Source organism: Glutamicibacter sp. NPDC087344 (assembly GCF_044744225.1).
Lineage (GTDB): Bacteria > Actinomycetota > Actinomycetes > Actinomycetales > Micrococcaceae > Glutamicibacter.
This window is the reverse complement of the sequence record NZ_JBIUXY010000014.1, coordinates 1-57,671: the sequence shown is the minus strand read 5'-3', so window position 1 is coordinate 57,671 and position 57,671 is coordinate 1. Positions and strand designations below refer to the sequence as shown.

The 57,671-nt window shown below is 58.3% G+C and carries 47 protein-coding genes (1 of these 47 running past the window's edge); 33 read left to right on the top strand and 14 right to left on the bottom strand.

From position 1 onward, the window contains the following. The 18 genes from ACIOWL_RS19325 to nrdR form a co-directional block, all read left to right on the top strand. Positions 1-1,016: the 3' portion of a UDP-N-acetylmuramoyl-L-alanyl-D-glutamate--2,6-diaminopimelate ligase gene (locus ACIOWL_RS19325; protein WP_400388995.1), read on the top strand. The gene continues 577 nt to the left of window position 1, outside the view; the window shows 1,016 of its 1,593 coding nt (coding positions 578-1,593); its start codon lies beyond the left edge, outside the window; its stop codon occupies positions 1,014-1,016. A 50-nt stretch (positions 1,017-1,066) separates the two neighbouring features. Further along, positions 1,067-2,524, top strand: a complete 1,458-nt coding sequence (gene murF, locus ACIOWL_RS19320) for a UDP-N-acetylmuramoyl-tripeptide--D-alanyl-D-alanine ligase (protein WP_400388992.1) — start codon at positions 1,067-1,069, stop codon at positions 2,522-2,524. Beyond that, positions 2,521-3,624, top strand: coding sequence for a phospho-N-acetylmuramoyl-pentapeptide-transferase (gene mraY, locus ACIOWL_RS19315; protein ID WP_400388989.1), 1,104 nt, complete (start codon positions 2,521-2,523; stop codon positions 3,622-3,624). The genes murF and mraY overlap by 4 nt, the downstream gene beginning before the upstream one ends. After that, positions 3,606-5,162 carry a UDP-N-acetylmuramoyl-L-alanine--D-glutamate ligase gene (gene murD, locus ACIOWL_RS19310; RefSeq protein WP_400388986.1) on the top strand — a complete coding sequence of 519 codons (1,557 nt, stop codon included), beginning with the start codon at positions 3,606-3,608 and terminating at the stop codon, positions 5,160-5,162. Before mraY ends, murD begins: the two co-directional genes overlap by 19 nt. Positions 5,163-5,217: 55 nt before the next feature. After that, positions 5,218-6,489, top strand: coding sequence for an FtsW/RodA/SpoVE family cell cycle protein (locus ACIOWL_RS19305; protein ID WP_400388984.1), 1,272 nt, complete (start codon positions 5,218-5,220; stop codon positions 6,487-6,489). A 90-nt stretch (positions 6,490-6,579) separates the two neighbouring features. Next, a complete protein-coding gene (murG, locus tag ACIOWL_RS19300; protein ID WP_400388981.1) occupies positions 6,580-7,701 on the top strand; it encodes an undecaprenyldiphospho-muramoylpentapeptide beta-N-acetylglucosaminyltransferase in 1,122 nt (373 codons plus the stop codon). 3 nt (positions 7,702-7,704) lie between these two features. Then, the gene (gene murC, locus ACIOWL_RS19295) at positions 7,705-9,102 is read left to right on the top strand and encodes a UDP-N-acetylmuramate--L-alanine ligase (protein ID WP_400388978.1); all 1,398 of its coding nucleotides are present in this window, start codon (positions 7,705-7,707) and stop codon (positions 9,100-9,102) included. A 32-nt stretch (positions 9,103-9,134) separates the two neighbouring features. Further along, entirely contained in the window at positions 9,135-9,869 is a 735-nt protein-coding gene (locus tag ACIOWL_RS19290) for a cell division protein FtsQ/DivIB (protein ID WP_400388975.1), read from the top strand. Between the two features lie 216 nt (positions 9,870-10,085). Further along, positions 10,086-11,264, top strand: a complete 1,179-nt coding sequence (gene ftsZ / locus ACIOWL_RS19285) for a cell division protein FtsZ (RefSeq protein WP_400388972.1) — start codon at positions 10,086-10,088, stop codon at positions 11,262-11,264. A 20-nt stretch (positions 11,265-11,284) separates the two neighbouring features. After that, on the top strand, positions 11,285-12,004 hold the full coding sequence (locus ACIOWL_RS19280) for a polyphenol oxidase family protein (RefSeq protein ID WP_400388969.1): 720 nt from the start codon (positions 11,285-11,287) through the stop codon (positions 12,002-12,004). A 126-nt stretch (positions 12,005-12,130) separates the two neighbouring features. Then, positions 12,131-12,682, top strand: coding sequence for a cell division protein SepF (locus tag ACIOWL_RS19275; RefSeq protein ID WP_400388966.1), 552 nt, complete (start codon positions 12,131-12,133; stop codon positions 12,680-12,682). Between the two features lie 24 nt (positions 12,683-12,706). Beyond that, a complete protein-coding gene (locus ACIOWL_RS19270) occupies positions 12,707-13,003 on the top strand; it encodes a YggT family protein (protein ID WP_400388963.1) in 297 nt (98 codons plus the stop codon). A gap of 228 nt (positions 13,004-13,231) precedes the next feature. Continuing rightward, positions 13,232-13,960, top strand: a complete 729-nt coding sequence (locus tag ACIOWL_RS19265) for a DivIVA domain-containing protein (protein WP_400388960.1) — start codon at positions 13,232-13,234, stop codon at positions 13,958-13,960. A gap of 108 nt (positions 13,961-14,068) precedes the next feature. Beyond that, positions 14,069-14,647, top strand: coding sequence for a signal peptidase II (gene lspA / locus ACIOWL_RS19260; protein WP_400388957.1), 579 nt, complete (start codon positions 14,069-14,071; stop codon positions 14,645-14,647). After that, complete coding sequence (locus ACIOWL_RS19255; RefSeq protein ID WP_400388955.1) at positions 14,644-15,591, top strand: RluA family pseudouridine synthase; 948 nt, start codon at positions 14,644-14,646, stop codon at positions 15,589-15,591. Before lspA ends, ACIOWL_RS19255 begins: the two co-directional genes overlap by 4 nt. Before the next feature lie 130 nt (positions 15,592-15,721). Continuing rightward, positions 15,722-19,285, top strand: coding sequence for a DNA polymerase III subunit alpha (gene dnaE / locus ACIOWL_RS19250; protein WP_400388952.1), 3,564 nt, complete (start codon positions 15,722-15,724; stop codon positions 19,283-19,285). Positions 19,286-19,372: 87 nt separating this feature from the next. Further along, positions 19,373-20,725, top strand: a complete 1,353-nt coding sequence (hisD, locus tag ACIOWL_RS19245) for a histidinol dehydrogenase (protein ID WP_400388949.1) — start codon at positions 19,373-19,375, stop codon at positions 20,723-20,725. Between the two features lie 82 nt (positions 20,726-20,807). Continuing rightward, on the top strand, positions 20,808-21,296 hold the full coding sequence (nrdR, locus tag ACIOWL_RS19240; protein ID WP_400388946.1) for a transcriptional regulator NrdR: 489 nt from the start codon (positions 20,808-20,810) through the stop codon (positions 21,294-21,296). Between the two features lie 97 nt (positions 21,297-21,393). Here nrdR and map read toward each other — a convergent pair whose 3' ends face one another. Continuing rightward, entirely contained in the window at positions 21,394-22,269 is an 876-nt protein-coding gene (map, locus tag ACIOWL_RS19235; protein WP_400388943.1) for a type I methionyl aminopeptidase, read from the bottom strand. Between the two features lie 132 nt (positions 22,270-22,401). On the opposite strand from map, the gene ACIOWL_RS19230 reads away from it, so the two are divergent. Further along, positions 22,402-22,593 (top strand): SPOR domain-containing protein, encoded by a 192-nt coding sequence (locus ACIOWL_RS19230; protein WP_400388940.1) that lies wholly within the window; start codon positions 22,402-22,404, stop codon positions 22,591-22,593. 108 nt (positions 22,594-22,701) lie between these two features. Here ACIOWL_RS19230 and panB read toward each other — a convergent pair whose 3' ends face one another. Beyond that, positions 22,702-23,538, bottom strand: a complete 837-nt coding sequence (panB, locus tag ACIOWL_RS19225) for a 3-methyl-2-oxobutanoate hydroxymethyltransferase (RefSeq protein WP_400388937.1) — start codon at positions 23,536-23,538, stop codon at positions 22,702-22,704. Between the two features lie 135 nt (positions 23,539-23,673). On the opposite strand from panB, the gene glnA (ACIOWL_RS19220) reads away from it, so the two are divergent. The 4 genes from glnA (ACIOWL_RS19220) to ACIOWL_RS19205 all read left to right on the top strand — a co-directional run bounded on the left by glnA (ACIOWL_RS19220) (position 23,674) and on the right by ACIOWL_RS19205 (position 29,211). Beyond that, on the top strand, positions 23,674-25,014 hold the full coding sequence (gene glnA, locus ACIOWL_RS19220; RefSeq protein ID WP_400388934.1) for a type I glutamate--ammonia ligase: 1,341 nt from the start codon (positions 23,674-23,676) through the stop codon (positions 25,012-25,014). Positions 25,015-25,066: 52 nt separating this feature from the next. Further along, positions 25,067-28,093, top strand: a complete 3,027-nt coding sequence (locus ACIOWL_RS19215; protein ID WP_400388931.1) for a bifunctional [glutamine synthetase] adenylyltransferase/[glutamine synthetase]-adenylyl-L-tyrosine phosphorylase — start codon at positions 25,067-25,069, stop codon at positions 28,091-28,093. Between the two features lie 6 nt (positions 28,094-28,099). Then, entirely contained in the window at positions 28,100-28,591 is a 492-nt protein-coding gene (locus ACIOWL_RS19210) for a DUF1990 family protein (protein ID WP_400388928.1), read from the top strand. A 152-nt stretch (positions 28,592-28,743) separates the two neighbouring features. Beyond that, complete coding sequence (locus tag ACIOWL_RS19205; protein WP_400388925.1) at positions 28,744-29,211, top strand: nucleoside deaminase; 468 nt, start codon at positions 28,744-28,746, stop codon at positions 29,209-29,211. Positions 29,212-29,221: 10 nt separating this feature from the next. On the opposite strand, the gene ACIOWL_RS19200 is transcribed toward ACIOWL_RS19205, so the two are convergent. Beyond that, the gene (locus ACIOWL_RS19200) at positions 29,222-29,587 is read right to left on the bottom strand and encodes a hypothetical protein (RefSeq protein ID WP_400388922.1); all 366 of its coding nucleotides are present in this window, start codon (positions 29,585-29,587) and stop codon (positions 29,222-29,224) included. Positions 29,588-29,681: 94 nt separating this feature from the next. Further along, positions 29,682-31,106, bottom strand: a complete 1,425-nt coding sequence (gene glnA / locus ACIOWL_RS19195) for a type I glutamate--ammonia ligase (protein ID WP_400388920.1) — start codon at positions 31,104-31,106, stop codon at positions 29,682-29,684. Positions 31,107-31,368: 262 nt separating this feature from the next. Between glnA (ACIOWL_RS19195) and ACIOWL_RS19190 the strand changes: the two genes are divergently transcribed. Beyond that, entirely contained in the window at positions 31,369-31,806 is a 438-nt protein-coding gene (locus tag ACIOWL_RS19190) for an RDD family protein (RefSeq protein ID WP_400388917.1), read from the top strand. Positions 31,807-31,907: 101 nt separating this feature from the next. Here ACIOWL_RS19190 and ACIOWL_RS19185 read toward each other — a convergent pair whose 3' ends face one another. The 3 genes from ACIOWL_RS19185 to lipB form a co-directional block, all read right to left on the bottom strand. Next, a complete protein-coding gene (locus ACIOWL_RS19185) occupies positions 31,908-32,657 on the bottom strand; it encodes a DUF4191 domain-containing protein (RefSeq protein ID WP_400388914.1) in 750 nt (249 codons plus the stop codon). Between the two features lie 182 nt (positions 32,658-32,839). After that, a complete protein-coding gene (lipA, locus tag ACIOWL_RS19180; protein WP_400388911.1) occupies positions 32,840-33,841 on the bottom strand; it encodes a lipoyl synthase in 1,002 nt (333 codons plus the stop codon). Positions 33,842-33,872: 31 nt separating this feature from the next. Next, entirely contained in the window at positions 33,873-34,547 is a 675-nt protein-coding gene (lipB, locus tag ACIOWL_RS19175; protein ID WP_400389085.1) for a lipoyl(octanoyl) transferase LipB, read from the bottom strand. A 257-nt stretch (positions 34,548-34,804) separates the two neighbouring features. Here lipB and ACIOWL_RS19170 point away from each other — a divergent pair, with 257 nt between their 5' ends. Next, positions 34,805-36,145: a protein kinase gene (locus tag ACIOWL_RS19170; protein WP_400388909.1), complete on the top strand. Its 1,341-nt coding sequence runs from the start codon at positions 34,805-34,807 to the stop codon at positions 36,143-36,145. Between the two features lie 97 nt (positions 36,146-36,242). Here the strand turns inward: ACIOWL_RS19170 and ACIOWL_RS19165 are convergent, their stop codons facing one another. The 4 genes from ACIOWL_RS19165 to ACIOWL_RS19150 all read right to left on the bottom strand — a co-directional run bounded on the left by ACIOWL_RS19165 (position 36,243) and on the right by ACIOWL_RS19150 (position 41,681). Next, the gene (locus ACIOWL_RS19165) at positions 36,243-36,593 is read right to left on the bottom strand and encodes a hypothetical protein (protein WP_400388906.1); all 351 of its coding nucleotides are present in this window, start codon (positions 36,591-36,593) and stop codon (positions 36,243-36,245) included. A gap of 114 nt (positions 36,594-36,707) precedes the next feature. Then, the gene (gene sucB, locus ACIOWL_RS19160) at positions 36,708-38,429 is read right to left on the bottom strand and encodes a 2-oxoglutarate dehydrogenase, E2 component, dihydrolipoamide succinyltransferase (RefSeq protein ID WP_400388903.1); all 1,722 of its coding nucleotides are present in this window, start codon (positions 38,427-38,429) and stop codon (positions 36,708-36,710) included. A 115-nt stretch (positions 38,430-38,544) separates the two neighbouring features. Then, complete coding sequence (gene lpdA / locus ACIOWL_RS19155; RefSeq protein WP_400388900.1) at positions 38,545-39,924, bottom strand: dihydrolipoyl dehydrogenase; 1,380 nt, start codon at positions 39,922-39,924, stop codon at positions 38,545-38,547. Positions 39,925-40,166: 242 nt separating this feature from the next. Continuing rightward, a complete protein-coding gene (locus ACIOWL_RS19150) occupies positions 40,167-41,681 on the bottom strand; it encodes a leucyl aminopeptidase (protein WP_400388897.1) in 1,515 nt (504 codons plus the stop codon). Between the two features lie 236 nt (positions 41,682-41,917). On the opposite strand from ACIOWL_RS19150, the gene ACIOWL_RS19145 reads away from it, so the two are divergent. The 4 genes from ACIOWL_RS19145 to ACIOWL_RS19130 all read left to right on the top strand — a co-directional run bounded on the left by ACIOWL_RS19145 (position 41,918) and on the right by ACIOWL_RS19130 (position 46,802). Next, positions 41,918-42,880 (top strand): proteasome assembly chaperone family protein, encoded by a 963-nt coding sequence (locus tag ACIOWL_RS19145; RefSeq protein WP_400388894.1) that lies wholly within the window; start codon positions 41,918-41,920, stop codon positions 42,878-42,880. Further along, positions 42,877-44,145, top strand: coding sequence for a nitrate/nitrite transporter (locus tag ACIOWL_RS19140; protein WP_400388891.1), 1,269 nt, complete (start codon positions 42,877-42,879; stop codon positions 44,143-44,145). Before ACIOWL_RS19145 ends, ACIOWL_RS19140 begins: the two co-directional genes overlap by 4 nt. A gap of 47 nt (positions 44,146-44,192) precedes the next feature. After that, positions 44,193-45,338 carry a DUF4192 domain-containing protein gene (locus ACIOWL_RS19135; RefSeq protein ID WP_400388889.1) on the top strand — a complete coding sequence of 382 codons (1,146 nt, stop codon included), beginning with the start codon at positions 44,193-44,195 and terminating at the stop codon, positions 45,336-45,338. 255 nt (positions 45,339-45,593) lie between these two features. Beyond that, entirely contained in the window at positions 45,594-46,802 is a 1,209-nt protein-coding gene (locus ACIOWL_RS19130) for an RNA polymerase sigma factor (RefSeq protein ID WP_400388886.1), read from the top strand. A gap of 211 nt (positions 46,803-47,013) precedes the next feature. Here the strand turns inward: ACIOWL_RS19130 and ACIOWL_RS19125 are convergent, their stop codons facing one another. Continuing rightward, entirely contained in the window at positions 47,014-47,238 is a 225-nt protein-coding gene (locus ACIOWL_RS19125; RefSeq protein WP_400388883.1) for a hypothetical protein, read from the bottom strand. Between the two features lie 223 nt (positions 47,239-47,461). On the opposite strand from ACIOWL_RS19125, the gene ACIOWL_RS19120 reads away from it, so the two are divergent. Beyond that, a complete protein-coding gene (locus ACIOWL_RS19120; RefSeq protein WP_400388880.1) occupies positions 47,462-49,570 on the top strand; it encodes a type IIA DNA topoisomerase subunit B in 2,109 nt (702 codons plus the stop codon). An 80-nt stretch (positions 49,571-49,650) separates the two neighbouring features. Here the strand turns inward: ACIOWL_RS19120 and ACIOWL_RS19115 are convergent, their stop codons facing one another. Both ACIOWL_RS19115 and ACIOWL_RS19110 read right to left on the bottom strand, forming a co-directional pair. Beyond that, positions 49,651-50,616, bottom strand: coding sequence for a M56 family metallopeptidase (locus tag ACIOWL_RS19115; protein ID WP_400388877.1), 966 nt, complete (start codon positions 50,614-50,616; stop codon positions 49,651-49,653). A 23-nt stretch (positions 50,617-50,639) separates the two neighbouring features. Further along, positions 50,640-51,011 (bottom strand): BlaI/MecI/CopY family transcriptional regulator, encoded by a 372-nt coding sequence (locus ACIOWL_RS19110; RefSeq protein WP_400388874.1) that lies wholly within the window; start codon positions 51,009-51,011, stop codon positions 50,640-50,642. Positions 51,012-51,433: 422 nt separating this feature from the next. Here ACIOWL_RS19110 and ACIOWL_RS19105 point away from each other — a divergent pair, with 422 nt between their 5' ends. The 3 genes from ACIOWL_RS19105 to cydC are packed head-to-tail and all read left to right on the top strand — an operon-like array spanning position 51,434 to position 57,484. Beyond that, entirely contained in the window at positions 51,434-53,032 is a 1,599-nt protein-coding gene (locus ACIOWL_RS19105) for a cytochrome ubiquinol oxidase subunit I (RefSeq protein WP_400388872.1), read from the top strand. Positions 53,033-53,059: 27 nt separating this feature from the next. Then, entirely contained in the window at positions 53,060-54,085 is a 1,026-nt protein-coding gene (gene cydB / locus ACIOWL_RS19100; protein ID WP_400388869.1) for a cytochrome d ubiquinol oxidase subunit II, read from the top strand. 36 nt (positions 54,086-54,121) lie between these two features. Then, the gene (cydC, locus tag ACIOWL_RS19095) at positions 54,122-57,484 is read left to right on the top strand and encodes a thiol reductant ABC exporter subunit CydC (RefSeq protein ID WP_400388867.1); all 3,363 of its coding nucleotides are present in this window, start codon (positions 54,122-54,124) and stop codon (positions 57,482-57,484) included. Positions 57,485-57,671: the final 187 nt, after the last annotated feature.

Here is a 57,671-nt window from a genome sequence, read left to right as displayed (position 1 = left end):
CCCGCATGAGCGAGCAACAGGTCGATGCGGTAGCGATGGAGGTCTCCAGCCACTCACTGAGCTATGGCCGTGTGGACGCGCTGAAGTTCAGGGTCTCTGGTTACACCAATCTCACCCAGGACCACCTGGACCTGCATGGAACCATGCAAGACTATTTCGAAACCAAGGCACAGCTGTTCACCGCCGAGCGGAGCGAGCGTGCAGTGGTCATGGTCGACGACCAGTACGGACAGCAGCTTGCAGACCGCTCGCTGATCCCCACGGAATCGTTGAGCCTCGACCCGCAGCACCCCACCGCGCACTGGCGTGTGGCTGATTTGCGGCATTCTGGCCTGGGCCACCGTTTCAGCATCACCCACCGGGACGGCCGCACACTCAACACGCGCACCGGACTGCCAGGGCTGTTCAACGTTGCCAACGCCGCACTGGCCAGCCTGATGGTGCTTGCCAGCGGTGTGCCGCTGGCGCAACTGCAGCAGGCACTGGATGCAAAGGACCCACTGTCGGTTGCAGTCCCGGGCCGTATGCAGGTAATCGGGGAGTCTCCCGTGGCCGTTGTTGACTTTGCTCACAATTCAGATGCGCTGGCCAAGGCGTTGGAATCCGTCAGGCCTGGGCCAGGCGGGCGACGCATCATCGTTTTTGGTGCGACCGGTGACCGCGACACCACCAAGCGTCCGGATATGGGCGCGGTTGCCGCGCGACACGCAGACATTGTGATTGTCACAGATGACGACCCGCACACTGAGGACCCGGCCCCGATTCGCGACCAGGTGGCCGCCGGGGCCGCCCAGATAATCAAGTCGGAACGCCCAGCGGTGCAGCTGCACAACATTGCGCCACGCGCCAAAGCCGTGGAATTCGCTGTGAGTTTGGCCGGCGTCAATGACGCGATCCTTGTAGCTGGCCGCGGACACGAAGTTAACCAAGACGTCGCGGGAATAGACGTAGCGCTCGACGACCGAGTGGAATTGGCCAATGCCCTAAAACTTCATGGTTTTGTGACCATTTCCTAGCACGCCCAAGTCCACTATCGTCATCGCCCGAGTGTAAAGTCCTTAATGCCATGATTGAACTGTCTTTGACCGACCTGCTGAGCATCACCGGCGGTAAGGCGACGCAAACTGTCGCCCCCGACACGCTGGTCACCTCGGCGACCACCGATTCCCGTGATGTCTCACCAGGCTCACTCTTTGTTGCCAAGCCCGGAGAATTTTCCGACGGCCATACCTTTATCGATGCGGCACTGTCCTCCGGGGCCGTGCTGGCATTGGCTGAACGGGTGACCCTCGACGAGAATCGCCGTGAACACCCGGCGATTATTGTCCCGGATGCGGTAGAAGCGATGGGCCAGATCGCGGCCCATATCGTTGCCTATCTGAAGCGGAAAAACGATGCGGTGGTGGTAGGCATCACCGGTTCGGCCGGCAAAACCACAACCAAGGATCTGCTGGCTGCCATCCTCGGTGAGGTTGCACCAACCGTCGCACCTATTGGCTCCTACAACGGAGAAGTAGGCGTACCGCTAACTGTCTTCAACGCGACCGAAGAGACCAAGTACTTCGTGATTGAAATGGGTGCCACCGGAATCGGGCACCTCACTTATCTCACCGATATGGTCCACCCTAAGGTTTCGGTGGTTTTATGTGTCGGTACCGCGCACGCCGGCGAGTTTGGCGGAGTAGAGAATATTGAGCGGGCCAAGGGCGAACTTGTTGAGGCCTTGGACGCCGACGGAATCGCCATCCTGAACGAGGAGGACCCCCGGGTAGCCCGCATGGCCTCACGTGCCTCGGGCGAGGTTCGCTTCTTCGGCAGTGGAAATCCTCCGGCCCAGAACGCAGGCGTCTGGGCAGCCGACGTGCTTGTAAATGCCGAGGGTCAACCTGAACTCACCCTTCAGTTCCCCAACGGGTATTCCCAGCGTATTACCTCGGGCCTGCTCGGTCGCCATCACGTGACAAACATCCTCGGTGCGGCCAATGCCGCCTACGCCTTGGATATCGAGCCAGAACTCATTGCCCGCGTGCTGCACAAGCGCAAGGCAGGCAGCCGCTGGCGAATGGAGCGCATTGAACGTGCCGACGGGGTAAGCATCATCAACGATGCCTACAACGCCAATCCGGAATCAATGCGTGCGGCCCTGGTGACCCTGGCCGAGTTGGGCCTGCCCGGTGATCAGTCACCGGCACGGCGCACCTGGGCAGTGCTTGGCGAAATGCTGGAGTTGGGGGATGAATCAATCCACCAGCACGATTTGCTGGGTCGTCTGGCGGTACGAATGAACATCAAGAAGTTGGTGGTGGTTGGGCGTGGAGCCAAGGCCGCCTATAACTCCGCGGTGCTTGAAGGTAGTTGGGGCGATGAAGCCTACTACGTTCAAGATGTGGAAGAAGCTCGCACCCTGCTGCAACAACAGTTGGAGCCAGGAGACATTGTTTTGTTCAAGTCCTCGAACGGTGCCGGATTACGCCACCTAGGTGATGACATTGCAGCATTCGTTAAGGAAGGCGAGACCGCATGATCGCATTAATCGTAGGAGCAGGCATTGCCTTGCTCTTGACCGTGGTGTTCATGCCGCTGTACATCAAACTGCTGACCAAAAAGCAATATGGGCAGGTGGTCCGCGACGACGGTCCGATGACACACGCGGTCAAGTCCGGGACTCCCACCATGGGTGGTGTGGTTTTCGTACTGGCAGTATTCATCGCTTACTTCCTCACCCATGCAATCTTGGGGCTCTTGGGCCGCTCCAGCGCGGGCATCACCGCCAGCGGGCTGCTGGTCCTGCTGCTCTTTGGCGGCATGGGGCTGGTCGGTTTTCTAGATGATTTCATCAAGATCTTCAAGAAACGTTCACTGGGTCTTCGTGCCTGGCAGAAGATCGTACTTCAGGCCATCGTGGGTATCAGCTTTGCGATCTTGGCCCTGCAGTTCCCCAACGATCAGGGCCTGACCCCGGGGTCCACCGCCATCTCATTCCTGCGTGACACCAATATCGATCTGGCGTTCGCCGGCCCGATGGTTGGTCTGATCCTGTTTGTGCTGTGGGCAAACCTGATTGTCACCGGCACCACCAACGGCGTGAACCTGACCGACGGTCTGGACGGACTGGCAACTGGTGCCTCCATCATGGTGTTTGGCGCCTACACGCTGATGGGTATCTGGCAGCAGAATCAGGCTTGTGCCAACGCCAACGCACTGGACGTGTGCTATTCGGTACGCGATCCTCAAGACTTGGCGATGCTTGGCGCAATCCTTTCCGGCGCACTCATCGGGTTCCTCTGGTTCAATGCCAAACCGGCAAAGATCTTCATGGGGGATACCGGTTCGCTGGCAATTGGTGGAGCCGTAGCCGCCTTCGCAATCCTTTCCCGCACCCAGCTGCTGCTGGTTGTCATTGCCGGCCTGTTTGTGATCATCTCACTGTCGGTCATCATCCAGGTTGGTTATTTCAAGCTTTCCGGGGGCAAACGCGTTTTCAAGATGGCTCCGCTGCAGCACCACTTTGAACTTTCGGGATGGTCCGAAGAAAACGTAGTTATCCGCTTCTGGATCCTGGCAGGCCTCTTTGTCGCCGCCGGTCTGGGAATCTTCTACTCCGAATGGGTTGTCGCACTGTGAGTGTAAACAGCAATGACAAACTGGCCGAACTAACCAGTTGGGATTCGAACTGGAAAGGGCTGCGGGTTGTCGTGGCGGGCCTGGGCTTATCCGGATTCTCCGCAGCAGACACGTTGATTGAGCTGGGGGCAATTGTCACCGTTCTTGACGGCCGGGACGACGAACTGAATCAGCAACGCGGTCAAACCCTGATGATCGTCGGCGCCCACCAGGTGCTTCTGGGGACCGAGCATGTTAAGCACCTTCCCCTGGTGCAGGAGCAGCAGCCGGACCTGGTGCTTGCCTCGCCGGGGTGGAACCCGCGTCACCCAGTGATTGCCGAAGCCACCGAAGCCGGTATTGCGGTGTGGAGCGACATCGAGCTCGCCTGGCGTGTGCAGAACCGTGAAGGACGGACCGCTCCTAAATGGTTGGCCATCACCGGCACCAACGGCAAAACCACCACCGTGGGCATGACCGAATCGATCTTGCAGGCCGCCGGCTTGAAAGCAATCGCCGTGGGCAACGTTGGCACCGCGATTCTTGACGCGGTGCGCGACCCGGTGGACTATGACGCCTTCGCTGTGGAGTTATCCAGCTTCCAGTTGCACTACACCCACAGCATGTCGCCGGTCGCGTCGGTGGTATTGAATATCGCCGAAGACCATGTGGACTGGCATGACGGTTTTGAGAACTACAAGGCAGACAAGGCCAAGATTTACGAGCGTGCCCAGGTCGCCGCGATCTTCAACGATGCTGATGAGGCCACCTTGAAAATGGTGGAAAACGCGGACGTTGTCGAAGGTTGCCGAGCCATCGGTTTTACAACCGACACACCTGCGGTGTCCATGGTCGGTGTGGTTGAAGATCTGCTGGTTGACCGCGCATTCATCGAGGATCGGCGTACCAATGCGGTAGAACTGATCGCGCTGAAAGACATCGGCGAAATTGTTCCTCGCCATACCGCGGCGAACGCCGCCGCCGCCGCGGCACTGACTCTTGCGTTGGGTGTGGAACCGGAAGCGATCAATCGCGGACTGAGCGGATTCGATGCCGGAGCACACCGCATCCAGGCGGTCGCCCGACGCGACGACATCTTGTGGATCAACGATTCCAAGGCGACCAACCCGCATGCGGCGGATGCTTCGCTTGCAGCCTTCACCAAGGTGGTGTGGATCGCTGGTGGCTTGTCCAAAGGTGTTGACTACAACGAGTTGGTTTCCAAGCATGCCGCGAGGCTACGCACCGTCTTGCTGATCGGTACCGACATCCAAGGGTTGCGTGAGGCGCTGGCCGAACACGCGCCGCAGGTCGAGGTAGTGGACATCACCGCAACGCTGCACACCGAATCCGGTGTCCTTCCCAGCGGCGCCCAGGTGATGGCACAAGCGGTTCGCACGGCAGGAAAGATTGCGCAGCCGGGGGATACCGTGCTGATGGCACCTGCTGCGGCGTCCATGGACCAGTTCAGCTCCTATGCCCAGCGTGGCAACGCATTTATCGGCGCTGTCGGTGATCTGATGGATAGTAAGTCCACGGATCAACAGTCAAATGATTAACAGCTAGTACGACATTTCGGAGCGATCCGGAAAGCAACAACAGACGGGGGCATTGGTGGTGACCAAGGAGCGCAAGACGCCGCAGGGCGCCCAGGATGATTCTGGGAATACCACTGCCCCCAAGAAGAAGCCAGGCAAAGGCTCCCCAGGCGGGATCCTTGGAGGGGTGGAACGGGCCAGCGCCCGCTTGGCCTCCACCGACTACTGGTTGGTCTTAGTGACAGCCACGTTCTTGTCGGTGTTCGGTGTCATCATGGTCCAGTCATCCGCCTCGGTGGAAGCGATTGCCGCCGGACGCAACGGTTTTACCGTGGCAGTGTCGCAGGCGCTTTTTGCAGTGGCGGGTATCGTTTGCATGTTGGTCATGCAGTTTATCCACCCGTTCAAACTCAAACGCTTGGCATGGCCGGCGGTATGGGCGGCGGTGATCCTGCTGTGCTTGGTGGCCTTCACACCCCTGGGACACGAAGTGCTCGGTAACCGCAACTGGATCCGAATAACCGCCACCATCGGCTTGCAGCCCAGCGAATTCGCCAAACTCTCCTTGGCAGTTTTTTCTGCATTTATGCTTGAGAAAAAACAAAACCTGCTCAGCGACGTCAAACATTTGATTGTCCCGGTGCTCGCACCGGTTGGTGCCGGGATCCTTCTTTTGGTGATGCTCGGCAAGGACGTGGGAACAGCCCTGGTGCTGATCATGATCCTAGCTACCGCCATGTTTCTTGGTGGACTGCGGATGAAATGGCTGCTGAGCCTCGGGGTGGCTGGTTTCGCGATGCTCTCGGTTGCCGTCATGGCGTCGGCCAATCGCCGCGGACGTATCCTAGCTTGGCTGGGATTGGACTGCGGTAGCGGTGACCAGTGTTACCAATCCAACATGGGTTTGCATGCCTTCGCCTCCGGTGGATGGTTCGGAGTCGGCCCAGGACAGTCCCGTTTGAAATGGTCCTACGTGCCTGAAGCGCAAAACGACTTCATCTTCTCCATCCTTGGTGAAGAATTCGGGTTTGTCGGGGTGCTTTTTGTACTGGCGCTGTTCGCAATTCTTGCTCTGGCCATGTATCGCATCGCCATGCGCGCCACCGACCTCTATACCCGAGTCCTGATGGGCTGTTTGATTGCTTGGATTATCGGTCAGACTTTCGTCAACCTGGGCACTGTTTCCGGAGTGCTTCCGGTGATCGGTGTGCCGTTGCCGTTTATCTCTTCGGGCGGCTCTGCCATGCTCGCAGTGATGCTGGCCATGGGATTCGTCCTTTCCTCAGCACGAGAGCAAAAGAAGCAACAGATGCTCAACCCCACCAACACACCAAAACCAAAAGCCTAATCCTGAACGTTCGGATGCCGCATCAGCACAACATCCGCGGCTTCACCCTTGCACTATCTTGCGTACCAACCCGAGGAGTAGATCTACACCATGAGCGAACCGATTCGACTAGTTGTCGCCGGCGGCGGCACAGCCGGGCACATTTCGCCTATGTTGGCGATCGCCGACGCAGTTAAGCATGAACACCCAACAGCACAAATTACCGCTCTTGGGTCACCTGGCGGTTTGGAAACCAAGCTTGTTCCAGAGGCCGGATACCCTTTGGAACTGATTCCCAAAGCTCCCATGCCGCGTAGCATCAACCTGGATCTGATCAAATTTCCATTCCGCTTCCTCAAGGCAATCAACCGGGCCAAAGCGGTGATGCGTGAAAGCAATGCGCAGGCTTTGCTGGGTGTCGGTGGGTATGTATGCACCCCGGCTTATCTTGCCGCAAAAAAACTCGGCGTACCGATCTTTGTACATGAGGCGAACTCAAAAGCGGGAATGGCTAACAAGCTGGGCGCGAAGCACGCCGTCGCCGTGGGGACCACCTTTGCAGGCACCGGGCTTCCCCTAGAGGAACAAGTTGGAATGCCGATGCGTTCAAACGTTGCCACCATGGACCGCTCCAGCCTTCGTGACGAAGCTCGCGCCCACTTTGGACTGACCGATGAGCGCCCGGTGCTGTTAGTCACCGGCGGCTCCTCAGGAGCCCTTAGCCTGAACACGGCCATCGCACAGAGCCTTCAGGAATTGAATGCCGCTGGCATCCGCACGGTGCACATCACCGGTCGTGGGAAACAGCTGACAGACGACGCCGGAATGCTGTTGAGCCACGAAGGCTATACACAGGTCGAATACGTTGATCGTATGGATTACGCGTACGCGGCGGCGGATCTTATGGTCTGCCGGTCGGGTGCGGGAACCGTGTGCGAGTTGGAAGTTGCGGGCACTCCCTCTGTCTTGGTCCCGCTGCCCATTGGCAACGGCGAGCAGAAGCTTAACGCCCAGGAACTGGTGCAGGCCGGTGGCGCGTTGCTGATTGACGACAAGGATTTTTCCGCTGCCTATATCGGTGCGAATATCATCCCTTTGCTGACCGATCAGCATAAACTGGAAACGATGTCGCACGCGGCCTCGTCGCTTGGACGACGCGATGCCGCACAAATCATGGCGCAAAAGATCATCACGGAAGTTTCATCCCGGGTACGCTCGGGGCAGGAAGGCTAAAACATGTCGAAGCGAGCCGAGGAGCTCATTGCCGAATTGGGCAAGGTACACCTGATGGGTGTTGGCGGTGTCGGCGTCTCTGCCGTCGCTCGACTCATGCTGGACTACGGGTTGACCGTGTCGGGGTCTGATGCCAAAGACTTGCCGGTCATGGATGACCTGCGGGCGCGGGGTGCTCGAATACATGTTGGGTATGCTCCGGAGAATCTCGGTGATGCGGATACTGTGGTGATTTCCTCAATCATCAAGGCGGGGAACCCCGAATACGATGAAGCCGTACGTCGCGGACTGCACATCCTGCACCGTTCCCAGGGCCTGGAAGCAACTATGCGCGGGCACCAGAAAGTGGTCGCGATCGCTGGAACACACGGCAAAACCACCACTACGTCGTTGACCGCGCACATGCTGAAAAACATCGGCGCAGCACCTAGTTTCGCCGTCGGAGCAAACATCCCTAGCCTGGGCACCAACGCCGAGTTGGGCCATGGCGGATACTTTGTTGCCGAAGCAGACGAATCGGATGCTTCGTTTTTGAACTACCGTCCTGATGTCATCATCGTGACCAACATCGAGGCGGACCACCTAGACCATTACGGCACCGCTGAGGCGGTGCATCAGGCATTTGTTGATTTCGCTCAGTTGTTGCCGGAGGATGGATTGCTGATTTGCTGCGCGGACGATCCCGGTGCCAACGAACTGGCACACAAGATGCGGCAGGGCCGCCCAGATCTGCGGGTACAGACCTACGGCTTCTCCGATCATGCCGATCGCCGGCTGAGCGATGCACGGGCTCTGGATAACGGACGTTTTGCCGCGACGATCGAATGGGGCAGCGGAGAAGAACGCACCCTCAACCTTGCTGTTCCCGGCCAGCACAACCTGCTCAATGCCGCCGCCGCGCTGTCGGTGGGAATCGATGCCGGGCTTGATGTTGATGACGCTTTGCAGGCCCTGGCCAGTTTCGCCGGTGCGGCACGGCGTTTCGAATTCAAGGGCGAAGTGGATGAAGTGAGAGTTTATGACGATTACGCTCACCACCCGACGGAAGTAACCGCCGCCCTTAAAGCCGGTCGCGCCATGGCCGGTGAGGGGAAACTGCACGTGCTGTTCCAGCCGCACCTCTTTTCACGGACCAAGGAATTTTATCGACAGTTCGCCAGCGCCTTGTCGTTGGCCGACAGCGTTACCTTGCTTGAGATTTATCCGGCACGCGAAGAGCCCATCGAAGGGGTCACCAGCGAATTGATTGCCGAACGTGTTCAGGTCCCGGCGCACGTGTTCACTCCGGAAGCGGCGGTGGCGCACGTGGTGGAAAACGTGGTGCCTGGTGATGTGATCATGACGGTCGGTGCCGGTGATGTCACATATCTCGGCGCGGAACTGCTCGACGCGCTGTCCTAAACCTCAGCCAACCATCGTTATTCAAGGAACCCATGGACGAATCCAGCAAGGTCGTTGAGCTTCCTCCCAGCCCGGAGAAGAAACGTCGCAAGATCGTACTCATCGGTGGCGCCGTCGTGGTGCTGCTGAGCCTTGTCGTCGTGTTGGTGCTGAGTTTCTCCCCGGTGCTCGCTGCCAAAACGATCGAAGTGAACGGGACAAAGTTGCTCAGCGAGGAGAAGCTGCTTGAGTCCTTGGCGCCGTTGGAGGGGACCCCGCTTCCGCGGATCTCTGAGTCGAAGGTCGAATCGTTGCTGGGGGATCAGCCAGCCATCGAGAGTATCGTGGTTCGCGCCCAAATGCCCGACACCTTGGTCGTAGAGATCCACGAGGCGGTGCCAGTGGCGATTTTGGTGGATGGGAAAACGAACTACCTTGTCTCGGAAACCGGAGCCAAACTCAAAAAGCTTGGTGCCAAGGACGAAACAAAGTTGCCCAAAATCAAGGCTTCGGATGCCACCAAGGATCCCGAGAAATTTAAGTTGTTAACGTCGATCCTCAGCGGAGTAGACGCCAAGGTCTTGGAACAGGTTTCCACCGCGTCGTTGACCGAGGCCGGATTCATGGAATTGGCGTTGCCGCAGAAGCGTACACTGATCTGGGGCGACGGCGAGAAAGCTGGTTTGAAAAATCAGGTGACACAGATATTCCTGAATAATGAGAAGGATGACACCGATGCCAAGAAGACCATCGACGTCTCCAACCCTGAAAACCCGGTGACCTATTAAGTGCAACGGGCTTGGGCGCGGGATGAACATTCTGGGCAAAAATTCTGGAAAGATAGTTTTCAAGTCGCGACACGCCTAGGCGGTTGTTGCGTAAAGACCATACGGCTCATAGCGTTCTAAATAACGATCGCTTGACATTAACCTAACCTTCAGGCTAAAGGTGAAGGTTTTTGTTGGGTCGGAAACATGTAGCACATCTAACAAGGGAAGCGGGACGTGGCAGCTCCACAGAACTACCTCGCGGTCATTAAAGTCGTCGGTATCGGCGGTGGCGGTGTAAACGCAGTCAATCGTATGATCGAAGTCGGTTTGAAGGGCGTTGAATTCATCGCCATCAACACCGACGCACAGGCACTGCTCATGAGTGACGCCGACGTTAAGTTGGATGTTGGACGTGAGCTGACTCGCGGCCTGGGCGCAGGCGCCAACCCTGAGGTTGGACGTCAGGCGGCCGAGGACCACGTTGAAGAGATCGAAGACGTCCTTCGCGGCGCCGACATGGTTTTTGTCACCGCAGGCGAAGGCGGTGGCACTGGCACCGGTGGCGCACCGGTTGTTGCCCGCATCGCTCGCTCCTTGGGTGCGCTGACCATTGGTGTGGTCACCCGCCCGTTCACCTTCGAAGGTCGTCGACGCGCCAACTCGGCAGAGTCTGGCATCGAAGCTTTGCGCGACGAGGTTGATACCTTGATCGTTATCCCTAACGATCGTTTGCTGTCCATCTCGGACCGCAACGTCTCGGTTTTGGATGCGTTCCGCCAGGCGGACCAGGTACTGCTTTCGGGCGTGCAGGGAATCACCGACCTGATCACCACCTCTGGTCTGATCAACCTCGACTTTGCAGACGTGAAGTCGGTCATGCAGGGCGCTGGTTCTGCCTTGATGGGTATCGGTTCGGCTCGCGGTGAAGACCGTGCGGTCAAGGCGGCCGAGCTGGCAATCGCTTCGCCGCTGTTGGAAGCTTCGATTGACGGCGCGCACGGTGTGCTGCTGTCCATCCAGGGCGGTTCGGATCTCGGGCTGTTTGAGATTAACGAGGCGGCACGTTTGGTGCAGGAAGTTGCTCACCCAGAAGCAAACATCATTTTCGGTGCAGTCATTGACGATGCGCTGGGTGATGAAGCCCGCGTGACCGTGATTGCAGCTGGCTTCGACGAGCCCGATGTGACCAGCAAGCCGATGGCTCCAGTTGCAGCCAAACCAGCGGTGAGCCGTGCAGCAGAGCCAGCTGCACCCGTTGCTCCTGTTGCCCCTGCGGTAGCGGCACCGGTTACCCCGGCTCCTGCTGAAAAGCCCGCTGCCGAGCAGAATCCATTCCAGGACTTGCCAGACGTTGTCGACTCGGACCTGAATGGTTCAAACGATGACCTGGACGTCCCGGACTTCCTGAAGTAACAACAGCAGGAAGCTGAGCTGTGCTACATTTCGCGTCGAACCTCGATCCGAGCATCCAGCTGGCATTCACTACGCAGGCCGAGGGAAACCTCGCCTTGCATGTGAACGATGACCCCCACCGCGTGGAGGAGCATCGCGCCAAACTGGAAAACTCGATCGGGGTTCGACGTTTTTCGTTACATTTCATGAATCAGATTCACTCCACGCTCATCCACACGGTCGGTAGTGCGCGACGTACCTCATGGCGCGAGCCTGCGGCGCCGACCTGTGACGCGCTGGTGGATCCCAGCGGACGCGAGTCGCTGGCAGTGATGGTCGCGGATTGTCTCCCGGTGCTTTTTGTCGGGCTCAATTCAACTACCGGCCAAACGGTGACAGGTGTTGCTCACGCAGGGCGTCGAGGACTGCTCGACGGAATCTTGACCAAAACCGTGCTAGAACTGCGTGGCCTGGGAGCAGATCGGATTGAGGCGGCTATTGGCCCTTCGATCTGCGGGAAGTGTTATGAGGTCCCGCAACAAATGGCGGTAGAGTCCGAAACCTTGAGGCCCGGTATCAGAACGCGGACTTCGTGGGGAACCGATGGACTGGACCTTCCTGCCTCGGCAGCAACTGAGCTTGGAGAACTTGAAGTCACTGTGCAACTTTCCGGAGTGTGCACTTTGGAAGATGAGCGATTCTTTTCATACCGAAGATCTACTCAATCGGGACGGCTGGCCGGACTTGTCTGGCGCGTTTAGAACCCGCTCGCGACACACCGGCGAGAAAATCTCGAATGAACATTGCTACCCGAATTCTGTGCGGTAGCGTCGAAGTAGCGGAATCATGCATGGGGTGCATGAACGGGACAACCTAGGAGAAATATCGTGGCTGACGGACTGCGTAAGGCAATGGTCTATCTCGGCTTGGCGGATGCCGTCGAGCACGAAGAGGCTGTGGTGGAAAAGTCTGAGCCGAAGCCTGCGGTCCGAGTCGTCGAAGATCCGGCTCCGAAGCGCCCCGCTGAATCCCCGCGCCCGCAGCCAGTAGTTCGCGTGGCTGCTCCGCAACCAACAGCCCCAGAACCGGATGCCGAATACCGTGCACCGGTGACCCCCATCAAGCGTGCCCCTTCAGTGAGGGATGAGGATTCCGAATTGCGTCAGATTACAACCGTGCACCCTCGTTCTTACAACGATGCCAAAATCATCGGTGAGAACTTCCGTGACGGGATTCCGGTGATTATGAACGTCACCGACATGGGTGAAACCGACGCCAAGCGTTTGGTGGACTTCTCTGCTGGCCTCGTATTCGCGTTGCACGGATCGATTGAGCGTGTCACCAACAAGGTGTTCCTGCTCTCGCCGTCAACCGTCGAGGTCCTGGGAGAGGACCGTAAGCAGTCCGAAGCCCAAGCAACCTTTTTCAACCAGAGCTAAGACGCCAGGAGCGAGCGCACAAAAATGGTGTTCGGGATTATCTATCTCGCCTTAGCGATCCTTCAGATTCTGCTTCTGATGAGAATTGTGCTGGATATAACTGAAAACTTTGCCCGCCACTGGCGGCCCAAGGGTATTGCATTGGTGGTCGCATCGGTTGTCGTATCGATAACCGACCCACCATTGAGATGGCTCCGAGGAAAGATCAAGCCGCTAGATCTAGGTGGAATCCGCCTTGACCTGTCGTTTTTGATTTTTTTCATCGTCGTCATGATTGCCAAGATCGTTGTCGGCAATCTAGGCGCCACGACTGGTATCTGAGTAGGACGTTTTCCTCCACTGAGGGGATTGTGGGCTCGGAACTTTCAAGGTAGATTCAAAGAAAAAGAGACTCGGGTGAAGACTCGATTTCGTATTTAGTGTCCAAATCGTTATATCCTTTAGGAAATAGTGCTCCGACTTCACCGGTCGCGACACTGAAGAACGGTAAGTGTTCCGTAGGGTTAGTCAAAAGCTCTACGGAAATGATCCCAGCATTGAGGTGACCCAATGGCTTTGACGCCAGAAGACGTAGTCAATAAGCGCTTTCAGCCGACCAAGTTCCGTGAAGGCTACGACCAAGACGAGGTAGATGACTTCCTCGACGAGATCGTGGTGGAGCTGCGTCGCCTAACCGGTGAAAACGAGACTCTCCGCCGTCGCCTAAGCGAACTCGGCGAAGACGCAAACGTTGTAGCCAAGGAACAGGCTGTTCCCGCTCCGGTTTCCGCTGCTCCAGCTGCTAAGCCAGCTGAGGAGAAGAAGCCTGAAGCTAAGCCTGCCGAGGAAGCAAAGGCAGCTCCGGCTCCTGCTGCTAAGCCGGTAGAAGAGAAGAAGCCTGAAGCTGCTCCTGCTGCTAAGCCGGCAGAAGAGAAGAAGGTTGAAGCTGCTCCTGTTGCAGCGCCAGCAGTGGCACCGTCGGCTGAGTCTGCAGCCAACGTTCTGGCCATGGCCCAGCGCCTGCACGACGAGTACGTTGCATCCGGTGTTGAGCAGCGCGACAAGATCATCTCTGACGCCAAGACCGAGGCAACCTCCCTGGTCACTTCGGCCGAGGAAAAGAGCCGCAAGACCCTGTCTGCCCTTGAGCAGCAGAAGTCGGTTCTGGAGCGCAAGCTTGAGCAGTTGCGTGGTTTCGAGCGCGATTACCGTGCTCGCCTGAAGACCTACATTGAAGGACAGCTGCGTGATCTTGAGTCGCAGGGTTCGATCGATGGCGCAGCAGGCAAGGCTAACTAACTGCTTGCAGTTCAATCTTTGAACTGGTCATAAAGTAAGATCATCGGTGGTGCCCGAATTATTTCGGGTGCCACCGATGACATTTAAAAGGAATTAATGGGTAACTCCGTGAGTGAATCACAAGCGGGTAGCGCCGCCTCGAAGGCCAAACGCTACACCGGACTCGGTTTGATGATCGCCTTGATTGCCGTGGTTTTGGACCAGGGGGTGAAACTGTGGGTCGAGAACAATATGGAGCTTGGCGAGTCCATTGAAGTGATCCCTGGATTTTTCGACATTCACTACATCCTGAACCCTGGCGCGGCATTCTCCATGGGGGAAGACTTCACCATCGTTTTTGCGATTCTGCAGGCAACGGTTGCAGTCATTGTTGCCTATCTGCTGTTCCGCCGGGTAAAAATCCGCAGCTGGGCGATCGTGCTCGGCTGCCTGCTAGGTGGCGTGCTGGGAAACCTGATCGACCGGATATTCCGAGACCCTGGATTGGGCTTTGGCCACGTGGTAGACATGTTCTCGGTCACCAACTTCGCAATATTCAATGTTGCCGACTCATTTATCGTTTGTTCGATGATTGTGGTTGCCTACATGCTCATCCGAGGCATCAACCTGGATGGAACCGTCGGCGAGAAGTCCAAGGACCAGAGTGCGAGCCGACCAGACGACGACCAAGATAAGCCGGCGGCATGAGCCCAACAGTGGATGCAGCGCACCATGATCTGACGGTTGATGAAGCTGATAGCGGTTCACGCCTGGATGCCTATCTGGCCAAGGCGCTGCAAATTTCACGAACCGTCGCATCCAGCCTCTGCAAAGACTCTCGGGTGCAGGTTAACGGGAAAACTATTGCCAAGTCACTAAAGCTCAAAACGGGAGACAGGCTTTCGGTATCCATTCCGGCGCAGGCTGACCCGCTGGAAATCAGGGTGGAATCCGTGGAAGATCTGAAGATCATCGCCGACGACGAGGACTATGTAGTCATCGATAAACCGGTAGGTGTCGCCGCGCATCCATCTCCTGGCTGGGTTGGTCCCACCGTCGTTGGTGCACTCATGGCGGAGGGGTACACCATTTCAACTTCGGGTGCCTCTGAACGTCAGGGCATTGTGCACCGACTGGACGTGGGAACTAGCGGCCTGATGGTTGTTGCGAAGACCGAACGCGCTTACACCGCTTTGAAACGAGCCTTTAAAGAGCGCACACCCAAAAAGATTTATCATGCGGTGGTCCAAGGCCTGCCCGACCCGCTGGAAGGCACCATTGACGCCCCGATTGGTAGGCACCCGGGCCACGACTGGAAGTTCGCCGTGCTGGAGGGTGGACGGGACTCGGTAACCCATTATCAAGTCATTGAGGCATTCGGCCGTGCCAGCCTGGTTGAAGTGCACCTGGAAACAGGTCGAACTCACCAGATCCGTGTGCATTTCTCTGCCTTCGGCCACCCCTGCGCCGGGGACCAGACCTACGGGGCAGATCCTAAATTGGGGGCCGCGCTGGGATTAACCCGTCAGTGGCTGCATGCCAAACGACTTGGTTTCGAGCATCCTGGCACCGGAGCATGGGTCGAGTACGAAAGCGAGTACCCCTCGGACCTTTCAGGGGCCCTCGAATTGCTCCGCGAGGGGAACTTCTAAGACTCGGAACTCCGCCGAAATTTCATTTATCGATACAGCCGCCTGGAGCAGACCGCCAGGTGGCTGTATCTCTTCCCACAGATGTCTCAAGGTCGCAGGACTTCAGCTGTCGCAGCGCTAGACTGGATTGGTGAGCGCGACACGTGACGGATTTGTCCATCTTCATACACACACCGAGTACTCCATGCTGGACGGTGCGGCCCGACTAGGCGAACTTTTTGCCGAGGCCAATCGCCAGGGTATGGAAGCCATGGCGATTACCGACCATGGATATCTTTTTGGTGCCTTCGACTTTTGGCGTCAGGCTACCGGGGCCGGCATTAAGCCGATCATCGGCGTGGAAGCCTACGTCACCCCGGGCACGGCCCGCAACGACAAAACTCGTGTTAAATGGCGTACCGAGGAACGTCAAAAGAGCGACGATGTTTCCGGCGGCGGTCTGTATAACCACATGACCCTGCTCTCCTACAACAACAAGGGCATGGACAACCTCTTTAAGGGTTCGTCGCGCGCGTCGTTGGACTCGGTTTTCGGCAAGTATCCACGCTGGGACCGCGAATTGCTCAACGAGCATCATGAAGGCCTGATCGCCACTACCGGTTGCCCCTCGGGTGAAGTGCAAACCAAACTTCGTTTGGGTCAATATGATGCAGCCAAGGCCGCGGCAGCTGAATTCCAGGACTTGTTCGGAAAAGAAAACTACTTCTGCGAGATCATGGACCACGGCCTGGAAATCGAACGCCGCATCACCACCGATCTGCTGCGACTGGCCAAGGAACTGAGCATCCCGCTGGTTGCTACCAACGATCTGCACTACACCCACGAGGCAGACTCCAAAGCGCACGAAGCCTTGTTGGCCATCAACTCTGGATCAACGCTCGATGAACCGACCTATGACCAGGGCGGCAGCCGGTTCGCTTTCAGCGGGTCCGGCTACTACTTGAAGAGCTCCCGTGAAATGCGTGAACTGTTTAAAGAGCTGCCCGAAGCGTGTGACAACACCCTGGAGATCGCAGACCGGGTCGACCTGTCCTTTGACACCAGCGCTAACTATATGCCGAAGTTCCCCTGCCCGCCCGGGGAAGACGAGACGAGCTGGCTGATCAAGGAAGTAGACAAGGGGCTGCACTACCGCTACCCCAATGGTGTTCCGGAGGCTTCCCGCAAGCAGGCCGACTTTGAACTTGATGTCATCATCAAGATGGGTTTCCCCGGGTACTTTTTGGTGGTGGCGGACTTTATTAACTGGTCCAAAGACCACGGGATCCGTGTTGGTCCGGGCCGTGGTTCCGGTGCGGGTTCCATGGTTGCCTACGCTATGCGTATTACCGACCTTGACCCACTGGTTCATGGCCTGATTTTTGAGCGCTTCCTGAACCCGGAACGTGTTTCCATGCCCGACTTCGACGTCGACTTCGATGATCGCCGCCGGTCCGAAGTCATTAAATACGTGACTGAAAAGTACGGCGACGAACGCGTTTCCATGATCGTGACCTACGGGTCCATCAAGACTAAGCAGGCCCTGAAGGACTCTTCGCGAGTATTGGGTTACCCATTCTCCATGGGTGAATCACTCACCAAGGCATTGCCGCCGGCGGTCATGGCGAAAGACATCCCGTTGAACGACATTGAGAATCCTGACTCTAAACGTTATGCGGAGGCAGGGGACTTCCGTAACCTCGTGGCCAACGACCCCGAAGCAAAACGAGTTTTCGAAACCGCCAAGGGGCTTGAAGGCCTGAAACGCCAATGGGGTGTGCACGCGGCCGGTGTCATCATGAGCTCGGATCCAATTATCGACGTCATTCCAATCATGCGCCGCATCCAGGACGGTCAGGTCATCACCCAATTTGACTACCCGACCTGTGAAGGCCTGGGGCTGATCAAGATGGACTTCCTCGGTTTGCGAAACCTCACGATCATCTCCGACGCACTGGTGAACGTGAAAGCCAACAAGGGCGTTGACCTTGATCTTGAGACCCTTCCGCTAGATGATCCTGCCACCTACCAGCTTTTGGCCCGTGGCGACACACTGGGCGTGTTCCAGCTTGATGGCGGTCCCATGCGCTCCTTGCTGAAGATGATGCGCCCGGATAACTTCGAAGACATTTCCGCTGTGCTCGCGCTGTACCGCCCGGGCCCCATGGGCGCTAACGCGCACACAAACTACGCGTTGCGCAAAAACAAACTTCAGCCGGTGGTACCGATCCACCCAGAGCTTGAAGAGCCGTTGGCAGATATCCTTGGCGGAACCTTCGGCCTGATTGTGTATCAGGAGCAGGTTATGGCCATCGCGCAGAAGCTCGCCGGCTACTCGTTGGGCCAAGCGGATATTCTGCGTCGTGCCATGGGTAAAAAGAAGAAGTCTGAACTGGATAAACAGTTCGCAGGCTTCAAGCAGGGCATGAACGACAATGGCTATTCCAATGAAGCGGTGCAAACACTGTGGGATATCCTGCTGCCATTCTCCGACTACGCCTTCAACAAGGCGCACTCGGCGGCCTACGGCGTGGTCTCCTACTGGACCGGGTATCTCAAGGAGCACTACACGGCCGAATACATGGCCGCACTGCTCACCTCGGTGGGTGACGACAAGGACAAACTCGCACTCTACCTCAATGAGTGTCGCCACTTGGGTATCACGGTGCTTCCCCCGGATGTTAATGAATCAGCATTGACCTTTACTCCGGTGGGCAAGGATATCCGCTTCGGTATGGGCGCCATCCGAAACGTCGGTTCGAACGTTGTGGACGGCATGGTCCAAGCACGCGAGGAAAAGAGTGCCTACAAGGACTTCAGCGACTTCTTGAACAAGGTCCCCGCGGTGGTGTGCAACAAACGAACCATTGAGTCGTTGATCAAGGCTGGTGCCTTTGACTCGATGGGCCACCCGCGCCGTGCACTGGTGGCGATCCACGAAGAAGCCGTCGATTCGGTAATTCAGCTTAAGCGCAACGAGGCGGCCAATCAGTTTGACCTGTTCAGCGCGTTGGATCCTTCCGAGGCATCGGATGCGATGACCGTTGCGGTTCCCGACCTCCCGGACTGGGAGAAAAAGGAAAAGCTGGCCTACGAACGAGACATGCTGGGCCTATACGTCTCGGATCACCCGCTGCAGGGTTTGGGGTCGGCGCTAGAGCAGTATGCCGACATGTCAGTGACCCACGTGCTCTCAGACGACGGCCCGCAGGACGGCCATATCATTTCCATTGCCGGCATGATTTCCGGTTTGCAACGACGCATCGCCAAAAAGAGTGGCAACCCGTATGCGCGGTGCGAGGTGGAAGACCTCTCCGGTTCTATGGAAGTGATGTTTTTCGGGCAGGCCTACCAACCGATCGCTGAGATCTTGGCCGATGACCTCATTGTGGTTGTCAAGGGCCGGGTGCAGCGTCGTGATGACGGTTCGATCACGCTTAATGCGCAGGAAATGATGATTCCCGAGCTGTCAGAGGATGCCAACGGCGGCCCTGTGGTTATCGGAATCCCAACGCACAAGGCCACGGAATCCCTGGTTCAACAGCTGGGTGATGTGCTGCGTACTCACAGCGGGAATACCGAAGTTCGGGTGAAACTCACCGGAAGCCGTGGAACCTCGCTGATGCGGTTGGGGATGAACTTCCGAGTGAATCCGAACCCGGCATTGTTTGGTGATCTCAAGGTTCTTCTCGGCCCACACTGTCTGGACGTGTAAGACACACCGAATTGTTGTTCTGCGCCAAATGACCGGGTGAGGTAACCAATGGATGCCGCACCCGGTTATCGGCGTTAAAATAGGTTTGTGACTTCCAATCCAGTAACCGTATTTTCCGAACTAGCAACCCTTGACTGGCGCACCGAGGACTTCAGCTACGCTCAGCTCAAAGCCAACCTGCCGCGTCCTGCCATCAACTCGCAGACCGCCGCCGAAACGGTCCAGCAGATCATTGATGACGTTCGCACCCACGGGATGGACACACTCAAGGAGCTAGCCAAACGATTCGACCAGGTCGACTTGGAGCATACCCGGGTGCCGCAGAGCGAACTGGACAAGGCGCTTGAACAGCTGGATCACGAGGTTCGCCAGGCTCTGGAAGAATCGATCTCCCGGGCCCGTCGCTTCGCGGCAGCTCAGGTGCCAGCGGATACGGTGGTTGATTACAGCCATGGCGGCACCGTAACGCAGCGGTGGGTACCGGTGCGCCGGGTGGGTCTCTATGTCCCCGGTGGGCTGGCAGTTTATCCTTCGTCGGTCATCATGAATACCGTTCCAGCCCAGGCCGCAGGAGTTACCTCTCTCGCCTTGGCCAGCCCCCCGCAAAAAGAATTTGGCGGCCTGCCGCACCCGACCATTCTGGCTGCCGCAAAACTGCTGGGGATCACCGAAGTTCATGCAATGGGTGGGGCGCAGGCGGTAGCCGCCTTTGCCTACGGTGTAGACATGCCTGGCGACCCGCGTGGTGGCATCGAACCGGTCGACGTGATTTCCGGGCCCGGAAACGTGTTTGTGGCAACGGCCAAACGCCTCGTGAAGGGCGTTGTCGGAATTGACGCGGAGGCCGGGCCTACCGAGATTGCGATTCTTGCCGATGGCACGGCCAAGGCGAGCTTTGTTGCGGCGGATATGATTTCGCAAGCCGAACATGACTCCAACGCGGCGGCGGTCCTGGTAACGGATTCACCGGAATTGGCTGACGCTGTGCGCAATGAGCTGGCTACTCAGGTCGCAAGCACCAAACACAGTGAACGTGTTCGGCAGGCGCTGTCGGGAAGCCAGTCGGCAATCATTTTGGTGAACTCTGTGGATCAGGGGGTCGAGGTTTGTAATGCGTACGCCGCCGAACACCTGGAGATCATGACCGCGAACCCCGCACAGGACGCGGCTCGGATTACCGCTGCAGGCGCTATTTTTGTTGGCGACTATGCGCCGGTTTCCCTCGGCGACTACTGCGCGGGATCGAATCACGTGCTCCCGACCAGCGGTACCGCACTGCACGCCTCGGGACTGAACGTGAACACGTTCCTGAAAGCCGTTCAGGTAATCAACTATGATCGCTCTGCCCTGGGTGACGTGGCTGCGCACGTGATCAATTTGGCCAATGCGGAGGACCTTCCGGCCCACGGGGACGCGGTCGCCGTGCGTCAAGCGAACTAAGCGCTAAACTTATACATGACAAGTATGAATTTCGGAAGGTGCACCCTGTGAAATTCAGTTTTAGTAGTGAGTTGGAGGTGTCATGAACTGCCCTTATTGCCGCAATGCAGATTCTCGTGTGGTTGATAGTCGAGTTGCTGATGATGGCGTCTCCATTCGTCGGCGCCGGCAGTGCACCGAGTGTTCTCGCCGATTTACCACCATTGAGACCGCAAGCCTCAGTGTTCTGAAACAGTCTGGTGCGGTAGAGCCTTTTTCGCGCAACAAGGTGATCAACGGTGTTCGCAAGGCTTGCCAGGGACGACCGGTCACGGATCATGACCTGGCAATCTTGGCCCAGGAAGTTGAAGAGGCGGTGCGGACCTCGGGGGCCGCAGAAATTCCGGCACATCAGGTGGGTTTGGCGATCCTCGATCCGCTGTCTCGATTAGATGAGGTTGCCTACCTGCGTTTTGCCAGCGTTTATCACAATTTCCAGTCACTTTCGGATTTTGAGGCTGCCATGGAGAAGCTGCGTGACCAGCGCAGTTCCACCCCGCAGGGAACTCAGCGCCCACTGACGGCCGACTGAAATTAGCTGCATGAAAAAGGCGTTGGATTGAACCCAAGCAAGAAGAAGGGTTCAGCCCAACGCCTTTTAACGTTGTTGTTGCTCCAGCGGCCTGCTGCTAGGGCAGGGTCAGGATTTCGGCACCCGAATCGGTGACCAACAAGGTGTGCTCAAATTGCGCGGTGCGCTTTTTATCTCGTGTGGTCACCGTCCAGTCATCAGCCCACATATCCCATTCAACGGTGCCCAGGGTAAGCATCGGCTCGATGGTGAAGACCATTCCTGTTTCAATCAGGGTGTTGTAGGCCGGCGCCGCATCGTAGTGGGGGATGATCAAACCCGAATGGAACGACTCGCCTACGCCGTGGCCGGTAAAGTCGCGAACCACCCCGTAGCCGAATCGTTTGGCGTAGCTTTCGATGGTGCGCCCTATGACGTTGATCTCCCGGCCCGGCATGACTGCCTTGATGGCGCGCTTGAGCGAATTCTCGGTGCGTTCAACTAGCAAGCGGGACTCTTCATCCACGTCTCCGACCAAAAATGTTGCATTGTTATCACCATGCACACCGCCAATGAATGCGGTGATATCGATGTTGATGATGTCGCCGTCCTGCAACACGGTGCTGTCCGGGATCCCGTGGCAGATCACCTCGTTCAACGAGGTGCACAATGACTTGGGGAAACCCCGGTAGCCGAGGGTGGACGGGTAGGCCTGGTGATCCAGGAGAAACTCGTGGCCGATGCGGTCTAACTGATCGGTAGTGACCCCTGGCTGGCAGGCCTTCCCGACTTCTGCCAGGGCCTGGGCCGCAATGCGGGAGGCAATACGGATGCGTTCGATGACTTCCGGGCTCTTGACCTCTGAAGCGGTACTCTTTGCCGGCTCAACTTTACCTACGTACTCCGGTCGTTCAATACTTTTTGGTACCGGGAGCTGTGGGCCGAGAACGCCCGCGGTGAGATTTCCAATTGGTGCAGTTGAGACAGTAGCCATACAGGTATTCTAGCGTTTTCAACCCCCGCCATTTGTTGCCGGGCCGGTCTTAGAACATATGTCACAAGGAAAACCAGGGTGATGCGCTAGCGTTGAGGTTGGCAGACTTCGACCGAGCTGAAGGAGCAGACGATGAGTTCAGTGGGAACCCCCGGTGAGGGTCAGTACTGGTACAACGTGAACACCAAGACGATTGAAAAAGGTGCGCAGTCGGACTGGTCCCAGCTTTTGGGCCCATACGACACCGAAGCGGAAGCACGCACGGCCATGGACAAGGTTCAGGCACGCAACGACGCCTGGGACGCCGAGGACGAGGACGACTAACCCGCTCAAAACGTCGGGAAACGACTTTCCGGGGTGATTCAGCTGCCAATGGCCGCTGTATCACCCCGGATTACGTGTATCTGGTGGACTCGCGCCACCAGATTTTGGCTACTTGTCGAACTCGTACTCCGAAGACGGGAACGAACCGGAGAGCACATCTTGGTGGTATGCGCTGACCGCGTCGGAGACTACGGTTCGCAGGTCCGCGTATTTCTTGACGAACTTCGGAGTGCGTCGCCCACCCAGGCCCAGCATGTCCTGCCAGACCAGCACCTGGCCGGTGGTCGAGGAACCTGCGCCGATTCCGATGGTTGGGATCACCAGTGCCTGGTCAATGACCGCGGCTGCGGGGCTGGGGACCATCTCCATCAGGATGCAGAATGCGCCGGCATCCTGGAGTGCTAGGGCATCTTGCTTCATGATCTCGGAAGTTTCTCCGCGTCCTTGGATGCGGTACCCGCCCAGGGCATGTTCTGACTGAGGGGTGAATCCGATGTGACCGATCACCGGGACGCCGGCTAGGACCATGGCGCGGACGTGTTCGGCGTAGGCTGCGGTTCCTTCCATCTTTACCGCGTGGGCATGTCCTTCTTTCATAAGCCTCACGGCGGTTTCAACCGCCTGGGCCGGGGACTGCTCGTAGCTGCCGAACGGAAGGTCCGCGACAACCATGGCGCGTTTGCTTCCGTTGGCTACGGCCTTGGTAAACACGATCATTTCATCGACGGTGATGGGCAACGTGGACTCATAACCAATGACGGTATTGGCAGCAGAATCGCCCACCAGAAGGATTTCGATTCCTGCTTCGTCGAAGATCTCGGCCATCATGACGTCATATGCGGTTAACATGGCGAATTTTTCGCCGCGCTCTTTAGCTTGCTGTAGATGGTGAACCCGGATGCGGGACGGGCCTTTTTCAGGGTTCGCTGCGTATGGTTGGGGCATGAAACGACTTTATCGCACTTAGTGCAAGCGGTGCTTGCACGAATAACGGGGTCAAAACGTTATAGTCTTGCAACAGGTCAACATTACTACGGGCCTAATGGGCGCCGGACTCTAGGAATTACAAGGCGGTGGAATATGGATCGTCAGCAAGAATTTGTGCTGCGCACCATTGAGGAACGAGACGTTCGATTTGTGCGGATGTGGTTTACCGATGTGGTCGGCTCGCTGAAATCGGTAGCGCTGGCACCAGCCGAAGTTGAAGACGCATTCGAAGAGGGCCTCGGCTTCGACGGCTCATCGATTGACGGCCTCTCGCGGATCTCCGAATCCGACATGCTTCTGCAACCAGACCCTGCCACCTTCCAGATACTTCCTTGGCGCGGCGAGACCGAACCGACCTCACGGATGTTCTGCGACATCCTGACTCCCGAGGGCCAGCCGTCCAATGCCGACCCCCGCCAGGTGCTCAAGCGCCAGCTGACCGAAGCCGCGAATATGGGTTTCACCTGCTACACCCATCCCGAGATTGAGTTCTATCTGCTGAAAAACTCGGAGTTGGACGCCGAAGGGCGGCCTCAGCCGATTGACAACGGGGGATATTTTGATCATGTCCCCGATGGTGTCGGTCAGGATTTCCGCCGCGCCTCGGTTACTACGTTGGAAGCGCTGGGAATTTCGGTGGAGTTCTCCCACCATGAAAACGGTCCTGGGCAGAACGAGATTGATCTGCGTTACGCGGATGCGTTGCAGACCGCCGACAACATCATGACCTTCCGCACCGTCATCAAGGAAATGGCCATGCAGAAGGGCATTCATGCCACGTTTATGCCCAAGCCTTTTGCCGAGCACCCGGGCAGCGGCATGCACACTCACTTCTCCCTGTTCGAAGGCGACGTGAACGCATTCTTTGAGGCTGGGCGTGAATACCAGCTATCAGATGTGGCTCGCTCCTTTATCGCCGGGATCTTGCGCCATGCGCAGGAAATGACCGCAATTACCAACCAGTTTGTGAACTCCTACAAGCGCCTGTGGGGTGGGGGCGAAGCCCCGAGCCACCGTTCGTGGGGGCACAATAACCGTTCGGCATTGGTCCGTGTGCCGCTCTACAAGCCGGGCAAGGGTCAAAGTGCGCGTGTTGAATACCGCGGCATCGACTCGGCCGCCAACCCCTACCTGGCCTATGCCTGCCTGCTAGGTGCCGGCTTGAAGGGGATCCGGGAAGGTTACGAACTGGAAGAACCTACCGAGGACGATGTCTGGAGCCTTTCCAATGCTGAGCGTCGGGCGTCGGGCCATGTGCCGCTGCCCGGCAGCCTGCATGACGCGCTGCGTGCCATGGAGGAGTCTGAACTCATGGCTGAAATTCTTGGTGAGCAGGTGTTCAATTCGTTCTTGGCCAACAAGCGGGCCGAATGGGAAGAATACCGCCAGATCATTACGCCTTACGAACTGGATAAATATTTGGGGATTCTCTAAACGATCCCCGGCGCACCTGTGCGTCACCTAGTCAGGAGTCAACGATAACGCCATGACAGAAGTTTCCTCACGATCGCTGATCAATGCCGGATTCTCCGACATCGAACGGGCCAAGAAATTTCTTGATTCCAAGGAGCTATCCGCCTTGGACCCGCAACTGATTGTGAAGATGATGGCGCATGCGCCGGATCCTGATCAGGCGTTGTTGCTTGCCCTTCGCTTGGTGGATCGCCATCCGCAGGCTGCCAAACTATTTCTGGAATCCGATAGCTGCCAGGCCCTGCTGCGGTTGCTTGGCAGCTCGTCTGCGCTGGGTGAGTTCCTCATTCGCTGCGAAGATGCGCTGCAGATCGTCAGCAAGGCACCCTCCACCGGGTTCGTCCCGGTTTCCGCAGAGCACCTGCGCGAAAGCATGCTGGCGGCGGTAGGTGCTGAGCAGACACCCAACGGCCACTGGGTTGCGGCCTGCACCGGCGCTGAAGCGCGGCAGAAACTGCGTGTCAGCTACCGACTGGCCTTGTTGTCCCTGGCGTTTCGCGACCTGGGCGCCGCCCAGCCGCAGTGGGTGATGCCCCAGGTTGCCGCGGAACTGGCTGACATGGCCGCCGCCGCCCTTGAAGGTGCGCTGGCGGTGGCTCGTGCCGAGGCCGGAGAGCAGTACTCGCCCGAGCAGGTTGACCAGGTGAAGCTGGCGGTAATCGGCATGGGCAAATGCGGGGCCCGGGAACTGAACTACATTTCCGACGTGGATGTCATCTACGTGCACGGTTCGTTGCCGGGGATCGAGGAAGACCTCGCCGCGGCGATCGCCACGGTCTTGTGCGGCAATACCGCACGCGCCCTGATGGTTCCCGGCCCGGAACCAATGTTGTGGGAGGTGGACCCCAACCTGCGGCCTGAGGGCAAGGACGGGGCCTTGACCCGCACCCTGTCATCCCATGAGGCGTACTATCGCCGCTGGGCGCATTCGTGGGAGTTCCAGGCGCTGCTCAAGGCCCGGGCTATTGCAGGGGATGCGGACCTGGGCTCCGCCTACGAGCGGATGGTCTCGCCGATGGTCTGGTCCAGCTCGGAACGCGACGGGTTCGTTGAATCGGTGCAGGCGATGCGCCGACGGGTGAGCGATAATATCTCCAAGGACGACGTGCCATGGCAGATCAAACTCGGCCCTGGCGGGCTGCGCGACGTGGAATTCACCGTGCAGCTCCTGCAACTGGTCCACGGCCGCGTTGAACCCTCGATCCAGGTTCCCACCACCACACTGGCCATCCAGGCGATGAGCGAGACCGGCTACATTGGCCGCGAAGATGCCACCAACTTCGACGGGTCCTATCGTTTTCTGCGGTTGCTGGAGCACCGAATCCAGCTGAGCCAGCTGCGCCGCACACACCTGATGTCGCGGGGTGAAAATGCCCAGAGGATCTTGGCTCGGGCGATCCGCGGGGCAGGAGACCTGCAGGCAACCAGCCCTGAGAAACTGCTGCGCCGCTGGAATGAGACCAAACGTTTGGTGCGCTCACTGCATGAGCGGATCTTCTACCGCCCGTTGTTGGTCAGCAGCTCCAACCTGTCGGCTGACGACGTCAGGCTCACGGCCGAATCCGCGCAGGCCCGACTGCGCGCCCTGGGATATCTGGACCCCAAGGCCGCCATGCGCCACATCGAGGCGCTCACCGGCGGGGTTGCCAGGCGGGCCGCGCTGCAACGTCAGCTGCTGCCGGTGCTCTTGGATTGGTTTGCCCGCGGGGTGGACCCGGATGCCGGGCTCTTGGGATTCCGCCGGCTCAGTGAATCTCTGGGCAAAACCCATTGGTTCCTGGGGATGCTGCGCGACACCAATGCCGCCGCCGAACGGTTGAGCCACCTGTTGTCCAATACCCGCTTCCTGACGGACCTGCTGGCCAACGAGCCGGCCGCGGCCGCCTGGCTGGGTACCGACAGCTCGCTGCTGCCGCAAAGCCGCGAGAGCCTGCTGCAGCAGAACGCGGCGATCATCCAGCGAACCAAACAGCCCGAGGCAGCGATCCGGCAAATCAGGTTGGTCCGCCGACGCGAGTTTTTGCGGGTCGCACTGGCTGACGGTGCGGGGTTGCTCAAAGTCAACCAGGTGGGTCAGGCCCTTTCCGACATCGACGGGGTCATGATCGACGGTATTCTCAAGGTGCTGCTCGCGGCGGATCAGGCTGAACACGGCGCGCACACCCGCATTGCCGTCATCGCCATGGGCCGCCAGGGTGGCGCGGAGATCGGGTATGGCTCCGATGCAGATGTGCTGTACGTCCAGCGCCCGGAGGCCGGCGCCACAGACCAGCAGGCCCAGGAACAAGCCTCGCGTGTGGTCACCGAGCTGATGTCGTGGAGTTCGAAACCGCTGAAGCCCGCCATCCCCGCTGAGGTCAAACTGAAAATTGATTCAGACCTTCGCCCCGAGGGCAGGCAGGGAGCCTTGGTCCGTTCATTCGACTCCTATGCGGCGTATTACGAACGCTGGGTCGAGGTCTGGGAACGCCAGGCGTTGCAACGTGCTCGCCCGTTTGCCGGAGACGAACAGCTCGGCCAAGACTTCATGGTGCTCATTGAACCGATTCGTTATGGGCGAGGGCTGAACGATGCGGAGATCAAGGAAATCCGGAAGATCAAAGCGCGGGTGGAAGCCGAGCGCCTGCCACGCGGTGCCGATCCCAATCGGCATTTGAAGCTGGGGCGTGGATCGCTCTCAGATGTCGAGTGGTTGGTGCAGTTTTATCAGCTGCAGTATGCGTGGAAACATCATGAACTACGTACGCCCTCCACGCTGTTGGCGTTGGATCAGCTGGCGGCCTTGGAAATTATCACCGAGGAACAGGCCGAACAGCTGGATATCGCTTGGCGGTTGGCCACACGTATCCGGTCCGCGGAAATCATCACCTCCGGGCGTTCAAGTGACGTGCTTCCCAGCTCCGCACGGGATATGGAAGCGGTGGCGCGTTGGTGCGGCTACGAACCGAATACCGGTATGGAGCTGGAAGAGGACTATTTACGGGCCACCAGGCACTCCCGCGCATTGTTTGAGCAGCTCTTCTACGGCTTTGAAAACTGACCCAAGATGTCCCTGACACAAATTCACCAAGAGCAGTGGAACGTCGCCAGCGATCAATACCGCGTATGGCAGCAACGGTGGTACCTCGGCTTGGGGGAGGACTTCTGGGCTCAGTCGGTGCAGGCGCTACTGCGCTGGGAAGTGAAAACGCGCAGCGGTTTTCGTCTCACCCCGCAAGAGAAGGTGAGTGTCGGTGCACGGCCGGTCATCACCGTACCGGTTGGACCGTTCACCATTCATGAACCCGTTGAGGTATCGGATCTGGTGGACCAGGCTAACCTAGCAGGGTTCGCGTACCGCACCCTGCCCGGGCATCCGGTCTCCGGCGAAGAAGCGTTCATCCTGCAACGGCAGGGGCCAGCGGTCTTTTTGGAGATCCGCTCGCTCACGACCGCTTCTGACCGCCGGCTATGGAGAATACTTTTCCCACTACTGCTCCTTACGCAAAAACTCGTCAGGCGGCGCTACAGGCGGGCACTGAGGCAACAGCAACCGTAGGTAGGGACAGGTGTTGGGCAGTCACCAGCCAAGATTTCGCCCTGTCCTGCTCGTTCTTGGCGCGGGAGGGGATAGGCTGGGGTCACGGTTCCAATTTGGTTCGGTGAATCCGGTTCCTCCGGATGAACCGCGCAGACGAGGGGGAGTACGTCATGGATCTACGCTTTATGCAGGCAGCTGTTGACCAATCGATGTTGGCTTTGGACAGTGATGACAGCGGTCCATTTGGTGCGGTGGTGGTCCTGGACGGCACTGTGATCGCCGCGGGGTACAACACCGTGGTTCACGATTCCGACCCGACGGCCCACGCCGAGGTCAACATGATTCGCCTAGCGGGCCAGGTGTTGGGGACTTTCGACTTGTCCCAGTGTGAGCTCTACACCAGCTGCGAGCCGTGTCCCATGTGTCTCGGCGCCATTTACTGGGCGCGATTCAAGCACGTCTATTATGCTAACGACCGCCAAGATGCCGCTAATATTGGGTTTGACGACAACTTCATTTACACCGAACTAGAGCTCCCTATGGGCGAACGCCGCATTCCCTTCACCAAGGTCGAGTTGGACTCAGCGCGTGGCGCCTTTGAATCCTGGGCCGCGAAAGCCGACAAAAAGGAATACTAGCCATTGCAGCTTAGCCGTGAGAAATGGTGAGCCGGCGAGCGATATCAGGCCAGGATACGTGGATTCGTTCGGTGGGTTGCAACGCTTTGGTGCGCAGGGCATTGGCAAGCACGATCCCTTGTGGAGAGACCTCAACAATGCTCAGTACCTCGGTGCGCTCCGCTGAGCCGTCATCGAGGACCCAAGTGTCCATGACTTCGCGGATGCCACGTTCGAGGAGTAATTCTTCACCGGTCAAATACTCGCAGCCTTCGGTCACTGCGTGGCCGAGAATATTACGCGGAATCACCTGGTTGTAGTCCGGATCGCACGGATCAAGGTACCCCACGGTTTCACCGTCTTCGCGCTGCACACTGACCCACTGTGAATAGTCCATAGACTCAGCCTACCGCTGTGAACAAAAAAGCTGGGTTCCACCAAAATTGGTGGAACCCAGCCTTTAGTGATTCGCGGGTATCGCGAACCTCAGATTAGCAGCCGTAGTACAGCTCGAACTCGTATGGGTTCGGGCGCAGGCTCAGTGGCTTGATTTCGTTTTCACGCTTGTACTCAACCCAGGTCTGGATCAGGTCTTCGGTGAATACGCCGCCTTCGAGCAGGAAGTCATGATCGGCTTCCAGAGCCTTCAGTGCTTCCTCAAGGGTTTCCGGCGCACGCTGGATGTCCTTGGCTTCCTCCGCAGGAAGCTCGTAGAGATCCTTGTCGATCGGGTCAGCAGGCTCGATGCGGTTCTTGATGCCGTCCAGGCCAGCCATCAGCTGTGCTGCGAAAGCCAAGTATGGGTTCGAGGAGGCATCCGGTGCGCGGAACTCAATACGCTTGGCCTTAGGGTTCGAACCGGTGATCGGGATGCGGATACCAGCCGAGCGGTTGCCCTGCGAGTACACCATGTTGACCGGTGCTTCGTAACCCTTGACCAGACGGCGGTAGGAGTTCACGGTTGGGTTGGTGAAGGCCAGCACCGCGTCAGCGTGCTTCAGCAGACCACCAATGTACCAGCGCGCGGTGTCGGACAGGCCTGCGTAGCCCTTTTCGTCGTAGAACAGCGGATCGCCGTTGCTCCACAGCGACTGGTGCACGTGCATGCCCGAGCCGTTGTCGCCGAATACTGGCTTTGGCATAAAGGTTGCGGACTTGCCCCAAGCATCAGCCACGTTCTTCACCACGTACTTGAACAGCATCAGTTCGTCGGCTGCGTGAACCATGGTGTTGAACTTGTAGTTGATCTCAGCCTGGCCGGCGGCGCCAACCTCGTGGTGGCTGCGCTCAACTTCGAGCCCGGCGTTGTCCAGCTCGACACAAATTGCATCGCGCAGGTCTGCCTGCTTATCGGTTGGCGAAACTGGGAAGTAGCCACCCTTGTAAGGGGTCTTGTAACCCTGGTTGCCGCCTTCTTCCTTGCGGCCGGTGTTCCATGGAGCTTCGTCCGAATCGATCTTGTAGAACGCGCCCTGTGGGTTGGATTCGTAACGGACGTCTTCGAAGATGAAGAACTCTGCTTCAGGTGCGAAGAACGCGGTGTCGGCGATGCCGGTTGACTCCAAGTATGCTTCAGCACGCTCGGCCACACCACGCGGGTCACGGTGGTAAGGCTCACCGGTACGTGGGTTGATGATCGAGAAGTTGAATGCCAAGGTCTTTTCGATACGGAAAGGATCGATGAAGCCGGTAGTGACATCCGGGACCAGCTGCATGTCTGATTCGGAGATTCCAGCGAAGCCACGGATTGAAGATCCGTCGAACAGCTGGCCGTTCACGAAGAAGTCTGCATCTACGGACTTTGCTGGCACGTTGAAGTGCTGCTGAACACCTGGTAGGTCGGTGAATCGAACGTCAACGAACTTGATGCCCTCTTCGGCGATATAAGCCAAAGCTTCTTCTGGACTCTTAAACATGTGCAGGTTACTCCCTGGTGAGATTTGAGTTTGGTAAACCGAACGATCATGCGAAGTGATCTGATCTGTTCTCTTGCTTACTCGTTAACCTTACCTAGGATCCGTTTCTTATTGGTGTCTCGATTGTTTCGTCCGCGTTACAAGCGCGAAGTTCGGGCGTGTCGTGCGTCTCTGACCAGTGCAAAAACCGTGTTGTAACATTCCTGCGCGGGTGGGAAATCCGGAAAATCATACACACAGGGTGCACCGATAGACTTAAGCTGTGGAACGCAAAGACTTTAGTTCATGGCTTGAAGGCCCGCCCCAGCTTAACTCTCAACGCTGGCCGGGGGAACATCTGGGTCGTCCAGAAAAGGGCCCTGGCTCAATCGGACGTCTACCCAGCCGACTTGGAGCAATTTGTATTGATTGGGCCTTGTCGATGTTGCTGAGCTGGTGGCTTTTTGATCTTGGTGATTTGGCAACACTTGGTTTGTTCTGTCTGGGGCAGATCGTCGGTGTGGGGATCACCGGGCACACCATTGGACATCGTATTTTTGGGATGCAGGTTCAGTCGATAAATGGTTCGGCGGTCAAGCCCCTGCAGGGGCTGATCCGATCGGTGCTGCTGTGCTTGTTTGTCCCGGTACTCATCGTTGACAAGGACCAGCGCGGCCTGCATGACCGCCTCGCCAAGAGCATTCTGGTGAAGATCCGTTAAGGCGTCGTTAGTCCTAGCCTCAAAACGCTGTGGTGATCCCTGGGGAAGGACCTGAGACAAAAAAGAAACCGCATCGATTGATGCGGTTTCTTTTGATTTGACTAGCCTCGTGTTGCGCGACGATTCGGGCGTACACGATTCGGGTCGATACCCTTTGGAATCGGCAGACGATTCGCAGTCAGGGTGCTCAGCCGCTTTTCAACGGCGCTCACCTCAAGCTTGGTGATCGACTTGGGCAGCTTTTTCATCTTCTTGGCTACATCTTCCAAGGCGACCTGGTCTTCGTCCTGACCGGCGTTGATCACATGGATGGGAACGTTCGGTAGGACACGACCCACACGTTTGCGTTCGGAAATGATCAGATCACGCACTCGGGACTTCGGTCCTTCGGAAACCAGCACCACTCCAGGGCGGCCGATTGCCATAAAGACAAGATCCTGATGCCGGTTGTAGGCGACTGGCTCCTCCTTGAGGATCCATCCGCGACGCAGCACACTCATCGCTGCGCCGGCAGCGCCAGGGCGACCAACCAACTGCGAGAAGGCGGCCTTCTCTGCGCGGCGGGACATGATGTACATCGCAGCGAGCAGAGCCAATGGGATCGAAATGATCAGCGTGGTGACCCAGTTATTGATCAGCAAGCCGATAACGAGGCCCACGGCAATAATTCCCAGGGCAGCCAGCACCATCCACCAAACGACCATAGGGTCGTGGCGGCGGGTCATCTGGAAGACTTGGCCGATCTGCTTGAGGCGACCGGGCTCTTTGTTCTGCTTTTCAGCTTTTGGTTTACGCGAAAAAAGCCCACGCTTTGGTTGCGAGGCAGCGTCGTTGTCGGAGTTTTTGGCCATAGTGCCTCAATTCTACGCGATGAATCTATGAGATCTAATCCGGAGCGGGAATTTGCCGGACGCACTTCACTAAAGATGTGTGAAAACGCACAACGTCCCGGCCCGAAGTGTGAATCGTCGATGATCAACTTCGGGTCGGGACGAGAGCAGTGGTGGTGTCTACCGAGTGTCAGCCTGGACTTCTAGCTGTGAACTAGCGAAGCGGCTTCCTGGCGGGTGTCGCCGGAGGACTCGATGTGCGCCAAGGCCTCAGGGATTTCACGGCCCTTTTTGCGCATCGCACCGGCCCACAACCGTCCAGCACGGTAGGAAGAGCGAACCAGGGGACCGGACATGACCCCGGCGAACCCAAGTTCTTCGGCTTCCTGCTGAAGCTCGATGAATTCTTGGGGCTTGACCCAGCGATCAACCGGAAGGTGGCGTTCGGTTGGTCGCAGGTACTGGGTGATGGTCAGCAGATCGCAACCGGCCTCATACAGGTCGCGCATGGCCTCGGAGATTTCTTCACGGGTCTCGCCCATTCCCAGAATCAGGTTCGACTTGGTGATCATGCCGCGTTGGTGGCCATGGGTGATGACTCCCAATGAGCGCTCGTAGCGGAACGCCGGGCGAATGCGCTTGAAGATGCGCGGAACCGTTTCAACGTTGTGGGCGAACACCTCCGGGGCGGAATCACAGATGGCGTCCAAATTTTCTGGTTTTCCGGAGAAATCTGGAATCAGCAGTTCCACGCCGGTGGTTTCGTTAAATTGGTGGATTCGCCGTACCGTTTCAGCATAAAGCCAGACACCCTCGTCTTCGAGGTCGTCTCGAGCAACACCGGTGACGGTGGCATAACGCAGATCCATCTTCTTCACGCTCATGGCGACCTTGAACGGCTCGGAGCGGTCCAAGGCTGATGGTTTGCCAGTGTCGATCTGGCAGAAGTCACAACGTCGGGTGCATTCTGATCCACCGATGAGGAATGAAGCCTCACGGTCTTCCCAGCATTCAAAGATGTTGGGGCAGCCTGCTTCTTCGCAGACCGTGTGAAGTCCTTCGGACTGCACAAGATTTTTTAGGCCCACGTACTCGGGGCCGATGTTAAGTTTTGCTTTGATCCACTCTGGTTTGCGTTCAACGGGAACGGCAGCATTGCGTTTTTCAACGCGTAGTAGTCGACGACCTTCTGGCTCGATGCTCATTGACTGTTCTTTCTGAGGAAGGGTTTGTACTCTATACGACCTGGGGAGTGAGGAGACGCTCAAGCTCCTGTTGAACACGATCGACTACGTCGCTAGGCGAGACGTCGTATCCAAGTTCCTTGGAAATAGTGGTGACACCGGCATCGGTGATACCGCACGGAATGATCTGCTCATACGCGTTCAAATCGTTGGAGCAGTTTAATGCGAAACCGTGCATGGTTACACCGTGGTTGATGCGGATCCCGATGGCCGCTATCTTTCGGTCCTGCTCTCCGTCTGCACCGGGTACCCAGACTCCGGATCGTCCCTTAACCTGCACGGTTGGGATGCCGTATTCGTCGACTACATTGATCAGTGCTTGTTCGAGGGTTTCCACATACAGCCGAATCGCGCTGATTTTGCGCAACTTGACGATGGGGTATCCAACAAGTTGGCCAGGTCCGTGCCAGGTGAGTTTTCCACCTCGGTCCACCTCCACTACCGGTGTTCCGTCGAGAGGCAGGTCCTCGGGTTCAGTCCGTTTGCCAGCCGTATACACTGCTGCGTGTTCGAGGAAAAGGACTTTTGGGGTTAGTTCGTCCGCGGCTACCGCATCATGCAGCTGGATTTGGTAGTCCCAGGCTTGCTGATACGGAATATACTCTGTGCCGAGTCCGACTCTTTCGAATTCGATCGCCATGGGGGTTACCCTACGCCGTTGAACCAGCGGTCGCTAATTCACCGCGAACAGGTGCGCTTGTGGATAACGAATTTGCAATTCACGGTTTTTGGTAGAACGGGAACATGGATGAATCAACAAATGTTTTGGCCTGGCCCACCTGCCCCGGCTACATGACAGTTAAGCCGCTAAGTACCAAGTCACCATGCAAAGTCTGGCTTATTCGCCGTGAATCGGATCAGCAGTATATGGTGCTGAAACTTAGCCAAACTATGGAAAATGTGGCATCTCGGCGGCTTGAGAGTATGACTACTGCAAGGAAATATGTCGTCGATATTTACGGTTTGCTGACAACTCAACTAGGTGAGGGCCTGCTGATGGAGTACTGCCCCGGGGGCAGCATTGCTGAATTGGTGACACAGCGTTCTGCCTTTGAGCTTGGCGAATGTGTCACCGCTTTGGCCCCGATTGCCCAGACCATTGCCGGGTTGCACCTTGAGGGACTGCGCCACGGTGACATCTCTCCGTCGAACATCTTGTTAACGGCGCAAGGTATGCCGAAGATTATTGATTTTCAAGAGTCATCGCTGGGGCAGGACGTTCCTGCTACGGCCGGCACACCGGGTTTTGTGGATCCTCTGGCGCTCCAAGGCGGGGAGGAGGAAGTATTCGGCTCCCAAGACGTGTATGCATTGGGCAGTTGCCTTTGGTACCTCTTGGACGGTGAGCCGCCCGACGAGGCCCACTTCAGGCCTCCGGTGCGCGTTCAATTTCCGTTGGTTCCACAGATCATCCAGGAGCTGCTAGCGCAGTCGTTGGATCAGGATCCGCGGCTGCGGCCCACCGCCGACCAGTTTGCCAGAACATTGTTTTCGAGCACACCGGCGCAACCGATTCGCTGGGAGGGATTCATCGACCCCGATGGCAATCAATTAATGGATACGATCCACCCTGAGCTTGAGCGACGCTCTGCGCGTCGGGGCAGGGAGCGCCTGGCCGCGGATTCCCGCAAACGATGCCGTCAGTCAAAGATCGATTCGGACTGGCACGGCCACCTGCTTCGACGAACTCCCGGTGGGGCCAAAATCGTCATCACCCTCGCGGCGGGAGCTCTGGTGATGGCTGCCAGCTTCTTTGGCGTGAAATACCTCCTGCCCGGTCCGAATGCAGACCCTGCGGCTCAGGCCGCCCCTCCGGTCAATGAAGCAGGCTGCCGCATTTTGGACGTGGGCGAAGTACCGGCCTGCGCCTTCGAAGCGGACACGGTGATCGCAAGTTTCCTGGAGCTCTCTGCGCAACGTGATCGCGCGATGAATGAATCAGATGCTCGTGCGCTAGCGAAGATCTATGTCGAGGGATCGGATCAGCTTTTGAGGGATCGGCAAACCCTGGCCACGATGAGCGAACTGAATCTTCGCTTCAAAGGGCTTGCAACCAGCATGGAAAATATTTCAGTCCAGGCCCGTGGCGCCGCAAACACCGTAGTTCTCAATGCGTACTCGACGCAGAGCGCTTATAGCTATGTCGACTCCGCGGGAGCTATCAGGCATCAGGTCGCGGCGGGGGAGGGCGAATGGATCCGGGTGGAAGTCGAGCTGGTTGACGGGCAATGGCGTTTAGGTCTGGTGCATAGCCGTACCCAATGAATGCGGCCGGTTGAGCGAAATCGTTAAACGAAGAAGCGACCGTCTTCATGAATTCATGAAAACGGCCGCTCACGGTGTGTGGTGGTTTGCTGCTGGATTAGGTCCAGATCACAGCGATAGCGATGTTGATGAGCGCGAGCCCGCCAACCGCGTGGGCGATGCCGGTGGAAACCTCTTCGCCGGCCTTGACCTTCTTCCGGCCGATGAACGCTGCCACGGCGATGCCCAAGGCGATAACTACCTTAACGCCGATCTTGATGTGGTTAAGGTCTCCACCCTGTGCTTCGACCAGGCCCACCAGTGCAAGCCCGGTGACCAGCTGCAACAGGGCACCGTACCACTGCCAAATGTTGACTGTCGGGGTTTTGAAGTTTGCTAGCCAGCCGCCAAAGATCGCGGCCGCACCGAGCACGTGCAGAAACACGAGGAGAGAAAGTGCGAAAGTCATACTCCTAGCCTAGCCGAAGTTCGACGCACGGTAGAAACAGCAAGGGGAAGCCCTCACCGCCGGATAACCGACGGGAGAACTTCCCCTTGCTAGAAGCGCTGAAGTCTTCGAACCTTACAGGCCCAAATCGCCTTCGAATGCGCCGCCTTCAAGACGTGCCTTGACGGTCTGCAGGAAGCGACCGGCATCTGCGCCGTCAACCAGGCGGTGATCGTAGGTCAGGCACAGGTACATCATGTGGCGGATGGCGATCGAGTCGTTGCCCTCGGCGTCGGTGACGACCATTGGGCGCTTCACGATGGCGCCGGTGCCCAAGATGGCAACCTGCGGCTGGTTGATGATCGGGGTGTCGAATAGTGCGCCAACCGAACCAATGTTGGTGATCGAGAAGGTGCCGCCGGACAGTTCGTCCGGACCGATCTTGTTGCTGCGGGTACGCGAAGCAACATCAGCAATCTTGTTGGCCAGGCCAGCAAGGTTCAGATCGCCCGCGTTGGAAACAACAGGAACCAGCAGGCCCTTGTCGGTGTCCACAGCGAATGCCAGGTGCTCGGCATTGTGGTAGGTGATCTGCTGGGTCTCTTCGTTGTACTCGGCGTTCAGCTTCGGGTGTGCCTTCAGTGCTTCGGCGACGGCCTTGGCAATGAACGGCAGGTAGGTCAGGTTGACACCGTTGACTGCCTTGAAGTTGTTCTTGGCAGTACCGCGCAGCTTGACGATGCGGGTCATGTCGATCTCGTGGACCTGGGTCAGCTGAGTCGAAACTTCCAGCGACTCGCGCATGCGGCGGGCGATCACCTGACGGATGCGTGGAGCCTTTTCGGTGGTTCCGCGCAGGCTCGAAGCCTCAACCGCAGGAGCAGCTGGCTTGGCAGCAGCCGGTGCGGCAGCGGCCGGTGCCGGAGCAGCAGCTTCCTTGGCGGCTACGGCGTCAAGCACGTCCTGCTTGCGGATGCGTCCGCCAACGCCGGTGCCCTTGACCGAGGCGATGTCGATGCCGTGCTGGTTTGCCAGGCGGCGAACCAACGGGGTGACATAACCCGAATCGTTGGACTCGGCGGCCTCAGCCGGAGCGGCAGCAGCAGCTGGAGCGGCTACCGGTGCTGGAGCCGGGGCTGCCGGAGCAGGGGCTGCAGGTGCAACCGGAGCGGCTGGAGCTGGAGCTTCTTCCTTGGCAACCGGTGCCGGGGCAGCGGGAGCGGCTGGTGCTGCAGGAGCGGCGCCAGCGGCACCGATAACTGCGAGTACCGAGCCAACTTCAGCGGTCTCATCTTCCGGAACACGGATTTCCAGCAGGGTGCCTGCCACAGGGGAAGGAACCTCGGTGTCGACCTTGTCGGTGGAAACTTCAAGCAGCGGCTCGTCAACGGCCACTTCCTCGCCGATTTCCTTCAACCAGCGGGTGACGGTACCTTCGGTGACCGATTCGCCCAAGGCTGGCAGGGTCACTTCGGTGCCGGAAACGGCGCCGGCCGCAGGTGCAGCGGCGGCAGGAGCCTCAGCGGCCACAGGTGCCGGTGCCTCCGCGGCTGCCGGGGCGGCAGCGGGTGCTTCTTCAGCGGCAGGAGCGGCCGGTGCAGCAGCCTGCCCGGCACCCGAACCATCACCAATACGAACCAGGGGAGCGCCAACTTCGGCTTCCTCGTCCTCGGCGACAAAAATTTCTTCAATGATGCCGGCAACTGGTGAAGGAACTTCGGTATCAACCTTGTCGGTGGAAACTTCCACCAGCGGCTCGTCAACCTCTACGCGGTCACCGACCTGCTTCAGCCAGCGGGTTACCGTACCTTCGGTAACACTTTCGCCCAGTGCGGGCAGGTTTACGGTTTCAGACATCGTCCCGTATCTCCTCATATATAAAGCTTGAATTGTGTCGGAGGCGTTGCCTCCGAGCCTAGCTCATGCTGGCGGCGCGGCTGAAACCGCGCCGCCAGCATGACTTGATGCGTGATTAGCCGTGCAGAGGAGCGCCAGCCAAAGCCATTGCGGCTTCGCCCAGGGCTTCGTTCTGAGTCGGGTGCGCGTGGATCAGCTGTGCAACGTCTTCTGGGTAAGCTTCCCAGTTCACGATCAGCTGTGCTTCACCGATCTGCTCGCCAATACGGCCGCCGATGCCGTGTACGCCAACGATCGGGCCGTTCTTGACGCGGACCATCTTGATGATGCCGCTGGTGCCCAGGATCGAGGACTTGCCGTTGCCGGCCAGGTTGTATTCGGTGGTCTCGATCGCGTCGGCGCCGAACTTCTCCTTGGCAGCTGGCTCCGAGTAGCCAACGGAGGCAATTTCAGGCTCGCAGAAGGTGACCTTCGGGATGTTGATGTCCTCGATGATGGTCGGCTTCTGGCCTGCAATTTCCTCGGCCACGAAGCGGCCGTGCTGGTAACCGCGGTGCGCCAGCTGAACACCTGGAACGATGTCGCCGATGGCGTAGATGTTGCCAACGCCGGTGTGCAGACGCTCATTGGTGATCACGAAACCGCGATCAATGGTGATGCCCTGCTCTTCGAAACCGAGGTTAGCGGTCACCGGACCGCGGCCCACGGCCACCAGAACGATGTCGGCTTCCAGGGTCTTGCCGTCGGCCAGCGAAACCTTCACGCCGTTAGCGTCCTGCTCAACCTTTTCGAAGAAGACACCGGTGTTGAACTTGATGCCGCGCTTCTTGAATGCACGTTCCAGGTTCTTGATGATCGCTGGATCCTCGTTGGGAACCAGCGAAGGCAGGCCCTCGACAATGGTGACGTCGACGCCGAAAGACTTCCAGACCGAAGCGAACTCGACACCGATCACGCCGCCGCCCAGAACGATAGCGCTCTTCGGCAGGTCTTCCATGTTCAGTGCTTCGGTGCTGGTCAGTACGCGGCCGCCGATTTCCAGGCCGAAGGTCTTGGACTCCGAGCCGGTGGCGAGAACGATGTTCTTGCCCTTGTAGACGGTGCCATCAACGTCGATGGAATCCTGCGAGACGAGGCGTCCGTTACCGGTGATAACGTTGACTTTCTTCATCTTCAGCAGGCCCTGCAGGCCCTTGTGCTTGCCGGCCACGATGCCGTCTTTGTACGTACGGACACCAGCCAGATCGATCGACTGCAGCGAGGAGTTGATGCCGTACTTGGCGCCCTCACGTGCATTCTCGGCCAGCTCCGCGGCGTGCAGGTAGGCCTTGGTCGGGATGCAGCCGGTGTGCAGGCAGGTGCCGCCCAGCTTTTCCTTCTCGATCAGACCGACGGTGTAGCCCAGCTGGATGGCGCGCAAGGCTGCCGAGTATCCAGCGGATCCACCGCCGAGGATGAGGACATCAAATTCTTGCGTTGCTGCCGAATCGGCCACGTGAACGCTCCCTCGTAATTAGCTAAGTGAGGCCGACTTTGGCCGGCCTGGGGATCGGGTCGCAGATTGGTGCACCGCGCGGTGAAGCGCGTGAGAGAAATCTACGGTGATGTTTCAAAACTTACCTTAGTACCGTCGGCGCGTATGAGTCACCTTCGTGCACATAAAAGTAGGCTATGTCTCGTTGCCCTCACGGGCTGTGACGCGCGAATTGACATCAATTCGCGCGTCACAGAGGGTTTTTAGTGTGCGCCTGCAAGCTTTTCGGCGTAGGCGACCAGCGTGCGGACCTGCGATCCGGTGCCGTTCTTCGGGGTGTAACCCCAAGGCTTGCCCTCGTTGAAGGCCGGACCTGCGAAGTCGATGTGCGCCCACGGGATTTTTGCGCCGTCAACTTCGCCGACAAATTCTTCCAAGAAGACCGCGGCGGTCATCATGCCACCCATACGCTCACCGATGTTTGCCAGGTCAGCGACCTGCGAATCGATGCTCGGGCGCAATTCTTCGGGCAGCGGCATGGCCCAGGCAAGTTCGCCGGCCGCATCGGATGCGGCAACCAGCTCATCTCGTACCTGCTCATTGCCCATGATGCCCGCGGTGCGCAAACCCAACGCCAGCATCTGCGCGCCGGTCAGGGTCGCCATGTCGATCATGACATCTGGCTTCTCTTCGCTGGCAGCCGCCAGCCCATCGGCCATGACCAGGCGGCCCTCGGCGTCGGTGTTCAGCACCTCAACGGTTTTGCCACCGAACATCGTGATTACATCGCCCGGACGCGTCGACGCGCCACCTGGCATATTTTCGGCCAGGCACAGCCACGCGGTGACCTTCAAATTCAGGCCCAATTCCGCGACGGCCGCCACGGTCTGGAACATCGCCGCGGCGCCGGACATATCCGACTTCATGGCGTGCATGCCTGCAGGCGGCTTCAGGGAGATGCCGCCGGTGTCGAAAGTAATTCCCTTGCCGATCAGTGCAAGATGTTTTTCCGCCTTGGCCGGGGAGTATTCCACCTTGACCATGCGCGGCTGACGAACTGAGCCGCCGCCAACGCCCATCAGGCCGCCAAACCCGTCTTTGGCCAGTCGTTTCTCGTCAAAGATGGTGACTTTCAGGGGCAGCGGCTTGGAGTATTCCTTCACTGCCGCGGCGAAAGACTCCGGGTAGAGCAGGTTCGGTGGGGTATTGATCAGGTCGCGGGTGGCCCGCACAGCCCGGCCGAGGACCGCCGCGCGTTTGAGCACAGCTGGCAGCTCCTTGGAGGTTGCTACCTCGGTGGCGATCATGGCTTCGGTGAGCACAGGCTTGTCGTTGGCCGCGGTGCGCAGGTTCTCATAACGGTAGGCGCCCAGGGCGATGCCCTCGGCCACCGCGGCGGTGCGTTCTGCAGTGTCGGCCGGAAGTGCGAAGATGGCGCTCTTTGCATTGGAGATTTGGCGGGCTGCGGATCCGGCGGCGCGACGCAGGGTCTCTGCATCCAGCTCTGCGAGTTCCTTGACACCCAAGCCGATAAAGAGCAGGACCTTGGCCTTGGTTTCTTCAACACCTGGCAGCAGGGTCACTTCGTCGGCCTTGCCTCCGACGCCAATGAGGCTGAGCGACTTTTCGAGGCCCGTGGTGACGTCGGCGGAAAATGGCGACACGGCAATGGAAACCTTGTCGCCATTTTTCAGGACGCCGAGCACCAAGGTGTCTGCGCTTTTGCGGTTGATGTCGGTGCCGATGGCAGTCAGTGTGAGATCACTGGAGTTGATCACAAAATCATTCCTTCTATGCCTTTGTAGGGTCTAAGGACGAGACAGCCCAGAGTTCAATGCCGGAAACGGTGATGCCGGTGGGCTGTGTATCTCCCATAGACGATGTTATCCGAGGTTGATCACTTGCGTGCGATACTTCACAGCGAGCGAAAGCCAAGACACGTTAGGATTAAACATTGAGCTGTATCCTGACGTCGCAGAGATCTTGATCCAGTGTGGTGAGCAAAGGAGTGGACATGTCCCATGAGCCGTTGATGACGTTGGTTGCGTCAGAGATTGACGACGCCCAGCTTCAGGGTTTGGGCATGTACGTTGCGCTGCGGGGAATGTCCGATGCCGGGCACACCCACTCCCAGGTGGCCAACGAGCTTTTCGGTCGTTTGGAATCGGAACTTTTTGCAAGCTTCAACGCTGATGAGTTGGTGGCCTACACCTCCCAGCGCCCGAGAGTTACATTCCTCGGGGACCACTTTGCCGGATACCAAGCTCCACGGTTGGAAATGTACCTCATGACCGATGAGCTTGAACGAAAGTTCTGGCTTCTGACCGGGGTTGAGCCGGATTTGAAGTGGGAACGTTTAGTAGCCGAACTTTTGGGCTTCATCGATGCCTTCAACGTCGACCTGGTGGTCAGTACGGCTTCCTTGCCGATGCCAGTTCCTCATACACGCCCGGTGGGTGTGACCGCCCACGGCAACCGCAAGGATTTGATCGAAAATATTTCGACGTGGAGCCCTACCGTCGAGTCTCCCGCAGGGCTGACCTCGCTGATGGAAATCCGTTTGAACGATGCCGGCCGCGATGTGGTGGGTTATTCGCTGCATACCCCGCACTACCTCGCCGAATCCGAGTATCCAGCGGTTGCTGTGGCTGCGTTGGAACATGTTGGGGCCGCCCTGAAACTCGCGCTTCCAACCGATAACTTGCGTGAAGCCGGACGTCTGGTGGACACGCAGCTGGCTGAACAGCTGGAGAGCAGTACCGACGTACGGCAGATGGTTGACGGGTTTGAACAGCGGTTCGACGCGCATTCCCACGAACATGAGCGCCGTTCGCTGCTGTTGGACGAGGACGAAAACATGCCCGACGCCGAGGAGCTGGGTACTCGGGTCGAGGATTTCCTCGCGAACATCGAAGACACCCAAGACTGGCTAAACAACTCCGAGAATGACCCGTTCCCGGGTGAAACGGACAAGTGAGCACCTCCCACCTGAATTCCAAGAGATCGTGGTTTGTCTACGGTTTTGCAGTCCTCACCTACATTTCGGCCATCGCCCAGCGCACTAGTTTCGGTGTCGCGGGACTTGAAGCCACCGAACGCTTCAACGCCAGTGCGCAGATCATGGCAACCTTTTCGGTGGTTCAGCTGGTGGTGTATGCCGGTGCCCAAGTTCCGGTGGGCCTACTCCTAGACCGCTTTGGTCCGCGGATACTGATTACCGGCGGCGCCGCGCTGATGACCATCGGGCAGGGATTTTTGGCCATTTCAACCAACGTTCCGATGGGGCTGGCCGGGCGTGTGATGGTGGGTATGGGCGATGCAATGGTCTTCGTTTCCGTCCTGAAACTGTTGCCCTTGTGGTTTTCGGGTTCAAGGATTCCGATTCTCACTCAGCTCACCGGAACTTTCGGCCAGCTCGGCCAGCTGATCAGTATTTTCCCCTTCCATATGATCCTTGTGAACTATGGATGGACTCCGGCTTTTTCAATCTTGGCCGCTTTCGCCTTCGCGACGCTTATCACCACGATTGCGTTTGTCCGTAATGGGCGCGGGTGGGCGCAGAGCAAACAGAACACCAAAAAACACGAGGGGTCCAGACTGCTCGCGGCGATTCGCCAGCCGGGCACACGATTGGGATTCTGGACGCACTTCACCACGGCGTTTATGATCAACACCTTCATGATGACCTGGGGCTACCCGTTTCTGGTTCAGGGCCAAGGGATTGACAGTTCGTTGGCTTCGAGCCTGATGTCGGTGCTCGTCATTGTTTCCGTCGTAGTGGGTCCATTGCTAGGCACGCTGACGTCTCGATACGCGAGCAAGAGATCGTTTTTCGCGCTCGGAATTATTGCGTGGATGGTCATCATGTGGGCCATCGTTCTGTTATGGCCAGGCCAGGCACCCATGTGGTTGTTGGTGCTTCTGATGGTTGCCGTGGCCGCCGGCGGACCTGCCTCGGTTATCGGTTTCGACTTCGCCAGAACCTTTAATCCGCCGCAGCTTCAGGGAACTGCAACCGGCGTAGTCAACACCGGTGGCTTCATCGGGGCATTCATCACGATCTATGTAATCGGATTCATTTTGGACTGGGCCTACAAGGCTGGTGGCTCGACGGGGGAGCTGTACAACCTTGCTGCCTTCCGCCTTGCGTTGCCGTTCCAATTCGTGATGGTCGCCATCGGCGTGGTTTTTATGCTGGTCGAACGACGCAAGGCAATTCGCTTCTTGGCAGGTGGCAAGTAGCCAGGGGCTCGTGGGAACCTAGAGAAAGGTTCTCCACAGTTCGATAGGTGCATAAGACCCCCAGCTTTTTGTTGCCCCATGGTGGGTGCATGACTACTACACCTGAACGACACCCGCTGTCCCTCTCGGATATCGAGGACATCCTTGCCTATATTCCGCACGCGTTGGGGTTTCATCCCGTGAATTCGGTCGTGCTGCTGCTTATTCGCGAACGGCGCCTCGAAGCGACCTTGCGGGTTGACCTGCCTGCCCTGCATCCCGAGCCTGAACTTGACTCATGGGTTGCTCAGGTTACCAACCTCCTGGGCCGCATGCCCGAGGTGAAAAGTGTTATCGCCGTGGTTTACGCTTCGGGCAGCCACGGAGCTGAAACGTCGATTCCCTATCAGCGGATGTACCACCGGCTTTCCACCCAGTTGCCTCGTCGCGGAGTCGCGTTACAACATGCCTGGTGCGTGGGAACCGACAGTATTTGGGATTATGAAGAGGATAGCTTCGAGCAACATCGGCCGCGTCCGGAAATCAGTGGAAATGAAAACCACCTGACGATGGTGTTCGCGGGTTCTGCTCCTATGGAGAAACCATGGGACGGCTGCGGAATTCCCCCATGGGCTAATGCGCAGGTGATACGCGAACTGGTTCGAGACCTCGGGCTCAATGCTCTTGAAGGAATTGAATGCTGGGCCAGGTTACTGGATCTACCTGCAGAGGTTGCCGAAGCGGAGATTCATCAGTACCCGCTGCGCGCGGCGGAACTGATCAGCTCGTTGCACTGGAAGGTTGTCCGAGACGTTCTTCCGTTTCTGGCCGGTACGAGTCATGAGGAAACCGTCGCCGTGTTGACTGCGTTGTCAGCTCGCGAAGCGGGTGAGGAAGTGCCAGAGCTGGCCCACTTCCTCCTGGGTAGAGGTTTGCGGAGCCCCGATTGGCAGCGCACCGAACGGTTGTGGAGGTTAGCCCGCGACCTGCTGGGAATTGCTCAGGGACAGCAGCGTTTCGCCTTGATGTGCGTGCTTGGCTGGATCGAGTGGGCTAAGGGGCGGGGCTCGTTGGCGATGACCCTTTTGGAACAAGTATTGCGTGAATGCCCCGACTACAATCTGGCGTTGTTATTGAAAGAGATGCTCAGCCGTGGGTTGATGCCTCATTGGGTGACCGACCAGTTGCGGGCCTGGCGAGCTCATTTCGGATGACACGAAGCGCCGTTGAGCCTCTCAAGTGGTGTCTGCGCCGGAATTCATGGATAATGGTTCAACAGACCCGGTTAGGTTCGAAAGCGCCTGTGTCTCAAAGTCACTGATTTTGGGAACATTCGGCGAAGTTGGTGCGTTGTTTCTAATGTGCCAACTTACGGTGATTCGTGTTCTATGAATCGCCATCGGACTTGACAGGGTCATAGTGGTGTTACCGGCAGGTGCATCCGGAACGCATCGTTAGAAAGGTTATTCGTGTCATCTTCTGAGACGAACGCTAATCGCAAGGCAACTGAGGCTGAGGTCAACGTCGCCGATGAATCGGTATCACAACCTGTAGCGAAGAAGCGCGCTACCAAGGCCCGTACCAAGAAGGCAACAGCCGACTCTTCGGATCAGACCGAAGAGGTTGCTGAGCTCGAGGAGCTCGACGAAGATGCCGAGGCAAACGCCGAAGCAAAGGCCGGCGACAAGGCCGAAGAAGAGTCCAAGGGATTCACCCTGACGACCACCGACGACGATGCCCCGCAGCAGCAGGTCATGGTTGCCGGCGCTACCGCTGACCCGGTCAAGGACTACCTGAAGCAGATCGGTAAGGTTGCCCTGCTGAACGCTGAGCAGGAAGTCGACCTCGCCTTGCGCATTGAAGCTGGCCTGTTTGCCCAGGACAAGCTGGATCACAACGACGGTTCGATCGACCAGCGTCTGCAGTGGGATTATGAGCAGATCATCCATGACGGCAAGATTGCAAAGAACCACTTGCTAGAGGCAAACCTTCGTCTGGTGGTTTCCTTGGCCAAGCGCTACACCGGCCGTGGAATGCTCTTCTTGGACCTGATCCAGGAAGGCAACCTGGGCTTGATCCGTGCGGTGGAGAAGTTCGACTACACCAAGGGCTTCAAGTTTTCGACCTATGCGACGTGGTGGATCCGCCAGGCCATCACCCGCGCCATGGCCGACCAGGCCCGTACCATCCGTATCCCGGTCCACATGGTTGAAGTGATCAACAAGCTGGCCCGTGTTCAACGCCAGATGCTTCAGGACCTCGGCCGTGAACCAACTCCGGAGGAGTTGGCCAAGGAACTGGATATGACACCTGAAAAGGTTGTCGAAGTCCAGAAGTACGGTCGTGAACCAATTTCGCTGCACACCCCGTTGGGTGAAGACGGCGATTCTGAGTTCGGTGATCTGATTGAAGACTCTGAGGCGGTTGTCCCGGCGGATGCGGTGTCCTTCACCCTGTTGCAGGAACAGCTTCACTCGGTGCTCGATACCCTCTCGGAGCGCGAGGCTGGCGTGGTAGCAATGCGCTTCGGGTTGACTGATGGTCAGCCTAAGACTTTAGACGAAATTGGTAAGGTCTACGGCGTAACCCGTGAGCGTATTCGCCAAATTGAGTCCAAGACCATGTCGAAGCTGCGCCACCCGTCGCGCTCGCAAGTCCTGCGCGACTACCTGGACTAAGCTCTCGAATCGCTGATGGCCGGCTGAATCTCCACGGAGGTTCAGCCGGCCATCGGTGTTTAAGAATCTGCATGACCAGCCACGGAGCACCTGGTCATGCCACGGTGCGATTTCCGGAGGTCTGGCGTAACTCAGGTTAAAAACGTGGGCGGTTTCATCGTAAAGATGAAACCGCCCACGGTACGTTTCCCTGCGGAAACTAGATTCTTATTTAGTCGTTCGCGTCGACCTTTGGTTTCTCATAGAGTCGTGAAGACTCATCGTGCCACAGTGACGTCTGTGGGCGAAGTTTAGATTCCACGTCCCGTGCATGGTGAGCGCAGAACAGCAGCTCGCCGCCGGTAGAAGCTAGCACGGCCCGTACGTAGGCCTGTGCACCGCAACGGTCGCACCGGTCGAGGGCGTTGAGTTCACGACTAGGTGTTGTAGTAGTCATTGCCAGCCTCCCTGAAATAGATGGTCACTCTATACAACCAGCTTTGCTATCGACTTTATCCCGAATATTAGGTGCTTTCGCTCACCGCGTAGCGAGTGTGGATAAGCTCTCATCATCCGGTGCATCTGTCCCAGGGCGCCAAATGCCACATATTCGAACAAAGTAACGACTAGAATGGAAGACAAGTAGTTCTAATCTCGTGTCAGTAGGAGACAGCAGCTCAGTGGCCTCATCCGAAAATTACAACGCACGCCATCTCTCGGTTCTTGAGGGCCTGGAAGCCGTTCGCAAGCGACCAGGAATGTATATTGGCTCCACCGATTCCCGCGGGCTCATGCATTGCCTGTGGGAGATCATCGACAACTCTGTCGATGAGGCGTTGGGTGGTTTTGGCCAATCGATCAACGTCATTTTGCATGGCGATGGCTCGGTAGAAGTACAAGATGACGGCCGTGGTATTCCGGTAGATATTGAACCGAAAACCGGGCTCAGTGGCTTGGAAGTGGTTTTTACGAAGCTGCACGCCGGTGGCAAGTTCGGTGGCGGTTCCTACGGAGCGTCCGGCGGTTTGCATGGCGTAGGCGCTTCGGTGGTGAACGCACTGTCCTCCCGCTTAGATGTCGAAGTTGACCGCGGCGGAAAAACCTACGGTATGCAGTTTCGACGCGGTGAGCCTGGAACCTTCGCAGACAAAGGGCGCAAGAAGTCTGATGCTGGGTTCACGCCACATGAGAAGGCCACCAATCCGGAGATCATTGGCAAGGCCAAACGCGGGGTCACCGGAACACGTATTCGTTACTGGGCTGACAATTTTATTTTTACCCCGGATGCCAAGTTTTCCTATACCGACCTGCAGGATCGAGCGCGACAAACTTCGTTCTTGGTCCCAGGATTGCGCATTACCCTGCGTGATGAACGCGGATTGCCGAACACACCCGGCGCAGAGGGTCCCCACGAGGAAGTGTTCCAGCACGACGGGGGCATTAGTGAATTTGTTGATTTCCTCAGTAGCGATTCACCGGTCACCGACATCTGGCGTTTCCATGGCAGCGGGTCCTTCCATGAGAAGGTCCCGGTCATCGATGAGAACGGCCGGAGCCATATCGAGGATGTGCAACGCGTCTGCGAGGTAGATGTAGCCCTGCGGTGGGGGATCGGTTACGACACCACTCTGCGCAGTTTCGTAAATATCATCGCCACACCCAAGGGCGGAACCCATACCAACGGTTTCGAACAGGCCCTGCTCAAGTCGTTTCGGAAGAACGTTGAAACCAACGCACGCAAGCTGAAATTTGGCCAGAAGGACAAGCTGGAGAAGGACGACGTCCTGGCTGGTATGACCGCCGTGCTCACTGTTCGACTCGCTGAACCTCAGTTCGAAGGACAGACCAAGGAAATCCTCGGCACTCCGCAAGTGCGGCAAGTGGTCTCCAAGGTGCTGGAAAAGGCCATGAACGAACGCCTTGGCTCCAGCAAACGAAACGAAAAGGCAGAAGCTTCTTCGCTCATGGAGAAGGTTGTCAATGAGATGAAATCTCGTGTATCTGCTCGGATGCACAAGGAAACTCAGCGACGTAAAACTGCGCTGGAATCTTCCTCCCTGCCAACGAAGTTGCTTGATTGCCGCAGCAAGGAGGTTGGCCGTTCGGAGCTGTTTATTGTCGAGGGTGACAGCGCCTTGGGTACCGCTCGGTTGGCTCGCTCCAGCGAATTCCAAGCGCTGTTGCCAATTCGAGGCAAGATCCTGAACGTGCAGAAGGCATCGGTCTCGGACATGCTGTCGAATGCCGAGTGCGCGGCAATGATTCAAGTGATCGGGGCTGGCTCCGGCCGTAGTTTTGACATTGAACAGGCGCGCTACGGCAAAATTATTTTGATGACTGATGCCGATGTCGACGGCGCTCACATCCGGACGTTGCTTCTAACCTTGTTTTACCGGTACATGCGTCCAATGATCGAGCATGGTCGCGTCTACGCCGCCGTCCCGCCGCTGCACCGGATTGAAATCATCAACCCCGGAGCTAAACAAAACGAAGTTGTTTACACCTATTCGGAAGCTGAAATGCTGCGCCTGCTGGCCAAGATCGAAGCCGAGGGCCGCCGCTACAAAGAGCCGATCCAACGCTACAAGGGGCTGGGCGAGATGGACGCAGACCAGCTCGCGGAAACTACCATGGACCCACGGCACCGGATGTTGCGGCGGGTCAATATTGAGCATGCCCAAGCCGCCGAGGAGATCTTTGACCTTCTCATGGGGTCGGATGTTGCACCACGCAAGAGTTTTATCATCGCCGGTGCCGAAGATCTAGAGCGGGAACGAATCGACGTCTGACACCGTGGCAACAAAAAACCACCGTCGACTCTTCACCTTGTGTAGAGTCGGCGGTGGTTTTTGCAATCAGAAGAGTGAAATTACCAAGCCAACAAGCGTGGCGCAATCAGCAGAACCGTTGGACACACCAACAGCAGTACGGTGCAAGCCAAAATGAGACCCCGTTGCGGTCTTGCCAATGGTGCTTCGGGGGTCAGCAGACGCTGCAATCGCCGTGACGACACTTCACCGCCAGGCATGCCAACTTGTTCGGCACTTGAGGAGTTCGTTGGCGCCGGGCCGGCAACTTCTGGTGCGGCGGCCGTGGCGACCGTGAGAATAGCCTTGAGCAACGTCTGTCGGCTAACTTGTTCCAGCGCCTTGTCGTCGGCCAGCATTTCGATCAACTGCCGCACGGCATCCAGCGCCATGCGAGAGGTTGGTAACCAAGGCAGGGCCTCATTCCAGGCGGTAAAGGCCAAAATGAGCAGATCGTGACGCTGATCCAGGTGAGAGTTTTCGTGAGCGATCACCGCGGCCTGCTCTTCGGGGGAGAGCTTGGTAAGCAACCCGCGGGAGAGCACCGTAACGGACTGGGCGATTCCCGGGACGCAGTAGGCTACGGGCATGTCATGATCCAACACCAAGGTGTTGGGCCGGGTCTCCGAAGGATTGCTCAAGAGCCGTAAAAGTTGGCGATGTTTGGCGCGTTGTCTGGTGGTACGCCAAGCGGCGCGGGCCAAGGTGAGCACCAGATGGAAAGCGAACAGAAAGGCTGTGCTCAACGCAAAAAGGTGGACGATCCCAGGGTAAACAACCCCCGGCGCTCCGGTAATCAGATCCCAGCCGGCAAGTAGCGCGCTGATGAGATCGTTGCCCAGCGGAGCGAGGCCCCAGACCAGCATGGAGCCGATCATGGACAAACCACCGCCCAATGCGATGGCCTGCCAGAGCAGGACAGCCTGGACCGGAGCGCGGGAGGTCCATTTGGCCTTGGACAACGCCAACGGCGTTGGCCACGCCAATGCGATAGCCAACGCCGCTAGAAAATATGAGGTGAGAAGCACTCAGTCCCTGAAGTTCGTGTAAATTATGCGGACTTTACCGAGTCCAAGATAGCACGAAGGGATGCTGCTTCATCTGCTGAAATGCCGCCAATGAAGCGGGCAAGGACGGCTTCGCGGTCTTGGGCGGTGCCCAAGGCGTCGTTGAGCAGTCCTACGGTGTGATCCTCGCGTGTCGAAGACGCGGTGTATCGATGGGGGCGCGTGCTGCGTTCGCGAATCACGAGTCCCTTCTTCTCCAGTCGTGCCAACACGGTGAGTACCGTGGTCACTGCGAGTTCTTTTGCATCGGTACCAAGTGCCGCAAGATCATCACGTAGATCGTTTGCGGTGAGCGGTTCTGCGGAGTCCCACAGCAGGTCCATGACGGAGCGTTCTAGATCGCCAAGGCTGGCCACTAGGTAGTACCTCGCTTGCTTTAGTTGCTGATGTACCAGTTCCCTCGCCGTAACGACGTGAAATTTAGTACTTGGAAATCTCATTGTAGCGATATTTGAACAATATTTCTACGTGTCGTAAAAGACCTTTTTGAGTACATCGTTTCCGGTTTGAGGCACCCGCCTGCTGGTGCAGGTGGTCATTTTTTGTTGACTTGGGTTCTTCGGTTTCCATAGACGCGGAGCGCGCCTTGGGTCTAGAATCCCGGGGATTTGCATATTGCGACATCAATTTCCGCGCGAATGGTGGTGAGTGAAGCCACGCTGAGCCGATTTCTACATGTTGTCGAAATTGATCTATGGTGGTCCTGTGAGCCAACTTCTACGCATCGTAGAAGTATCCGGCGAACCAACATTCGTGACTGATACGAACAGAGGACCCGATGGATGCACTAGAGATTGCCCGGTGGCAGTTTGGCATTACAACCGTGTACCACTTCTTGATGGTGCCCCTGACGCTGGGGCTGGGTATGACTGTGGCGGTGCTGCAAACCGTCTGGCACCGCACGGGCAACGAGCAGTGGCTGCGCATGACCAAGTTCTGGGGCAAGCTGTTTCTGATCAACTTCATCATGGGTGTTGCCACCGGCATCGTCCAAGAGTTCCAGTTCGGGATGGCTTGGAGTGAATACAGCCGCTACGTCGGGGACGTTTTCGGCGCACCCTTGGCGATGGAAGCGCTCCTGGCATTTTTTGTGGAGTCAACATTCCTTGGGCTGTGGATTTTCGGATGGAAAAAGCTACCCAAACTGCTGCACCTTGCGACGATCTGGTGCGCTGCCCTGGCATCCTTGCTTTCGGCGTATTTCATCCTGGTGGCTAACTCCTGGATGCAGCATCCGGTCGGCGCGGAGATCGTGGACGGCAAAGCGGTGATGACCGACGCGTGGGCAGTGTTCACCAACAACACCGCACTGATCACCTTCCCGCACACACTTTTCGGGGCTTTTGCGGTCGCCGGCGGATTTTTGCTTGGCATTTCATGGTTCCATCTCTACCGCCGCCGCAAGGAAGGCATCGACAGCGTCGATGCGCACGGCAAGGTCGTTGTCGGCGAAGAGCTGAGTAAGGGCAAAAACCGGGACAAGACCGACTACCAAGTGTGGATCAAATCGCTTCGTATCGGTGCCGCCGTCGCCATGGTTTCCTTCCTCGGTGTGGCCTTGACTGGTCACGAGCAAGCCAAGCTGATGTTTGAACAGCAGCCGATGAAGATGGCCTCCGCCGAGGCCGCCTGCCACGACGGAACCGGCTTCTCGGTACTGACCTTGGGGGATATCACCACCGCGGGATCTACCGGCTGCGACGACATTGTGGCGACCTTCGAGCTGCCCGGCCTGCTTTCGTTTTTGGCCAATGGCGACTTCACTACCGAGGTCAAGGGTGTGAACACACTCGTTCCCGAGTACCAGGAGAAGTACGGAAAGTACTACCCGGAAGACCCGAACTTCGGCCAGTACGCGGGCCAGGAAATCAACTACCTTCCAGTCATGGAGGTCACCTACTGGGGATTCCGCCTGATGATCACCCTCGGTGGTTTATCAGCACTCACGGCGGCGCTGGCGCTGTGGATCACCCGCAAGGGCACCGTACCGGAAAGCAAATGGCTCTCACGCCTGGCCTTGCTGAGCATCGCAGCACCCTTTGGCGCCAACTCGGCAGGCTGGATTTTCACGGAAATGGGCCGCCAGCCCTTTACTGTCGCGCCCAATCCGCAGATGGGAGGCGTTGACCAGGTCTTCATGTATACCGCGGCATCCGTCTCTCCCACGGTGAGCGCCGGCGAAATGCTCTTCTCGCTGATCACCCTGACCTTGGTTTACGGTGTGCTGCTGGTGGTCGAACTGGTCATGCTGACCCGGTACATCCGCGGCGGCATCGGTTCGGCGATGCCCGAGCTCAACGACCATGGCCCAACACACGACGACGGCCCGGGCAACAACAAAAACGACGACGACGATGTTCTGGCCTTCGCCTACTAGCCCTCGCAGAACAATAGGAGAAACACCATGGAATGGTTACCAACACTCTGGTTCATCCTCATTGCTGTGCTCTGGTGCGGCTACCTGTTCCTCGAAGGATTCGACCTCGGGGTCGGCATGCTCATCGGCATGGGACGCGGTACCGAGAAACGCAAACGTGTACTGCTGAATACCATCGGCCCGGTCTGGGACGGCAACGAGGTCTGGCTGTTGACCGCCGGCGGGGCCACCTTTGCAGCGTTCCCGCACTGGTATGCCTCACTGTTCTCAGCCTTGTACATCCCGCTGACCCTCGTATTGGTGGCGCTGATCTTCCGTGCGGTCTCCATCGAGTACCGCGGGAAAGCCAAAAGCGCGCGTGCGGTGAAGCTGTGGGACGTGGCCCTGGGTTATGGGTCGTTTGTTGCGGCCTTTGGTGTTGGCGCAATGCTTGCCCTGACCACCCTGGGTCTGCCGCTGAATGAGAATGGAGACCGCGTGGGAGGCCCGTTCGCGTGGTTGACCTGGTATGCAGTTCTTGGGGGAGTAGCCGTGGTGGCCTTCTGCTGGATTCAGGCATTGGCCTTTATCCGGCTCAAGACCGACGGCCCGGTCCGCGAACGCGCCGGGCAACTATTTACCCGCTGGTTGCCGCTGGCAGTGCTGCCTCTGGTGGCCTGGGTGCTGACCGTGCTCCTGGCCAACAATTCGGTCGCGTCCTGGGCCCTGCTGGCCGTTGCCGTGCTGACCCTGATCTGCAGCGTCGTCGCCGGACGGGCCGGCCGCGAAGGGATTTCGTTCATCGCACTAGGGCTCATGCTGGCAACCGGAGTCGCCGCGATCTTCACCGCCGTATTCCCGGTGGTCTTGCCTTCCACCTTGGACCCCGCCTTCGACCTGACGATTTACACGGCTTCCAGCTCGGATTACACGCTGAAGCTGATGAGCGTGGTGGCCGCCTTCGGCGTCCCGCTGGTGCTCGCCTACCAAGCCTGGAGCTACTGGGTCTTCCGCAAACGCGTCAAAGAAGAACACATTCCCGCGGCCCACCACCCGGAATCGATCGTTAAGTAATCGAAGCACACACGGCGAGACAAAGGATTTGATCCCATGCGCACACCGCGCTTCCTGCCACGAGAGCTGATCGCACCTCGCCAGATGGTGCTTCTGACCGTATTCTCGGTGCTCAAGACCCTTGGGCTGGTCCTGACCGCTTACGGCCTGGGGCAGTGGATTGCGAGCATGGCCTCCGGGGCATCAGCGAGCCCGAACCTGCTGCTGGTGGCGGCCGCCGGAGTGCTGGCTCGTGCCGCGGGTGTTTGGGGGCTGAACACCGCCTCCCGGCGTATGGGACTCGGAGCCAAGGAACGCCTGCGTGCCGCATTGGTGCGCAGCGCCGCGAGCCGACCGGGAATAGTTCCGGCCGAGTCGGCCGAACTTTCGGTTCCGGTGACCGCGACATTGGCGAGCCACGGGATCGACAAGCTCGATGACTACTTCACCAAATTCATTCCGGCGTTCATTGGCGCCATGGTGCTGCCCTTGCTGCTGGGGATCTATATCCTGCAGCTTGACTGGATCAGCGCGGTGGTGCTGATCCTGACGGTTCCGCTGGTACCGATCTTCATGGCCCTGATAGGCCTGCATACCCAGGAGACCCTGCGCGCCTCGCAGTCCAAACTCGACGCCTTGGCGCACCAAATGTACGAGCTGGCTCAGGGCCTTCCTGCCCTGCTTGGGCTGGGGCGAGCCCGGCGCCACGGCAACGCCATTGCCGCGGTCAGCGACAAATATCGCCAAGCGACCATGGCGAATCTGAAAACGGTGTTCCTCTCCAGCTTTTGGCTGGAGCTGATCTCAACCCTGTCGGTCGCGGTCCTCGCGGTAATGATTGGTGTGCGATTGGTTGGCGGGAACATGGATCTGGCCGCCGGGCTGATCATCTTGATCCTGGCACCCGAGCTGTTCTCTGCCCTGCGTGAGGTCGGCTCCGCCTACCACGCGGCCGATGACGGATTGGCCGCCTACCAGCGCTACCAAAACATCACCACCGCGCCAGCTCGCCACCGGATCAGTGCCAGCACCCCAACCACCCCCGGCAGCCTGCTGGAACTACGCGAGGTCAATATCCGCTACGGTGAAACCGAACCGGTGCACCAGAACCTGAACCTCACGCTGAAACCAGGTCAGCGCATCGTGCTCTCCAGCGCTAGCGGCACCGGCAAAACCACCGTGCTGCGCCTGATCGCGGAAAGCTGCACCAGCGACAACAGCTTTGATGCCGCACGGGTTAACGGACAGATCTACGTGGGTAGCGAACTGGCCGTGATCAGCCAGCATCCCCGATTCAACACGCAGACCGGCACCGAGCAACTCGCCCAGGACGTCCCAGCCGCCGAGCAAGCGCTGATCGCGCAGCTGGCCGACCGGTTGGACCTGGGTGGGATGCTTCCCCGGCACATCGCGGAGTACTCACCCGGCGAACTTCGCCGTCTGGAGGTGCTGCGCGCCCTGCTGCGCCTGCACAGCACCCCCAGCTGCCGCATCCTGCTCGCCGATGAACCAACAGCCCACCTCGATGATCTCAACGCCGCCGCGGTACGCCAACTGCTCAGTGAACTTCCCGACGGCACCGGGGTCTTGATTGCCAGCCACGACCCGCTGCTCGCCAGCGACGGAAAGCTGCAGCTGCACCCGAAACACGCCACACCCGACACTGCGATCCCAGTCCCGTACCGCGCCCAAAGCCCCGCGGACGCGGTCCTGCCGGCCGCGCCGGCCGAACCCGCCTCAGAACCACGCAGCTTCAACCCGCTGCGCGAGCTTTTCTCCGGCTACGGTGCAGCGCGCAAGGCAGTCATCTTCGGCACCCTCGGGGTGATGTGTGCGGTCGCGCTGTCCGCATTGAGCGGATGGTTGATCGTGGAATCCAGCTACCAGCCGGCCATCTTGCACCTGACGGTCTCCTTCGTGATGGTGCGGACGCTTGGAATCGGCCGGGCCGTCTTCCGCTACCTCGAACAATTGGCAATCCACGACGCGGTGCTCGGTTACGCCGGTGCACTGCGAGAAAAAATCTGGTCCTCGATGGTCGGCAATCCCGCCCGGTGGGGATTGGTCAGCCGGTCCTCGGTGGTGCTGCGTTTCCTGCTGGCCGAGGTTGATGAACTGCGCGACCTGTTGGCCCGGGTGCTTTTTCCCCCGATCCAGGCCCTGGTGGTGTGGTGCGCGGGCACCGCGGTGCTGTTTTATATCCAGCCTGCCTTCGGGATCAGTGCGCTGTGCGCCGGGTTGTTCCTGGCCTTCCCCGGTCGTTGGCTGGTCCGGAAGGTCGAAGGGCTGCAGCTTTCCCGCCAGCTCAATCACCGATTAAACGTCAATCAACAGGTTCTAGGCATCCTTGGCAACCAGGATTCGCTACGCGCCTACGGGTCGCTGGACCGCGTTCTGGAAAAGCTGGACATCGCGGAGGCTGAGAACACTTCCGCGGCCCGCCGCCACGCCGTCGGCCAGGGTGCGGCCCCGGCCTTGGGGGCGTTGCTCAGCGGCGCGCTTGCCGTCGCCTGCGCCGGCCTGACAACCAGCTCCGCCTCCTTCACGGCGCTCGCCGTGTTGCTGTCCTTGGCCTTGGCGGAACCGGCGACGTCTGCCCTGGGAGCACTGCAGCAGGGCCGGGCACTGAAAGAACTCACCGGGGTCCTCGCCTCGCGTGGCGTTGGCGCAAGCCGCGCAGCCGGGCATCAGGCAGCCGGGGACCCTGACCAGGTGCAGTCTCCATCGGCTCACGGTTTCCTGCTGCAGAACGTGTCCTTGGCCTATGGAACCGGGCAACCGGTCATCGACGGGCTGCACGCCAGGATTGAACCCGCTGGGTGGACCGCGCTGACCGGTCCGTCCGGATCAGGCAAGTCCACCCTGCTCACCGCCCTGTTGGGGGCGCTGCCGCTACGCGGCGGACGCTTGGCCACGATTGATTCGCAGGGGAGGGAAACCGAGGTCAGCGCCGCGAATCTGGGTTCGGTGGCCTGGTGCCCGCAGGAAGCGCACCTTTTCGACTCCACCCTGCGTCGAAACCTGCTCCTCGGGGCCGACGAGGCGCCCCAGCTCGGGGACGATCGGCTGGAAGAAGTGCTCGCGATGGTCGGGCTCGACTCCTGGTTCCGGGACCAGCCCCAAGGGCTGGACACCCGAATTGGCACTGGCGGCCACCGGCTCTCCGGCGGCCAACGCTGCAAACTTGCCGTGGCGCGGGCCATTGTCGCCGGGAAACAGGTGATCCTGCTCGATGAGCCGACGGCGCATCTGGGGCAGGACGAATCGGTTGAATTGATGCGGATCCTGCGTGAGGCCCTGCAGGGGCGCACCGTGGTGTTAATAACCCACGACGAACGGCTCGCAGGCTCCTGCCAGGAACAGATCCGGCTGGTCAACGCACCGGCAGCTCGTGCCATGAGCACCACAGCGCTGCGCTAGGCGCACCGCGCCAAAAAGGCCCGGGCCCGGTTCACCTTCGTGATCCGGGCCCGGGCCTCTGCACGGGTTTTGCGGTGCTGCCCTTGGCGCGCCCGTTATCTTGTTGACAGCCCCTAAAAGAGGATCATAGGGACTGTCGGCCGACCAGCCTCGGCATGGTGTCTTGCCCCTGTCCAACCAATGATCC

Excerpts from the sequence above, each read along its gene's own strand:
- ACIOWL_RS19205 (WP_400388925.1), top strand. The coding sequence starts at position 28,744 with ATGGATCTACGCTTTATGCAGGCAGCTGTTGACCAATCGATGTTGGCT.
- ACIOWL_RS19200 (WP_400388922.1), bottom strand. The coding sequence starts at position 29,587 with ATGGACTATTCACAGTGGGTCAGTGTGCAGCGCGAAGACGGTGAAACC.
- ACIOWL_RS19270 (WP_400388963.1), top strand. The coding sequence starts at position 12,707 with ATGGTGTTCGGGATTATCTATCTCGCCTTAGCGATCCTTCAGATTCTG.
- ACIOWL_RS19215 (WP_400388931.1), top strand. The coding sequence starts at position 25,067 with ATGACAGAAGTTTCCTCACGATCGCTGATCAATGCCGGATTCTCCGAC.
- ACIOWL_RS19255 (WP_400388955.1), top strand. The coding sequence starts at position 14,644 with ATGAGCCCAACAGTGGATGCAGCGCACCATGATCTGACGGTTGATGAA.
- panB (WP_400388937.1), bottom strand. The coding sequence starts at position 23,538 with ATGCCCCAACCATACGCAGCGAACCCTGAAAAAGGCCCGTCCCGCATC.
- nrdR (WP_400388946.1), top strand. The coding sequence starts at position 20,808 with ATGAACTGCCCTTATTGCCGCAATGCAGATTCTCGTGTGGTTGATAGT.
- sucB (WP_400388903.1), bottom strand. The coding sequence starts at position 38,429 with ATGTCTGAAACCGTAAACCTGCCCGCACTGGGCGAAAGTGTTACCGAA.
- ACIOWL_RS19185 (WP_400388914.1), bottom strand. The coding sequence starts at position 32,657 with ATGGCCAAAAACTCCGACAACGACGCTGCCTCGCAACCAAAGCGTGGG.
- murF (WP_400388992.1), top strand. The coding sequence starts at position 1,067 with ATGATTGAACTGTCTTTGACCGACCTGCTGAGCATCACCGGCGGTAAG.
- ACIOWL_RS19265 (WP_400388960.1), top strand. The coding sequence starts at position 13,232 with ATGGCTTTGACGCCAGAAGACGTAGTCAATAAGCGCTTTCAGCCGACC.
- map (WP_400388943.1), bottom strand. The coding sequence starts at position 22,269 with ATGGCTACTGTCTCAACTGCACCAATTGGAAATCTCACCGCGGGCGTT.
- murC (WP_400388978.1), top strand. The coding sequence starts at position 7,705 with ATGTCGAAGCGAGCCGAGGAGCTCATTGCCGAATTGGGCAAGGTACAC.
- ACIOWL_RS19290 (WP_400388975.1), top strand. The coding sequence starts at position 9,135 with ATGGACGAATCCAGCAAGGTCGTTGAGCTTCCTCCCAGCCCGGAGAAG.
- cydB (WP_400388869.1), top strand. The coding sequence starts at position 53,060 with ATGGAATGGTTACCAACACTCTGGTTCATCCTCATTGCTGTGCTCTGG.
- mraY (WP_400388989.1), top strand. The coding sequence starts at position 2,521 with ATGATCGCATTAATCGTAGGAGCAGGCATTGCCTTGCTCTTGACCGTG.
- ACIOWL_RS19165 (WP_400388906.1), bottom strand. The coding sequence starts at position 36,593 with ATGACTTTCGCACTTTCTCTCCTCGTGTTTCTGCACGTGCTCGGTGCG.
- lipA (WP_400388911.1), bottom strand. The coding sequence starts at position 33,841 with ATGAGCATCGAGCCAGAAGGTCGTCGACTACTACGCGTTGAAAAACGC.
- ACIOWL_RS19105 (WP_400388872.1), top strand. The coding sequence starts at position 51,434 with ATGGATGCACTAGAGATTGCCCGGTGGCAGTTTGGCATTACAACCGTG.
- glnA (WP_400388920.1), bottom strand. The coding sequence starts at position 31,106 with ATGTTTAAGAGTCCAGAAGAAGCTTTGGCTTATATCGCCGAAGAGGGC.
- ACIOWL_RS19125 (WP_400388883.1), bottom strand. The coding sequence starts at position 47,238 with ATGACTACTACAACACCTAGTCGTGAACTCAACGCCCTCGACCGGTGC.
- ACIOWL_RS19230 (WP_400388940.1), top strand. The coding sequence starts at position 22,402 with ATGAGTTCAGTGGGAACCCCCGGTGAGGGTCAGTACTGGTACAACGTG.
- glnA (WP_400388934.1), top strand. The coding sequence starts at position 23,674 with ATGGATCGTCAGCAAGAATTTGTGCTGCGCACCATTGAGGAACGAGAC.
- ACIOWL_RS19145 (WP_400388894.1), top strand. The coding sequence starts at position 41,918 with ATGTCCCATGAGCCGTTGATGACGTTGGTTGCGTCAGAGATTGACGAC.
- murG (WP_400388981.1), top strand. The coding sequence starts at position 6,580 with ATGAGCGAACCGATTCGACTAGTTGTCGCCGGCGGCGGCACAGCCGGG.
- ACIOWL_RS19170 (WP_400388909.1), top strand. The coding sequence starts at position 34,805 with ATGACTACTGCAAGGAAATATGTCGTCGATATTTACGGTTTGCTGACA.
- cydC (WP_400388867.1), top strand. The coding sequence starts at position 54,122 with ATGCGCACACCGCGCTTCCTGCCACGAGAGCTGATCGCACCTCGCCAG.
- murD (WP_400388986.1), top strand. The coding sequence starts at position 3,606 with ATGGGTTGTCGCACTGTGAGTGTAAACAGCAATGACAAACTGGCCGAA.
- ACIOWL_RS19210 (WP_400388928.1), top strand. The coding sequence starts at position 28,100 with ATGTCCCTGACACAAATTCACCAAGAGCAGTGGAACGTCGCCAGCGAT.